Raw genomic sequence first — 57,671 nt, 5'->3', positions numbered from 1 at the left:
GAGATCCCGAACCCAGTGAGGCCGATAGGCGTATTATTGATCGCCTAAAGGAAGCCTTGGGACTGATGGATATACGTGTGATTGATCACGTGGTCGTGGGAAGTGATGGGTGTAAGTCGTTTTCGGAAATGGGGTATTTATAGGCAACTGTTGGGATAAAATGGAACTGCCCAACGAGGCAGCTCTCGTAATCAGGCAAGCTTTATTTTTTGGTTAAGAGGGCAAACAGCCAAGAGCAGACTATCAGGTAGTACCAATATAACTTCCGGCTCAGCGGCTGACAAAATGGCACTGATTTTGCTAGAGCAAAAGCTGTGACGCTTTTGGCAGTTCGACAGCAGCCGATTTGATATCAATTAGTATATAGCGTCTCGGCCCTTTTCGGTGAGGAAAGCCTTATCATCTTTTTCTTCAAAATAGCCTTCTGAGATGAGTGTGTTGAGTGCTGGCTGCAACGCCTCTCGCTGTTTCGGATTAAAGCTCAAGGTTCTGTGCAACAAAACCCTTATTGGCAGAACATGCCCTGTATCTAGCCTCAAATCAGCAGCGAGAGAAAGAATATAGCTCTTCATTTCGTCTTCAGGAGATAAATCAGCTTCCCTTATATTTTGTTTCATGTCAGATATTTTCATTATTTCTCCTTACGGTATTTTAGTTGAGCATATAACGCTAAGGTTATGGGCGGCTTTGGAGCAGGGCCAAAGACGGCGCGTAGCGATCAGGCTGACCGCCAAATTATGGTTCAGACTGCTGTATAGTTCATGTAACGCATCACAAAAGTAACCAATAGGCTTAAAAATCCCAATCCTGCTAACGGCCCCTTTTCTGTGCTCGTTAAGACCATTGTTATCCCCCTAAATACTCCTCCTAATCCCAGAGGAACCAGCAACGGAAATACTATGTTCATTAGCGTTATTAAACCTCCAGCGACAAGCATCAAATACACTAACCCGGTGACAAGGATAGCCTCAGCGCGCCACTCACCGTTAATCGAGGAGCCAAATCTGAGCACGAAGTAAGCAAGTCCGAAAGCGATAAATGAGGCAATGATTTTTGGAAGGCTCACTTTCAAAAAAACTAGTGCCCCCGATAGGTCTTCATCGACTCTTCCTTGAACACCAGAAAAATACTCGCTTAGTACACCATTCATGTGCTCGCGCCACGACTTTGGTGTGAAATAATCCCACCCCATCATTACTCCCGCAGCTATTTGAAAATACAGAATTGTCAGCTCTTCAAACGGCACTTAAGCTCTCCTTCAAATATAACGCTACACATAAAGCCTATCGAAATGCGCGTAACGATTCTTTTCTTATATATATGATTGTTAAGTTTAATTTACTATGCCCTTGAATTGCCCTTCAAGACGCCAAACTGTTGATTCGTGATCTTCGAATTTACCACCAACTTCTAATCCGGTCTTACTAATAGCTACCTTTAAGCCAGCATTGACGCCAAAATCATCTTCGTAGGATACAGACAGGGAAAAATCCTGGAGACCATAATTTATTCGGCCTTTGGCGATAGACTGCCAAGTTGGTTCATGTTCATACCAAACCAAATCGTCAGGGATCGATGGTGTTACAGTTCCTGATAGCCTAGCTTCAAAAAGTAGTCTTGAGCCAGAATTTGATGATGACGAAGCTTCAGCACTTACATTACTTTCAGCTTCCCCTAGTGGGACTGAAATACGGCTAGAGAAATCTCTTGACCAACCGTTAACGTGCTCAACGCGAATTGAAGTTGCTCCTAAGCTCATAAGCAAATTAATTGCTTCACAAAACTTATGTTCAAAAGTTACGCGGTGAAAATCAGCCAAAGTGTAATAAACATTAGGCAATGCGGGATGCCCTATGTACAGGACACCATCACGAGGATGGCCCGGTGGAAATGATAGTAATTTTGCCGTCGTACTTCCAACCGGTAACACTAAAAGACCATTATCTCGTGCACGCCCCCATGCCTTTATAGCCTCGCGAGTTACTTCTGCTATAGTTCTACCTAATGGAAGAGGAATAACATCAAAAACGATCGCTTCAGTAATTTTTTTCCAATCAAGACCATCTTGACGAACTTGAACAGCTTTTCGTTCCTCCTGCTTCGCTGCTTCCACAATCACATCGTCAGTAACAACAATCAATTGTCTGCTCGAATAAGGCAGCTCCAAGAAGCAAGAAGAACTGTACTCAATGTGACTCATTTTTATGAGCTCCTATTATGTTTAATGCTCAACTTAGCGGCACCCTTGCAATGGAGGCGAAGCTGCAATGTAAAGGGCGTCTACGGGCCATCGGCCGCGTACTACAGCGACTTGTTACACATTGCTAAGAATAATGAATTTATCTTTTCCAGTAAAAATAGAGCGCCTCATAAATATCTCGTTGACCATCCATAGTTCTACTACGCCTTGAGATATAGCTCGATGTCTTCGAGTTGATCTTTGAATACGAAACACATGAGACCACAATTTTCGAGGCCGATATCTCGCTGATCTTGTTTTCCTTATTCAGATCAATCCCATCTTCTACCACGAAGCATGCCTTATCTGACGTAAGCATCTCCATTTCGGCTGAAATCCAAAGCCAAATGTCACAAGACATGCTGGGCAGGTTGTTGATCCCCACCTTAATGGCTACGATCCAAGCTCCATTCCTGAACAACCTAACTGGTAGAGCGCTTTAAATTTTATTTGCCTAATAGTATATTTTTGCTATAACAAACCACTCATTTACCAATGAGTGGTATTTGACTAATTTTTTATATCAGTAAAGCGTTTAGAGTGTGAAGTTCTTACCTCTGTGAACAAGCAAAATGTTCACACACTAGGTCTAGTGTATTAACCCAAAATTTCCATAGTTTCATCAATGTAATCTTCGAATTCACCGTTGTATTTTTCAAGAAATGATCTTTTTTTAGTATTATTTCCAATGCAAATTAGTTTTGCATTTTTATTGAAGTGCTTTTCGTTATATGTCGCAGCTGAGTTAGCATTGCTTTTAGAATCCGCTATAGAAACTATTAGCTGCTGATCCACTGAAGCATTATTCTTAATAAAACTAAGTATCTCATTCTTACTTTCATCTTCAAAGTCACCTTCGAATATAGCGTCAAGAACAAAAGGAAATACGTGTATGTATTCAGTTTTCTTTATCATCTCAACAAATGAAAAATTGTAAGCAAGGAGAGTTTTAAGAAGCTCCACACCTTGCCTAGGAAAAGCAGGAATGTCATACAACAAATAGAAACATTCATCTTCAAATGGTTTTATTTTTAACTCTGAAACATGCTTTTCAAATATAGACTTAAAGGTGTAACTAGCACTACGCCTTTCTCTTTTAACGATCTCGTCAGTCTTGAATTTGCTGAGCTTACCTTCAACTTCATATATTTTTGATGTGATTTCGCCTAGCCTTCTCTCCAATTGTACAGATAGTTTGACGCTTACTTTGTTATTTAACCATGATTCCAGCGTGACATTATCCACTTTGTATTCTAAAAGCTCATAGTATTCTTTTTCAACGACTTTTTTCTTCTCATTAATTTCATTGATTACAGAGTTTAGCATTCCCTGTGAATCTTTAAGATTTCTAATGTTTCTGCTTAACTCTTCAAGTTGTTGATCTGTGTCATTTAAGTCCTGAAGATAACTATACGTATCTTCTACGGAATGAGATAAATGTTGAGAACATGTTGGGCACTTTGTATCAGCTAAAATATCATTGCTTAAGCTTCGCTTGACTCTACGTAGAACCTTTCTGCTTTCTTCTAACAGTGTTATTTTGTTGCATAAAGAAAGATATTCTTTTTCTAACTCTATTAACTTTGACTTGTTTTCTTTGTAAGGCTTTATATATTCGTTAGTTTTTTCTGCAAACACTTCGTCCTTCATCTTAGCAAGTTTCAGCTTCTTATCATTTTGCTCTATCTTATGAAGAAGTCTAGATTCTGCTTCTAGATCCTTCTTTTCTTTTTCGAGTTGACTTTTCTCTAGGCGATCATAATTATTCCTTATGCCAAGGAAGTAATCAAAGAAATCGTTCTTGAAATTTTTAACGAAATCCAAACCTCTAAATGATTTATGCCGATAAACCCAGCCAACATCTTGCGCTATGTAGTAAGGTAAAAACATTGCTTCAAGTGAAGCTGGTTTGTACTCGTTGTCATATTCTAAATGCAGTGTAAAACCAAACAATTCAGACAAGAACGCTTTTAACTTTATGTGCTCTCTAGATCTGTTGCCGCCGATACCTATAAACTTAATAGGTGGCCTTTTCGCCACTTTTATAGAAACAATTTCATCATCTCTCACAATGGAAACTTTTTTTGAGCTAGAATTGTAGATGGTGAAGTCGAGTCTAAAAATCACACCTTCATTAAGAATCTCTGCAAGCTTTCTCTTTTCATCATTTATGCCAAATGTATAGAGAATCGCCTGTATAAAAGTACTTTTACCAGATGTATTCTTTCCATGAACTATATTGATACCTTCGGCGAATATAGTGTTGAAATATTTCTTTCCCTTGCTGCTATAAGCAAAGAAATTGTTATATTTTACTGAAACGGTCAATTTTTAATCATCCATTTTATTAATTGCTTCAAAGTAAGCAGCATACATCGTTGCTTTTAATGTTTGATCGTCCAAGCTTGATCTAATTTCATTATTAAATTTTTCAACTAGCTCTTCTATGCAGCCGTCTTCGCTAAAACCGTTACATTGAAGATAGTTTAACTTTACAAAATTTAGGATTTTCTGATGTTCAGCTTCATCCTTGCTTTTAAATAGATCAAAAGCCAAAATAAATTTCATTTCAAATGTTTCACGTTCGAATGGTTTAATCCCTAGCTTTTGACCAACTTCTCTTTTATGATCACGCCAGAATTGAAAGGCTTTAGATTTTGTTGTAATTATCTTTATGGCATTATTTATATCTTTGCTTTGTATCTGTTTTGTTTTATCAGAAAGTCTAGCAATGCTTTTTTGATTGTAAGTCAGTTCGATATCCTTAAAAAGCCTGAATATGGATTCTAATGCCGCCTTGGAATCACTAACTTTCCGATCAAAAATATCTTCAATTTTGCTTCTTAATTGATTCTCTTGTTCTTTATTTGTTCTATTAAAGTCTATGTACAAGAACTTCAAATTCTCTAGCTGTTCAAACAATTTGTCGTTATTATACGACTCATGTAATTCAAGCTTGGTAGTTATAGCGTTTTGTATAACTGGGTCTAACTCACCATAAATGACTTCAGAGTTCTCCTCGTTTACAGCATGAGCATAAGTTCTAGTTTGTTTTTTATTGTCAACGAAGCTATTTACTTTCTTTTCGAGTTGTATGTTTGTATTTGATGAGAAGTACAGGTCATGGCTATAGCTGCAACATTTTGGATATTCATCTATAATGAGCGATTTACCGACTTGGAGTATCTTGACTATTATCTCGGCAAGTTCGACACCGATTTTCCAACTACCATTGGATTTCTTTTTTGATTGATAGGTTTCTACTTTGACTGCTTTCCCATGGTCATCAAGATAGCAAAACAGTATGTCCTCCAAATGCTCAAGAGATAGGAAGTACTTCGCTCCATCAAATTTGCTTTGGTAGTTATCAAGTATAATGAAAAGAGCCATGTTTCTCTGCAAAGCAAAGCCTTGTTGTGCTCTAACTCCTGCATTTACGCTTTGATCAACCAACACCATTTCCTTGTTTTTTGCTTTAATTAATTACAATTAGTAGTTTATTCATAACACATATGATAAAAAATTTCAATAATTTCTTCTAGTATATGATGCTTAGTGGATGAGTGCCATTACTTACCGGAGTTAAGCAGTTAACATGCCAAAATTCCCTGCGCTGGTTAAGGCAACAGGGGTGAAGGCTGCTGCTTTTGGATCCTCACCACGCTGCTGTGCCACCACCGCGTATTTAATTTAAAAGCCACACTCTCAGGCTGCCTTTAAGACGAGCACCGAGTCCGCAGGATACTGCAAAAAGCACCTAGCCCCACAGATCGAGAAAGCTAAGCGCCCAGTGTGACGGTTGTTTGTGATGCCTATGGAATCGGCTGAAGCCAACGATTCTGTTAACCTCAGTCAGACTGACTTCAGAGGCTGAAAGTAGATGCACTTTTGCGTTAACAGTTTATTAGTGCGCATGCGTGTTTTTCTGGCAACCAAAACCCTAACAATTTACCTATAATGCTATGAAATTTATAAAAAAAATATCGACTTTGCGATACCCTTGCCGAAAAGGCGCACGCACATTAACATTGTCACTACCCTTTCAAAGTTGCGTATAAGCACAAAATACTTCCCTGTAAATCATTGTTTTAATTAAATTAACAAGATCATTTTTCAGAAATATGAACACTCAACTTACAAACCCAAGTAGAAAATCGCGCATTGTGTGCTTGAGGCTGCCGTAAAAACGTGGCTAATTCTTAAGTCTATTTTGGCTAAAAATCAGATGTATAGAAAACTCACAATTCTTAAGATGACATTAGCGTAGTCGGCAGCCCCTGTCACCCAGCATTTGTAGGTTTAAAGCTTACGTGGAACATATAGTCTTAGGTCTGGACTGGGTAATGAGGTTGCAGAAGCTTAGATAGATGGATGAACTGTCCAAAGGCATCCCGTGCGTTACGAAGGGAGCCGATACACAAGTATGGGCTGAAGTATGGGCTGCTTAAAATAAAGACACAAAAAAGCCGCTGAAATCAGCGGCTTAATCTATATTCTTGGCGGAGGGGGAGGGATTCGAACCCTCGAAGCCTTGCGGCTTACACACTTTCCAGGCGTGCTCCTTCGACCACTCGGACACCCCTCCGCGTTTTGGCGCTGTTGAAAGGCTGAACCTTTCGCGACAGAACGGCGCATATACTATTGGCTAAGCCTCGAAATAGCAAGCCTTTTCCGGCTGACGAACCTTTAGGTTAGTGGCATACTCCGGTTATCGTTCAGACAATACAGCGTAGCTGCCGTTGGCTTCCAGGCAGAGCGTCTCGCCACAATAGAGCTGCTGGGTTAGCGCTATGCGGCCTTTTCCTCGCTCAGCGAGCTTGTTGGCAAGCTGAGTAGGGCCTTCTGACACGGCTGGCGTACATACCAAGCGGTAGTCACTTGTTACCGGCGCCAGAAAACGCTGACGGGCCTCAGCAACGACGACATCGCGCGCAATGCCCCGCTCACGTAGCCATAGCGTTACCCAGCACCAGCCTTGTAGCGTCGTCTGCGCCGTCAGTGCACCACCAAAGCCCGTGCCTTTATCGTTAAGGTTGGGCTCCAGCGCTAACTGCCAGGCTAGTGAATCACCCTGACGCGTCATTTTGCTAATACCTAACGCGCCCACCATGGGTATGGCGTCGCTCAGCCACTGCTGAAAAACGGCCAGATTTTCCGGCTGGCCTTTTGGCAATGGCAATCGTGGATGAGGGATGCCTGGCTGACGAGGGAGACTCATCGCTAGTCCCAACGCTCCACGAAGTCAGCAACATTATGCTGTGGTACCGGTTTATGGCGCCCCCCCAGGGTGCCCAGGTAGATAAACGCGACGACTTCGTCATCTTCATCCAGATTCAGCCCTTTGCGAACTACGGGGTCGAAAGCGTACTTGCCGCTGCGCCACATTGCCCCCAACCCCAAGGCGTGGGCGGCTAGCAGAATGCCGTGGGCGGCGCACCCGGCGGAGATCACCTGCTCCATTTTGGGTACTTTTTCAAGTTTGGGCGTGACCTTGGCGATCACGGCGATAATCATCGGCGCCCGCAGCGGCTTTTTGCGCGCCGAGTTGAGCGTTTCGTCATCGGCACTAGGATCCTCCTGAAACTCCGCCTCGGCGAATAGCTCGCCCAAGCGTTCTCGCCCTTCCCCGCTAAACTCGATAAAGCGCCAGGGGCGCAGCTCTTTATGATCCGGGGCACGTAGCGCGGCCTGATAAATGGCGCTGAGCTGTTCGCCGCTGGGCGCTGGCTCCATCAGCTTGCCCATTGAGCTACGCTCGTGAAGCAGCGTGAGTGCGTCCATTGATGACTCCAAGTCCAATTGTGTGAGGCTACTTTAGCACCGTCATTTATAGCATTGTCATTTATAACATTGCCGCTTACTGCCTTGCTAGGCGCAGTGGCGTGGGGGGCGTTAACCCTGGGGTTGCGCGCCAGGGGCTGATATCTAACCCGCCGCGCCGCACATAACGCGCCAGTACCAGCAGCTGCGTAGGCTTTGCCTGGGCCATTAAATCGCAGAAAATATGCTCAACGCAGTGCTCGTGAAAATCCTGGTGCTGGCGAAACCCAATCAGGTAACGCAGCAGCCCTTCGCGGTCGATTTTCGGGCCTTTATAACGAATCAGCACGCTGCCCCAGTCTGGCTGGCCGGTAACCGGGCAGTTGGATTTGAGCAGGTGGGAGTAGAGCGTCTCCTCGACGACCTCTTCCCCTACCGTGAGGTGGTCACTGCTAGGCGTATAGTCGCTTACTGCGATATCTAAATCGTCCAGGCATTCGCCCGGCAAGAGCTGTGGTGAAAGCTCTGAAGCATCCACATCAAACAGCTCGACACTCACCTCAGCCCCTGCCGCAACAGCAAGGTCATGGGCAAGCGTTTCCATCACTTCCTGACGACTATAGAAACGGGTTTGGTTGAAGCTATTGAGGTAGAGCTTCCAGGATTTGGACTCAATCAGATTGGGTGAGGCTGCTGGCAAGCGAAAGCGCGCCACGGCCACAATAGGCTTACCGCGGCTGTTCAGCCAGGAGACTTCAAAGGCGTGCCACTCATCTTCCCCCACAAACGGCAGAGTTCCCTCTTCAATCCCCAGCGGCTCTCGATTAGCCACGCGGGGAATAGGATATAACAGCCCCGCGTCATACTGCTCAGGGTAAGCGGAATCGCGGCCTAACGGCGCGTGCTCTAACGTGTCTGGGCGGTGTGCCATTGTATAAAAGCTCTCTCTTCTCAATCGGATTGATGCGTCTAGCTGCGGATACCTTTGCCGCGCTCTAGCATCGCCAGTGCAATACTAAACAACACAATGATAAAGGCAAAAATGGCAACGAGCGCCCAGCCAACGGGAATATCCGAAACACCTAAGAAGCCATAACGGAAAACGTTGACCATATACAAAATTGGATTGAGCATGGAAACGCCCTGCCAGAAGTCAGGCAACATTGAGATAGAGTAAAACACTCCGCCCAAATAGGTCAGTGGCGTCAGGATAAACGTCGGCACGATAGAAATATCGTCGAACTTATTGGCCAGTAACGCATTAATAAAGCCGCCAATAGAGAACAGCGCAGACGTGAGCACTACGACCAATACCGTGAGCAGCGGGTGTTCCATGGTTAGGCGGGTAAAGAACAGTGAAACGACCGTCACAATCAGCCCGACGCCTAACCCACGTGCCATACCGCCTAAAATAAAACCAGCCAGTATCACCCAATTGGGCATGGGCGACACCATCATCTCTTCGATCGAACGCTGAAACTTATTGGAGAAGAAACTCGACGCCACGTTGGAGTAGCTGTTGGTAATCACCGACATCATGATCAGCCCTGGAACAATAAAGTCCATGTAGCTGAAGCCGTCCATGTCACCAATCCGCGAACCGATTAGGTTGCCGAAGATAATAAAGTACATCGCCATGGTGATCGAGGGCGGCAGCAACGTTTGCGGCCAAATGCGGGTGAAGCGTTTGATCTCTTTTAGCACCAGCGTCCACAGGGCGATCAATGTTTGCGTAGCATTCATACGCGCTCCTCCGTCTTCTCAACGCGCTGGTCTATCGCCCCTAGCCCACTACCTTCCACCATCGACACAAACATCTCCTCTAAGCGGTTGGCTCGATTACGCATGGAAACCACCTGGATGCCCTGTTCACTCAACGCCTTGAAGACATCGTTTAAACGTTGCCCGCGATGCACCACGAGTGATAGCTGAGTAGACTCCAGCTGCTTTATCTCAAACCCGTCTATCTTGGGTATGTCTGTAATGGCTTCGGAGGTATCAATTAGGAAGGTCTCGGTATTCAGCTCAGCCAGCAGGCCTCGCACGCTAGTGTTCCGCACAATGTCGCCATTATTGATAATCGCCACATTACGGCACAGGCTCTCAGCCTCTTCCAGGTAGTGCGTCGTCAGGATGATGGTGGTGCCTTCGTCTTGGTTAATCCGCCGCATGTACTCCCACATACTGCGCCGCAGTTCGATATCCACCCCGGCGGTTGGCTCATCCAGAATCAGCAGTTTGGGGCGATGCATCAGCGCTCGAGCGATCATCAGGCGGCGTTTCATTCCACCTGACAGCATGCGCGCGCTGCCGTTGCGCTTTTCCCATAGGCCCAGATCGGTCAGTAGCTGTTTAGCGCGGGGCAAAGCCTCGCGACTGGTCATGCCGTAGTAACCTGCCTGGGCCAGTACGATATCGAGCACTTTCTCAAATTGATTGAAGTTGAACTCTTGAGGCACTACGCCTAGCTGGTACTTGGCTTTAGCGAAGTCTTTATCCACATCAATGCCGAATATGGAGACCTTGCCCGCCGTCTTTTGCACCAGCGAGCAGACCACCCCCAAGGTGGTGGACTTGCCGGCGCCATTGGGGCCCAACAAAGCAAAAAAATCGCCCTGCTGGACGTCGAGATCAATACCTTTGAGCGCCTGAAAGCCGTTGCCATACACTTTGGTAAGGCCACGGATCGACAATGCCGGTTCGGCCATGAACATGTCCTGTCAGCAAAATAAGAAGAGAAGGAGAAACATTAGGGCGCAAACGACTTTTTTCAAGGCGGGCACGACCACCAAGCGTCAGACACGCAAATAGTGATGCCCAGCAATTAGCCGATACATCATGGAAACAAAGGGAGGCCTAAACTTTTGAAGCTGGGAAATTGCAGAACTATCTGATCTTGTTTACATGGAGCGGGAAAGGAGATTCGAACTCCCGACCCTCGCCTTGGCAAGGCGATGCTCTACCACTGAGCTATTCCCGCAACGCAAACAACATACTAGATGGCGTCCCATAGGGGGTTCGAACCCCTGTTACCGCCGTGAAAGGGCGGTGTCCTAGGCCACTAGACGAATGGGACTAAATCAAACCTGGAGCGGGAAAGGAAATCGACCGGGCTGGCGTTCCAGCTCCCGACCCATCGCTTACCGATCCGGTACTACTAAAACTGGAGCGGGAAAGGAGATTCGAACTCCCGACCCTCGCCTTGGCAAGGCGATGCTCTACCACTGAGCTATTCCCGCTTATAGAGCACTTACTTAGCTTTTACCTAACTTACCGGAAGTGGCGTCCCATAGGGGGTTCGAACCCCTGTTACCGCCGTGAAAGGGCGGTGTCCTAGACCACTAGACGAATGGGACACTATTAAGCACTTTAATGCTTGGAGCGGGAAAGGAGATTCGAACTCCCGACCCTCGCCTTGGCAAGGCGATGCTCTACCACTGAGCTATTCCCGCATTCCGATAACCCTGACGACCGCTTACTCTAGCTCTAGAAAGAAAAAGAATAAGTGGCGTCCCATAGGGGGTTCGAACCCCTGTTACCGCCGTGAAAGGGCGGTGTCCTAGACCACTAGACGAATGGGACGTTGCATTGCCTCGTCGAGGTGGCGCGTATGTTACTCAGACCTTATTGAGCTGTCAAGCACCCTGCCTTCACCAAACTAACTGACCCGCTTTCAATCACCTACCCTCTACGTCCAACTTTTGCGAAGTCAGTATGCACACCGAGGGTGCCCTGGGCACTCATTAGGCGCCATAACGGTGCAAATGTTTATTTTTCTTATACTTAATCTTTTCATTAGAGACCGACAAAACCCTTAAAAATCTTTTATTTAAAATAAAATCGATTTTTATGGCACACCCCTTGCTACCTCATTGTGTTCCCAGGCTGACCAATTCCACCATTAATGAGGTGTGCTATGTCCTTATCCCGTCGCAAGTTTCTCACCACAGCTGCCGTCTCCTCCACGGCAGGCCTTGTATTGGGCGCCCCGTCTATCGCCCGTGCGCAGTCCGCTGAGAGCTTCAACTGGCGTATGACCAATGCTTACCCGCCCGGCTCGCCCTTTTACGTGGAAGGCCCTGGCAGCCCCACTGACGTGATCGCCAAAATCAACGCCATGTCCGGCGGACGACTCAATATTCAGCATTTTTCATCCGGCGAGCTGATCCCAGCCTTTGAAGGCTTTGAAGCCGTTCAAAGCGGCACCATCGAGATGAATGCCGCCAATAGTTACTTCTGGTCAGGCACCACCTTTGCCGCTCAGTACTTCACTACTGTTCCATTTGGTATGAGCTTTATGGGCCATATGGCGTGGCTTTACCACGGCGGCGGCTTGGAGCTTTGGCACGAAGTGTATGAGCCCTACGGCATGGTCGCCTTCCCGCTGAACAATACCGGCGTGCAAATGACCGGCTGGTTCCGCGAACCGATCGAGGATATTAGCCAGCTCAACGGGCTGCGCATGCGCGTTCCTGGCTTGGCGGGCCAGGTTTACTCTTCGCTTGGCGTGGATGCCCGTGTACTGCCCGGTGGTGAAATCTTCCCCGCGCTGGAGCGTGGCGTGATTGATGCAGCTGAATTCGTAGGCCCCTTCCAAGACCGTCGCATGGGCCTGCATAACGCCGCCAAGTTCTACCACACTACAGGCTGGCACGAACCCTCGACCACGGGCGAACTGCTTATCTCGAAAACCCACTGGGATAGTCTGCCAGAAGATCTGCAGATGATTGTCAAAACCGCCTGTATGGCCGCCTGCTTAGAGAGTGTGACTTGGTCTGAAGCGGTCAATGGCGAAGCCATGACAGATCTAGTGGAGAACGAAGGCGTCACTGCCAGCATGCTACCTACCCCCGTTATCGATGCGCTGCGCGAAGCCACTCAAGATACCCTGGCGACAGAGGCCAACGCTGACCCGCTGGTGCGCAAAGTGCACGATAACTACATGGCCTTTAAAGCCAACCATGACCGCTGGGCAGGCGCCAGTGAGCGTGCTTGGTTAAACGACATTATCGGAGTCTGATATGCGCGCCGTGGCATTTTTTGTCCACGGAGTTGAGGCGGTGGTTCGGCTATTTGGCTGGATCGCCGCCTGGACCTGCGTGGTTTTAGTCGGACTCGTCGCTGGCGACGTATTGATGCGCTATGTGTTCAGCATTGGCGCGATATGGCTGCAGGAGCTGCAGTGGCACTTGATCTCACCTATTGCACTGTTTGGCATGTCGTATTTGCTATTGATGGGCGAGCAGGTGCGCGTCGATGTTTTCTACGAGCGCTTCCCTGTAGGCCTGCAACGGGTGATTGAAGTGATCGGCGGACTCTTGCTGCTGGTGATGGGGCTGTATATCGCCTGGCTGACGCTGCCCTGGATCGCCCAGTCGTTCGCCCGCGGCGAGGCGTCGCCCAACCCCGGCGGCCTGCCTCTGCGCTGGCTTCTCAAATCTCTGATCCCATTCGGTTTTCTCCTTCTCGCGCTGCAAGGGCTGGCCCACGCGCTGCGTCAGGCTTTCGCCCTACCCACACGAGGTGAATAACGCATGTCTCCCAATGAATGGCTCGCGATCGGCATGATCGTGGCTTTTTTTGTGTTCCTGCTGATAGGTATTCCGGTAGGCATCAGTATCGCGGCGACGGCCTTTTTCTTTGGCTACGTTGGCTTTGGGCCAATGCTGTTTAATCTGCTGCCATCACGTATTTACGGCGTAGTGACCAATTACACCTTTATGGCCATACCGCTATTTGTGTTTATGGGGGTGATGCTGGAGAAGTCGAAGCTGGCAGAGGAGTTGATCGATGTCATCGGCCACTTGTTCGGCGGCATTTCAGGCGGCATGGGCGTGGCGATCATCCTCGTGGGCGTGCTGTTAGGCGCCGCCACCGGCATCGTGGGCGCCACTATCGTTACCCTTGGCCTGCTCACGCTACCGACGCTGCTACGCCGCGGCTACCCTAAAACCCTGGCCACCGGAATGATCTGCGCATCCGGCACCTTGGGGCAGATTATTCCGCCCAGCCTGGTGCTGATTCTGCTCGCGGAAATTCTGGGCGAATCAGTCGGTACGATGTTCGCCGCCGCCATGGTGCCGGGACTAACCCTGGCGGCGGTGTATATTATTGCCATTCTGGTGATCGCCAAGCTCTACCCCAACTTAATGCCGCCTATTCCTGCCGAGGAGCGTGCAGAAATGGGCCGGGGTCAGTTGATACGCAAAGTGATTACCGTGGTAGGCCCGCCAGTGGGGTTGGTGTTTGCGGTATTAGGGTCGATTATTGGCGGCATTGCCGCGCCTACTGAAGCAGCCTCAATGGGTGCGCTAGGAGCATTGCTAATTGTAGCCTGCTCGGGGCGGTTAACCTTTGCGCTACTCAAAGAAGTTGCCAAGGCCACGCTGGTGATCTCGGCCATGGTGTTCTTTATTTTGATCAGCGCCCAGGTATTTGGCCTGGCATTTCGCGGATTGGGCGGCGAGCATTTGGTTGCCCGTATGTTCGACTGGGTGCCCGGCGGCGAATTAGGCGCGATGCTATTCATGCTGCTGCTGATGTTTGTGCTGGGTTTCTTCCTGGAGTGGATTGAGATCAGCTATATTGCCCTACCGTTATTTTTACCCTTCTTTGTGCAGATGGGCGTCGATATGGTGTGGCTGGGCATTCTGGTGGGGCTGGTGCTACAAACGTCGTTTCTTACCCCACCCTTTGGCTGGTCGTTGTTTTTCCTCAAGGGCGTGGCGCCGAAAGAAGTCTCGACGCTGGATATTTATAAAGGCGCGCTACCGTTTATCGGCTTACAGTTCGTCGCCGTCGCGCTGGTATTTATCTTTCCCAGCATTGCTACCTGGTTGCCCGAAGCCATTGGCTGGTAACGATCTGCCTTAGCATTTATTTAACAAATATTTACTTAATAATTATTTACTTAAAAACAAGGATTCAAAGATGCTCCACACCCAACGTAGTTACGGCGGCAGCTGCGTCGCTCCTCATCACCTAGCTGCCAGTGCCGGGCGAGATGTGCTTAAACAGGGTGGTAACGCGGTGGAAGCCATGGTCGCAGCCGCTGCTGCCATTGCGGTGGTTTACCCGCATATGAACGCCCTGGGTGGCGATGGATTCTGGCTAATTCATGAGCCGGGCAAAGCGCCCATTGCCATTGACGCCTGCGGCCCTGCGGCGGGGCTTGCCAGCACAGACTTCTACGCCGGTGAAACGCAGATTCCCGAGCGCGGCCCCAAAGCCGCCCTCACCATGGCCGGTACCATTGGCGGCTGGCATGAAGCGCTGAACGTGGCGTCGGCATGGGGCAAGCAGTTGCCTCTCACCACACTACTGGCTGACGCCATTCATCATGCCGAGGGGGGTATTGCGGTCTCCCAGAGCCAGGAAGCGCTTACCGCCAAACACCTTGAGCGTTTAACCCAAAGCCCAGGCTTTAGTGACACCCTGCTGCTTAACGGCCAGGTACCCCGTGAAGGCGAACGGCTGCGCCAGCCGCGTTTGGCCGCCACACTCAAGCGTTTGGCAGAAGCAGGATTAGATGACTTCTACCGCGGCGAGCTGGCCGCCAGTATGGCGCGGGATTTAGAGGCCGTCGGCAGCCCACTGCGCCTGGCAGACTTTCACGCCTACCGCGCCCAGCGAGTCACACCGCTGGAAGTAACGCTTCAGGATGCCACGCTCTATAACCTGCCTGCGCCGACCCAAGGCATGGCCTCGTTAATGATTTTAGGTATCTACGAGCGCCTAAAAGCCGCCGAGCCCAACGGTTTTGGCCACCTGCATGGCCTGATTGAAGCCACCAAACGCGCCTTTATCCTGCGCGACCAAAACATCACTGACCCCGGCCGTGTGCCAACACCGCTGCAAGATTTGCTCAGCGAAGAGAACATTGGCTTAGAAGCGGCTCAGATCGACCCGCAGCACGCCCTACCCTGGCCCCACGAACCAGCGCCAGGCGATACCATTTGGATGGGCACCGTGGATAGCGAAGGACGTTCGGTGAGCTTTATTCAGAGCATCTACTGGGAGTTTGGTAGTGGCGTGGTGCTGCCAGAAAGCGGCGTGCTATGGCAAAACCGCGGCATCAGCTTCTCGCTTAACCCCGACGACCTGCGCGGCTTAGCCCCTGGTCGCAAACCCTTCCACACGTTGAACCCGGCGCTGGCCAAATTTAACGATGGCCGCACCATGGTTTACGGCACTATGGGCGGTGAAGGCCAGCCGCAGACCCAGGCAGCGGTATTTTCGCGCTACGCGCTGCATGGCATGCCGCTGCAGCAGGCGATTACGGCCCCCCGCTGGCTGCTGGGGCGCACCTGGGGCGAAACCAGCACTAACTTGAAACTCGAAGCGCGTTTTGACGACGCCCTAGTCACCGCCCTGGCAACGGCAGGCCACGATGTGGAAGTGCTGCCCGAGGCATTCAGTGACACCATGGGCCATGCAGGCGGTATTGTGCACCATCCGGATGGGTTGATAGAGAGCGCCCACGACCCGCGCAGTAACGGCGGCGCGGCTAGCGTATAGCGCTTACACTGGCACAGCGATGTATAATCGCCCATGCTGAAACTCATGATGATCAAGTGGTGTCACTAGGCTAGTGAGTCCAAACAACACTTGGCCTCAGCGATGTAAGCGCAATGCATAAGGGAGAGGAACAGAGCATGGCGAAAATAGAAAAATCCCCTGACGAGTGGCAACAGCAGCTAACCCCAGAGCAGTACCGCGTAGCACGTGAGAAAGGCACAGAACGCCCATTCACTGGCGATTATCAGGTGCGTGATGCGCAGGGTATTTACCACTGCGTCTGCTGTCATGCGCCGCTGTTTGAGAATGAGCACAAATTCGATGCTGGCTGCGGTTGGCCAAGCTTTGATCGGCCACTGGGTAGCCGCTGCGTTGAGGAGCATACGGATACCACTCACGGCATGCAGCGCACGGAGGTAGTTTGTTCCCACTGCGATGCTCATCTGGGCCATGTGTTCCCCGACGGCCCACCGGAGACTACTGGGTTGCGCTACTGCATTAACTCAGTGTCGTTGGAATTTCACCCCGACGAGTAATCGCTGATAAATCCTCTCAAGGAAACCCAGCAAGGCGGGCGCCATCTGCTAGAATGGCAGCCCGCTTTTTTGTGCCGCTATTTTGTACTTGCAGGAGAAACCCATGCTCGGCTGGTTCCCCGGACATATGAACAAGGCCCGCCGCCAGATTAAGGAGGTGCTGCCTGAAATTGACGTAGTCATCGAGGTACTCGATGCGCGTCTGCCCTACTCCAGCGCCAACCCAATGCTGGCCGAGCTAACCCGCCATAAGCCGGTGCTGAAAATTCTCTCCCGGGCAGATCTCGCTGACCCGGAGCGAACGGCCGAATGGGTGGCTTATTTCGATGCCCAAGAGAATATGCGTGCCTTGGCAGTCACGACGACCAACACCCGCGAGCTAAAGAAAATTCCCAAGCTGTGCCATGAGCTGGCCGGTGCCGTTCGTGCTGACCGGGATGTGCGCGTGATGGTGATGGGTATTCCCAACGTGGGAAAATCCACGCTGATTAACGGCCTGGCCGGGCGAAAAATCGCTAAAACCGGCAATGAGCCAGCAGTCACCAAGCGCCAGCAAAAGGTGCGTATCGATGGGCGTGTGGCACTCACCGACACCCCGGGAGTGCTGTGGCCGAAGATTGAGGACCAGGCCAGCGCCTATCGGCTTGCCGCCACCGGCGCCATTCGCGATACCGCTATCGAGTACGCCGATGTAGCCATTGTTACCAGCGCAGAGCTGGCCAAACGCTACCCCGAAGCGCTCACCGAGCGTTATAAGCTCAAAGAGCTGCCCTCTTACACCGCGCCGGATATCCCCCATGACATTGATGCGGATGGCCCGAAAAAGCCCGACTTTCTCGCTATTGCTGGCTTCGACGGTAACGCCATCTTAAAAGATATCGCTGCCCGCCGAGGCGGCCTGCGTCCCGGCGGCGCCGTTGATCTGCACCGCGGCGCGGAAGTGCTGCTTCACGAACTGCGTGATGGCAAGCTGGGCAGGCTAACGCTTGAAACCCCGGCAGACATTCCTCCGCCGCCCGTGCAAAACGACGAAGACAATCAAGCACTTTCCGACGCATAATGGCCTAATAGCTCTATAGCCGACGATGGCTTGTGGACGCTGTTTTTAGTCACTCATGCTTTTTGGACACTTTTGGGCCTCTAGCTACTTTTGGACAGACACCTCATGGATACCCCGCAGTCGCACGAATCACAACCGTTAAAGAAATCTCATAAGCTGCACAATGTCTGCTACGACATTCGCGGCCCGGTACTCGACCACGCCAAGCGCTTGGAAGAGGAAGGTCAACGAATTCTCAAGCTAAACATTGGCAACCCTGCGCCCTTTGGTTTTGAGGCGCCGGAAGAGATTCTCCAGGATGTGATGCGCAACCTGCCCACGGCCCAGGGCTACTGCGACTCCAAAGGCCTCTACTCTGCCCGTAAAGCGATTATGCAGGAGTGCCAGCGCAAACAGATTCCCGGCGTAGGTATCGAAGATATCTTCATCGGCAACGGCGTCTCTGAGCTGATCGTGATGACCATGCAGGCGCTGCTCAACGACGGCGATGAAGTACTCATTCCCGCGCCGGACTACCCGCTCTGGACCGCCGCCGCCCACCTTTCCGGTGGTCACGCGGTGCACTACCTATGCGACGAGCAGGCGGACTGGACGCCTGACACAGCGGATATTCGCGCCAAGATCACCAGCCACACACGTGCCATTGTGCTGATCAACCCCAACAACCCCACCGGCGCGGTGTATCCACCCGCCGTGGTGAAAGAGGTATTGGCGATCGCCAAACAGCACAACCTGGTGGTGTTCTCAGACGAAATCTACGACAAGATCCTTTATGACGGCGTCGAACATACTGCCACGGGCGCACTAGCGGACGATGACCAACTGGTCATCACCATGAACGGTCTCTCCAAAAGCTATCGCTGTGCAGGCTTTCGCTCGGGCTGGATGACTATCTCCGGCACCTTGGCCAAGCTAAACGCTCAGGACTATATTCAGGGGCTGAATATGCTGGCCTCCATGCGCCTGTGTGCCAACGTACCCGCCCAGCACGCGATTCAAACCGCGCTGGGGGGCTACCAGTCGATCAATGATTTAATCCTGCCCGGCGGGCGGCTGTTGGCCCAGCGAGACATCACGGTGGAGAAACTGAACGCAATCCCCGGCGTCTCCTGCGTAAAACCTAAAGGCGCGCTGTACGCCTTTCCACGGCTCGACCCCAAGGTCTTCAATATCAAAGACGACCAGCAGATGGTGCTGGATCTGCTGCTACAGGAAAAAATCTTACTGGTACAAGGCACGGCCTTTAACTGGCCAGAGCCGGATCATGTGCGCATCGTCACGCTGCCCTGGGCCGACCAATTAGGCGATGCACTCGACCGTTTTGCCAACTTCTTGTCACGCTATCGGCAGTAGCTTTTGTAGCCATGACTTGAAACTGCCATGAACAGCACGTATCTAAGCCATTAATCTAGTAATGCTTCGATGAACTTTAGGGGAGAACCTGCACCATGATGCGAATTCTGCTGTTTTTAGGCACCAATATAGCGGTCTTGCTGGTCGCCAGCATTACCCTGCGCCTGCTAGGCGTAGAGGGTTACCTGCGCGGCCAGGGCATCAACTTCACCAGCCTGCTGATTTTCTGCTTTATTTTCGGTATGGCGGGCTCCATTATCTCGCTGTTTATCTCCAAATGGATGGCTAAACGCAGCACCGGCACGGTGATTATCGAAACGCCCTCCAACTCTACCGAACAGTGGCTGTTGGACACAGTGGCTGAGCTCTCCCGCGAGGCGGGTATCAAAACCCCGGAAGTGGGCATTTTCCCGGCTCAGCAGTCAAACGCCTTTGCCACGGGTTGGAACAAAGACGACGCGCTGGTAGCCGTCTCGGCAGGCCTAATGAATCGCATGCGTCCAGAAGAGGTGCGTGCAGTACTGGCTCACGAAATTGGTCACGTCGCTAACGGCGATATGGTAACGCTGGCGCTGATTCAGGGCGTAGTGAACACCTTTGTGATGTTCTTTGCCCGGGTCGTGGCGCATCTAGTCGATAACTTCCTGCGCAGCCGCAGCGATGGCGAAGGCGGCCTGGGCTTTATGGGCTACTTTGCGGTGGTCATGGTCGCTGAGATTGTGTTTGGTATTCTGGCCTCGGCTATCGTCGCCTGGTTCTCGCGCTACCGCGAATACCGCGCCGACGAAGCCGGTGCGCGCTTAGCGGGCACCAACGCGATGGTCAGCGCCCTGGCACGCTTGAAAACCGAAACCGCACTGCCCGACCAAATGCCGGATACGCTGCGCGCCATGGCGATCACCAAAGGCCAAACACGCTCGCTGGTGGAAAAGCTATTTGCCAGCCACCCACCGCTGGATGAGCGCATCCGTGCGTTAAAAGAAGCCGCTTATCGTCAGTAAGTTTTCTCTGCTGTTTATACATTTAAGGCCCGCATCTGCGGGCCTTACTGTTTTTCGCCATCGGTTTTCAATAGCTGTTTTTCACAATCTAGCTAGTGTTACCGCAAACCCTGCACCACGCAGTATACCCTCTAGCGCTACCGCCTCCCCTGATAGCCGCACGTTGAGGGTAGCGAACTCGCGGCGTAGCGGGTAGTTGGCGCGGCAGTCGTCAAAGCCTTTGCGCATACCGTGATGCAGCGTTTGACGCTCTAGCGCATCGTGGTCGCGGCGTACGTCGTAAACTGCTCGCATGCAGAGTCGCAGGGCGTCTTCCGGGGGGAGTGCGTGCTGCAAATGCAGCGACGCGAGGGCGGGCGGTGGGCAAATATCAGCAAACGTCAGCTCGCTGGGTTGGCCGCAGTGGTGCGCCAGCGCTTGCCGTATCATCCAGGTGCCGCGCAGCTTGCCATCCAGGCTATGCCCGGCAATATGCGGCGTTGCCAACGAGACCAGATCGCGCAGTCCAGCGTCGATATCCGGCTCATCTTCCCATACATCCAATATTGCGCTGATATCGCCCTTTCCCGCCAACCGGCTGCGCAACGCCAAGCCATCCAGGCAGTCCCCACGCCCAGCATTCAGAACAACGCAACCCGGCATCAGCTCTTCGATGCGCTGGGCGTTGAGTAGTTGGTAAGAGGCGTGAGGGCCTTCGCGGGTCAGCGGCGTATGCAGGCAGAGCACATCACAGCGTTCAATGAGGGCGTCTAGAGAGTGAAACCCTCTCACCCCCTCCTCCTCAGCCCGGGGCGGGTCACAGGCCAGCGTTGCTATGCCCATGGCGGTTAGCCGTGCTTGCAAGTGGCTGCCCACATTACCCACTCCCACAATACCCACGGTACGCTCGCTAAGCAGCCAGCCATCGCGTTCTGCCAGCGTCAGCAGGCTGCTTAATACGTAGTCGACCACCGCTTCGGCATTGCAGCCGGGGGCACTGGCGAAAGCGATATCGCGCTTAGCGAGCGCCACCTGATCGATATGATCGGTGCCGATGGTGCAGGTGCCAATAAAGCGCACGGGGCTATCAGTAAGCAACTTATCGTTAACTTGGGTAATGGAGCGCACAATCAGCGCGTCGGCAGCGTGAAGGTGAGCGGCGTTTATTTCCCGCCCGGGTACGCGGGTTAGCGTACCCAGGGAGCCAAAGCAGGCGTCTGCAGCAGGGATGTTAGCGTCGATGACAAGTTTCATAGGCGTTTGGGTATCCGGGCTTTACAATACGCCCGCGACGGCTGATGGGCAGGCGTGTTTCAAGGCTATCTTTTAAAGGCTAAGTAAGGAGAGTGTTGTGATCGTACGCTGGGAAACCAACCATGACTATGTGTTGGTTCATATTCACCAGGATATGTTTGGTGACTGGATTTTCAGCCGCGCCTGGGGCCAAATCGGCACTCAGTTTGGCGGTCTGAAACATCAGCTAGCCGATACGCTGGATCAAGCCCATATGTGGCTGGAGGACGAGACCACTATCCAGTCCTCACGAGGCTTTCGCAAGGTGCTGGAAGTGGCCGACCATACCCCCGAAGGCCAAGAAGCCATGCGTCAACTATCGCTACTGGACGTGATGTAAACCACTCGAACCCAGCCATGCACTTGTTAACCACGCACTTGTTAACCTAAGAAACGCCGCCCATGACGCTTATGGGCGCCTTTCGGCGGCGTAGTGTCTGGCGGTGCTGTGAACCCCGCCAGCGCGTCTTCATCCAGCCAGCCGCGCTCGCGCAACCATGCACTTAATCGCTCCAGCTCAAAGCCACGATCCAGCTCATTGCCGTCACCATCCACCAGCACCGGTATCCGCAGGCCGTAGCGCTCAACCAGGGCGTCGTCGTCGCTAATCTCGATGTGGTGCAGCCACACCTTTTGATTCGCTAGTGCCGCCACCAAAGCCTCTAACTGGCTGCATAGGTGGCAGCCCATCGTTGTGTAAAGCGATAGCTGAATCATGCAAAAGCTCTCTTATGACGCCTTATGACGAAGTAAAAACACGTGGTGCAGGTTGGTGCGCCGCTGGAAATCGGGGTCGAAGCTACGCCCGGTGATATCCTCAACAGCGTAATGCTCGCTAAGCGCTTCATCGAGTTTAAAGCGCCGCTGGTTATTAGAAAACACCAAGGTTCCACCGGGTGCCAAGCGCGCCATGGCGAGCTCCACAAGCCGCGGATGATCACGCTGCACGTCGAGGGTATCGCGCATTTTCTTCGAGTTAGAGAACGTCGGCGGATCCATAAAGATCAGGTCAAACTCAGCATCGGCGGTTTCCAGCCAGCGGAAACAGTCGTCGCGCACCACTCGGTGCAGTCGTGTATCGAGCTTATTCAGCGCAAAGTTGTCCTTGGCCCACTCCAGGTAGGTGTTGGACATATCCACGCTCACACTGTCGCTGGCGCCGCCTAAGGCGGCCTGCACCGTTGCTGTGGCGGTGTAACAGAACAGGTTTAAAAAGCGCTTGCCGCTGGCCATTTCGCCCAGCATCCGACGTACCGGGCGGTGGTCAAGGAATAACCCGGTATCCAGGTAGTCGCGCAGATTGATCCAGAGCCGTGCCTTGCCCTCTTGCACCTCAAAACGCTCGCCACTAGCGGCACGCTTCTGATACTGGGCGCTGCCGGTTTGGCGCTCGCGGCGCTTGATATAGATTTTACTGGCGTCAACGTTAAGCGCCTCGGGCATGACTTCCAAGGCATCGTACAAACGCTTCTGCGCTTGAGCCGGATTGATCGAACTGGGCGCCGCGTACTCTTGCACGTGCACGCGGTCACCGTAGCGATCTACCGCTAGTGCATACTCGGGCATATCGGCATCATACACACGATAGCTGGTCTCACCGCTCTGCTTCAGCCATTTCTTCAAGCGCTTCTGATTTTTGATCAGCCGATTGGCAAACATCTGGGCATTGTCTTGGTTTTTGTGAACAGCTTGCTCTTCGCTAGCCTCTTCACTAGGCGTCGCTCCTGCACTGTTCTCGTTCTGAACGGGCTTTGTATCGCTCGCGGCAGGCGGATGCTCAGCGCCACCAATCTCCATAAGCAGCAGCTTGGCCTCCAGGGCACCGTTTTTGAGTGCGTACTGTTTGTGCGCACGCATACCCAGCCGGTGGCCTAAATCCGGGTTGCCGGTAAACACCGCCAGGGTCCAGCCGGGAAACAACGCTTTGGCTTTATCACCTAGCTGGGCGTAGAGACGCACCAGTTCGGGCAGCTCGCCCAGCCGCTCGCCGTAAGGGGGATTGGTGATCAGCAGGCCGCTCTCAGCAGTCAATGTTTCGGGACGCGTCAACTGGCCAAGGCTCTGCCCATGCAGGGTAATCAAGGCTGGGATGCCTGCCCGCATAGCATTGGACTTCGCCGCCGTAAGCGCCGCGGGACTCTGGTCGAAGCCTAATAGCTGGGCTTTGCAGCGCTTGCGACCAATCGACGCGCGCGCTTCGGCTTCACGCTTCTGTTCCCGCCACGCTTCGTCATCGTGCCCTGCCCAGCCGTGAAAGCCGAACCGCTCGCGGTTCAGGTTAGGTGCTTGGTCAGCGGCCATCATGGCGGCTTCGATCAGTAGCGTGCCTGCACCACAAAGCGGATCAATCAGCGGTTCACCGGCTTTGAGGCGCTCAGGCCAGCCTGCGCGCACCAGCAGCGCGGCGGCCAGATTCTCTTTTAGCGGCGCATGGCCCACATCCCGGCGATAACCGCGACGGTGCAGGCTTTCACCAGAGAGATCCAACCCAATAGTCAGGTTCATCCGGTGGAGGTGGGCGTATATGCGCAAATGTGGGGTTTTAGTATCAACGTTGGGACGTTCCTGCCCTGCCAGTTGAAGGGCATCAACTACGCCGTCCTTAACGGTCTGGGCACCAAAACGGGTGTGGCGAATATGTTCGCTGCGGCCGTGGAAATCGACCGCCAAGGTGTTACCCGGCGCCAGGTGCTGCGTCCAGGCAATACGGGCAACCACATCGCGCACTTGCTCAGCGGTATCGATCATCGATTCGCGTACCAGGGTCAAAATGACCCGGTTAGCTAACCGCGACCACAGGCAGACACGATAAGCGATCGCTTGGCTGGCAGTGAAATAGACGCCCGCCACAGTGGTTTTACCCGGCGTGGCGCCCAATGCCACTAGTTCATCGTGAAGCAAGCCTTCAATGCCTTTCGGGCAAGTGGCTAGCAGACTCAAGGGGGCGTTTTGATTCAACTCGGTCATGATAATAACGGCGCGTAAAGGCGCAATATTCCTGTATATAACAAATGAGTTTACGTTTTATGACAAATTGGTAGTCGACAGATGACCCCATCATGGTCTAACAATAAGAGAGTAGCTACTGAAAAACGCATGCGTTTCTTGTCAGGGTCGGTTCAAGACCAGACCTATGGCGTATAAGTGTTCTTTGTAAGAGATTGCCGCTCGGCTCGTTCCGCCCGTGAGTGCCAAACAACAGGGCTGAAGCGGCGTCTCGCTCTTGAAGCAAGCTCTCGGAATAGTGGTTGTTGTTGATAACATAAGTCGATAACACCCTATTTCTTATCAAAGGCTTTCGTGAAAAGAGGTTAGCCAATGAAACGGCAAAAACGTGATCGCTTCCAGCGGGCTTATGTCCACGGCTACAAAGCGGGTGTATCGGGTCGTTCTCGTGACGACTGTCCCAGTCAAGATATCAATTTACGCGAATACTGGATGAGCGGTTGGCGTGAAGGTCGCGGCGACCAGTGGGATGGGATGACCGGCATCTCGGGCATCCACAAAAATCCCTTAGTCATGGCCTAACGTTTTATTTTTCAAGGTTTTAAAAGAAAAATTTTAAGCGAGAGGTTTTCAATGAGCCCACTTTTTCAAGTGGGCTTTTTAGTGCCCCTTTATGCCCACACTGCTTCGCTAATCATCTTCGCGCTCAACCTTTAGCTTTCAGTGCCCTCGCGCATTCACCGACCAGTTTAGGACCTTGATAGATCAACCCCGAGTAGAGTTGCACTAAATCAGCTCCCGCCGCGATTTTGGCCTGAGCAGCAGCAGCACTATCGATCCCACCGACACCTATGATAGGTAACGATGGTAGATGCTCACGCAGTTGGCGAATGACGCGATTGGATGCCTCGAAGACCGGTTTCCCAGAGAGCCCTCCAGCCTCCTCCGCTTGTGAGTCACCCTCTACCCCCGCGCGGGAAACCGTTGTATTGGTGGCAATCACGCCATCAAGTGCATTGCGCTGAATACTTTCTGCCATCAAGGCTACTTCTTCAGCGCTCATATCCGGGGCTATCTTAATCAGCAATGGTACGTTGCGGCCCGTTTGGTCATTGAGCTCTGAGGCTCGTGCTCGAATCGGCCCCAACAGCGCATCCAGCTGTTCGCCGAACTGTAGGCTGCGCAGCCCAGGGGTATTCGGTGAAGAGACGTTAACGGCAATGTAATCCGCATAAGAGTGCACCGCGTCTAAGCATACCAAGTAGTCATCCAGCGCGTGTTCTACTGACGTCGTCAGGTTTTTACCAATATTAATGCCCACAATGCCGCCGTAGTGGCGCTGTTTGACCTGCTGGATCAGGTGCTCAACCCCTTTGTTGTTAAAGCCAAAGCGGTTGATGATCGCCTCATGCTGCGCTAAGCGAAATAGCCGAGGCTTAGGATTGCCTGGCTGCGGCTTAGGCGTGACGGTACCCACTTCGACAAACCCAAACCCCAACGCGCCAAGGGCATCCAGGTGGTCGGCGTTCTTGTCCAACCCAGCGGCAAGACCCACCCGATTGGCAAATCGCAGCCCCATCAGCTCGATAGGATCATTCACCTGCTGACCAAACAGGCGTGCTACCCCACCCACCCGATGCAGTGCATCCAGAGCGCTCAAGGCCATCCCGTGAGAGGTCTCTGGGTCAACGCGAAAAAACAGCGAGCGAGCGAGGTTGTACATAGCGGATCTCTTGAAGCGGAGGCTGAAAACGGGCATCAGTATAACGCAATAAAGCGCGCCCTGGTGGAGAACCAGGGCGCGCTTTTTTAAGTGGATTAGGGTACGTCTACGCTTCGCTATCGCTCTCGGCAAGATCTACCAGCTCGCGTACCGCCACGGCGAAGAGCGCAAAGCCTCCTTCACTGCCACCGCGCACCTCTTCAATAAGGCGGCACCAGCGGCGATGCAGATCGGCGTGCTGATCCAACCACTGCGCAACCCGCTCTTGGGTATCGCGGCTGCCGGCGTCGAGCTTCAACACGCTGGTGGTCAGTGCCAGCTGCTGACGCTCAATGTCGTCGCGGAAAGTCTCACGAGCCTGAGCCTGCCAGGCGTCGCGCACTTCCAGCTGGGTTACCTGCTGAATCATCCACGGTAGCTCCAGGCGGCTGCCAATTTCGTACAGCACTTCCGCCACCCGCTGGGGTTTTTCATTGGTCAGGCGCGCCGCCTGGATAATACCCAGCCCCGCATAAAGGCTTGATGACGCCGCCACGCTGGATGCCAGTGCATCTGGCACACCCGCCTCCAACAACTCGTCACGACGCGAGTTCCAGGCGCCAAGCTCTTCACCACTGAGTAGCTCACCAATACCTTCCTGCAACTGCGCCAAGCGAGGAGCGAAGTACTCAATGGTATCTTGTGTCGAAAGCCCTAAGTGCTGACGCACAAACCAGCGCGTGGCACGGCGGATCAAGCGCATCAGGTCAAGCATCATCGAGTACTGAATGCGGTTGGGCACCTGATTATCGAGGGCTTCAATTTGCGCCCATAGACTGGGCAAGTTAAAGCTATCACGGGCCACGATGTAGGCTCGCGCAATATCGGCACGTCCCGCTCCAGTGGAGTCCATCAGGCGGCGTACAAAGACGACCCCCATATGATCGACCAAGTCGTTGGCGACCTGTGTCGCAACGATTTCACGCTTCAGACGGTGCTCGTACATTTCGTCTTTAAAGCGCTCGACCAGCACTGATGGGAACAGCCGCTCCAGGTGGCGGTGAATATATTGATCGTCCGGTACGTCAGAGGTGATCAAGTCGCCTTTCAGGGTGCTCTTGGCGTAGGAGATCAGTACCGACAGCTCCGGCAGGCGCATCCCTTGATTGTTGCTGGCCCGCTCTTTGAGCACATCATCGGTAGGCAGGAATTCCAGCTCGCGGTCAATCTGTCCGGCGGCCTCCAGCTCGCTGATAAAACGGCGGTAAGGGCCCATTGACTGGTCGGAAAGGGTAGCCGATAGATCCAGCGCCTGACTTTGGCGGTAATTATCCAGGATCACCAGATCCGCCACCTCATTGGTCATTTCCGCCAACAGCTGATTGCGCTGTTTCTCGGTCATGTCGCCGCGCTTGACCACTTCATCGATCAAAATCTTGATATTGACCTCGTGGTCGGAGCAGTTCACCCCACCGGCGTTGTCAATAAAGTCAGTGTAAACGCGCACGCCTTTGGCGGCGGCTTCCATTCGTCCGCGCTGGGTCAAGCCGAGATTACCGCCCTCGCCGACCACACGGCAATTCAGGTCATTGCCGTTGATGCGCAGGGTGTCGTTGGCTTTGTCGCCCACATCGGCATCGGTTTCGTCAGAACCCTTCACGTAGGTACCGATACCGCCGTTCCAGATCAAGTCCACCTTGGATTTGAGCATGGCGCGGATCAGTTCATTAGGCGACAGGCGCTCTTCCTTGATACCAAATACCTGCTGCATCTCCGGCGTGATGCTAATCGACTTGGCGCTACGGCTAAAGATGCCGCCCCCAGCGGAGATCAGCTCCTGGCTGTAGTCTTCCCAGCTGGAGCGTGGCAGAGCGAACAATCGCTTGCGCTCGGCAAAGGACGCCTCGGCGTCCGGGTTGGGGTCTACAAAGATATGCAGGTGGTTGAAGGCACCCACCAGTTGGATCTTGTCGGAAAGCAGCATGCCGTTGCCGAAGACATCTCCGGCCATATCGCCGATTCCCACCACGCTAAACAGGTCGCGCTGGGTGTCGAGATCCAGATTTTTGAAGTGGCGCTTAACTGATTCCCAGGCACCGCGAGCGGTGATGCCCATTTTCTTGTGGTCGTAGCCGTTAGCACCGCCAGAGGCAAAGGCATCACCCAGCCAGTGGCCATACTCAATGGAAATTTCGTTGGCGATATCTGAGAAGGTAGCGGTGCCTTTGTCGGCAGCTACCACGAGATAAGCGTCGTTCTCATCGTGGCGGACAACATTTTCCGGCGGCACAACATCGCCGCCCACCAGGTTATCAGTGACATCCAGCAGCGCACGGATAAAGATTTGGTAACAGGCAATGCCCTCTTTCTGGGCGACATCGCGACTGGCATTTTCCGGCATGCGTTTACAGACAAAACCGCCTTTAGCACCAACCGGTACGATAACGGCGTTCTTAACCTGCTGCGCTTTCACCAGCCCCAACACTTCGGTACGGTAATCTTCAAAGCGATCCGACCAGCGCAGGCCACCGCGGGCCACTTTGCCGCCACGCAGGTGAACACCTTCCACCCGCGGCGAGCAGACAAAAATTTCAAACATTGGTCGCGGCTTGGGCATGCCGGTAACCTTGGAAGGCTCCAACTTATAGGCGATGTAATCTTTAAAGCGCCCACCCTCAGCCAGTTGGTAGTAGTTGGTGCGTAGGGTGGCGAGGATCAGCTCCATAAAGCGGCGCAGTAGCTGGTCATCGTTAAGGCTGGCAACTCCTTCCAAGCGCTCATTTAAGCTCGCGATGCACTCGTCGGTGGCGTGGCTCTGCTGCTCAGGATCAAAACGCAGGCGGAATAATTCAACTAACTCACGGGTAATGGCAGGATAGTTGGCCAGCGTAGCAGCGATGTAATCCTGGGACATGCCGAAGCGGATCTGTTTGAGGTAGCGGGCGTAGCCGCGCAGCATGGCCACTTCGCGCCAATCCAGCCCAGCGCCGATAATCAGGCGGTTAAACGCATCGTTATCGGCCTCGCCGGTCCAGATGCGCTTGAAGGCTTCCGTGAATACATCACGCATATCGCCCAGGCTGACATCCGCACCGCTGTGCTCAAGCTCAAAATCGTGAATCCAGTAGCGCTGTTCAGGGGCGTTAATATCGTAGGGGCGTTCACCAATTACGCGCAGGCCAAGGTTTTCCATCATCGGCAGCACGTCAGAGAGCGGAATCTGCGATTCACGGTGGAACAGTTTCAGGTTAACGCCACCACCCTGTTCTTCTAGTGGCCGATAGAGCGACAGCGAGAGGTCGTTCTCGCTATCCAGTGTCAGCAGGTGCTGAACATCAAACACCGCGGTGCGCGCAGAGAAGTCTTCACGGTAGCTGGCCGAGAACGCCTCGCGGAACCGATCCATCAGGTTGTTGGCGCGCTCTTCACCGAAGCCTTCGATCATGGCGTTCTGCAGCTCGTCACGCCAGCTGCGCGCCAGCCGTGACACTTTGCTTTCCAAACGCTTGAGGTCATAGTCGCTGGGCGCGTCGCCATTAAAGCGTAAAATCAATTGAATACGCGCCAGCACCGACTCAGATAAATAGGTATTGAAGTCGCCAAAGTGGGCGTCTAACTCGTCGCACAACACGTTTTGAATCCGCTGACGCAGATCCGTGGAGAACACGTCCCGGGGGACAAACACCAGGCAAGAGTAGAACTTGCCGCTGATATCGGCGCGGATAAACAGCCGCACCTGGCGGCGCTCGCGAATATTGAGGATGCCCAGCGCAGTGCTGGCCAGTGACTCGGTATCGATCTGAAAAAGATCATCCCGGGGGTAAACTTCCAGCACCTGGAGCAATTGCTTGCCGTTGTGACCCTGGGGATTGAATCCGGCAATATCCATCACCGCTTTTAGCTTACGGCGCAGCAGCGGGATATTGCGTGGCGATTCGTTATACACCGTAGAGGTAAACAAACCAAAGAAGCGCCGCTCACCAATTACATTGCCGTCGTCGTCGTAGCGATCAACGGTAATGTAGTCAGGGTAGGTAGGACGGTGCACCCGAGAGTGATGGGCGCTTTTGGCAAACGATAGTAGCTGCGGCACCAGCACATAATCATTGTGCTCATCCACCCCCTCTTCGGTGCGAATACGCTCGCAGTAGCGCGGCTGATCCAGGCGGAAGACGCCCAGCACGCTATCTGCGTCGCGCTTTAACTCGCTGCCTTCCAGCAGGTACTCGTCGTAGCCCAGGAAAGTAAAGTTATCTTTGAGCATCCACTCTAAAAAGGCAATCGCCTCTTCGTGGTCGTCAGGATCGATCTGCGGCGGGCAGTTTTTCTCGAGTTCTTGAATCGAGGCGGTGATTTGCGAACACATGGCGTCGAAATCGCCCACAGCGGTACGTACATCGCGAAGCACGTCATTTAGGTTGCTTTCGATTTTCTCAAGCAACGCTACGTCGGTGTGCCGGTCTACTTCGATGACAATTAGCGACTCGCGCGCTTCTGGCGCGTTTTCTGCCCTGGGCGAGGCCAGCGCCTGCAACTGATGGCGCTCATCACGGGCGACCGCCAGCACGGCGTTTTGAATGGCGTGCACCGTCAAGCCGCGGCGGTTGAGCTCGATACGCACCGAGTCGACCAAAAACGGCATATCTTCATGGAGAACGGCGACAAAAGTATGCGTCGACTGCCAGCCGTGCTCTTCAAAATCAGGGTTAAATACTCTTACCTTGGGACTTTGCGGGTCGTGATGCTGCAAAAACTGCCAGACCGACAGCGTTGCGCCATACAGATCGTCCAGGCGACGATCCACTAGGTCTTCCACCGGCACGGTGGCATAAAAGTGCCGAGCAAAAGCGTCCACAGTGGCGGCGCGAGCGGGGTCTAACCGCGCGTATAGCCGCTCCTGGAGCTGCTTCAAAAGATCTTGCCGACTCTCTTCAATCGCAACGTAGTGCATCCATCACCTCGACTGCCTAGGCCATTAAACGGCCAAAAAACGAAGGACAATAGGCCTTTAGGCCAACATAACGGCTAGCTTACGCTACCTATCGTCGCGTCCCTAATCACTTGACGTGTTGTTCATGGCACATACCGTTTACGCATTAGGTCGTATGCTTACTCGCCTGTCCGCCGCTTCAACAGCACTCCACACTCACAGTGGTCGGTAAACGGAAACTGGTCAAATAGCGCAAAGCGCTCTATCTCATGGGTGTTGGTCAGTATGGTCAAGTTTTCAGCTAACGTGGCTGGGTTGCATGAAATATAGACGATCTGAGCGTACTCGCTGAGTTGCTCACAGCTCTGCTCGTCTAAACCAGCACGGGGCGGGTCGACCAGCACGGTGGAAAAATCGTACTCTTCCAACGCCATTTCCGCCACGCGACGCCCGGCTTTTTCGCCCTTCAGCGCCAGCGAAAACTCCTCCGCTGACATACGACCAATCTGCGCGTTCGTTACCCTATTGGCTTCCAGGTTTACGTTGGCGCTAGCCACTGACGTGCGGGAAATTTCTGTGGCCAGCACGCGGCGGAAGTTATCCGCCAGGGCAATGGTAAAATTGCCATTACCGCAATAGAGTTCGACCAGATCTTTCTTCGCATTACTCTCCTGCTGGCCAGCGGTGACTTCTCGCGCCCAGCTAAGCATTTTCTGGCAGATATGCGCATTGGGTTGGGTAAAGCTGTTTTCGACCTGCTGGTAGTGCAGCGTGCGGCCATCCACCTCTAGCCGCTCCCATACGTGGTCTCGGGTAAGTACGATACGCTGCTTGCGGGAGCGGCCAATAATCATAATACCCAGCTCAGCCTCCAGAGCGCGGGCTTCGCGCTCCCACTCATCGCCTAACGGGCGGTGGTAAATCAGCGTTATCAGCGCCTCACCTGACAGCGTGGTTAGAAACTCTACCTGGAACAGCCGCCGACGCAGCTCATCACAGCGAAGGCAAGCTTCGCGTAGCTGCGGCATTAGCTGATTGATTCGCTCACTGGCGACTGCGTACTGATCTAACCGAATCACCCGCTTGTTCTTCGGATTCTCAGGGTCTACCTCGAACATGGCGTAGAAGAGGTCGTCCTCTTCGTGCCATATGCGAAACTCGCAGCGCTGACGGTAATAGCCTGGCGGCGATTCAAACACTTCTAATGCCGGTGGTTGAAAAGCGGCAAAGGTAGTTTCCAGATAGTCGCGTTTGGCGGCTAGCTGCTCAGCGTAGCGTTCAGGTTCTACAACGGGGATAGCCAAGGCTGCTCCTTTGAATAATTCGATCAGCAATAGTAGTAAATAGTGCTCAGTCGCCCACATTAAGCAATTGGGACGCCTTAAACCCATAGCGGGCTAGACCAGCGGTCAGATTGGCAGCAGGGGCAGTGGTAAAGCAGCGGCCATCCTGCTGATCACTGTTTAGCTCAGAAACGACTTGCGAAACCCGTCGGGCTATCGCATCGCCGGAGTCGACCCAATGTAGCGGCACGGGGGCCAGCTGCGTCAGCCAGGGCTTTAGCAGCGGGAAATGAGTGCAGCCCAGTACCACTGTATCTAGCTCTGGGGTATCCAGCGCCTGATGAGCAGACGATAAACAATGCGCAGACGATGGAGGTGCAACGGCGTGCCATAACGGTGCCAGCGCCGCCTGCATGCGATCAATATTGGGGGTGACACCAGCCAGGTATGCTTCCGCCTCGACCACCAAGGCATCGGCGGCGACGCGAGTAATCACACAGTCGCTGGCAAAACTATCAATCAAGCGCTGGGTGTAGGGCCGCCCTACCGTGGCCTTGGTGGCTAACAGCCCAATATGGCGTGTCTGGCTAATCGCTGCGGCAGGTTTGATAGCAGGTACGGTGCCCACGACAGGGATCGCCAACTGCTCGCGCAAGTTTTCCAGCGCCAGAGTGCTCGCGGTATTGCAGGCGACAACCAAAACACTCGGCTGGCACGCTTCCACAGCGGAACGACATACCGCCACAATGCGGTCGGTCAGGGCTGCATCTTCGCGCAGCCCATAGGGCAACCAAGCATTGTCGCAGGCATAGCACAGGGCAGCATCAGGGTAGTGTTGGCGCAGCGACTGCGCCACCGACAGGCCGCCGACACCGGAATCAAAAATTAACACGGGGCCTTTCCTGACTCTGCCTATCATGGCTCTGCCTAAAAAAAACGGAGCCGCTATTTTAGCATGCTCCGTCATTTTATTGATGCCCCGTAGCGGCCACTTGTCCGCTAGCGCTATACCACAGGCACGTCAGCACCACGCAGTTCAGCATAGAGCTCGGGATAAGCGTCCTGTAGGCGCTCTAGCTCTTTCTCTGCGCCTTCGGGGAGCGCCTGACGCAGCTCGTCCATATCTTCCTCGCTAAAGTGCTCGTCAATCAGCGGGAACAGCCCCTCGCGTTCGTGACGCAAATAGGCACGATGCGCTTCCAAATAATCTTTCAGGTCGTCGGCAAAACGATCCATCGGAATGATGTTATCCATTAACACCATGTCAATGTCGTTGGAGAGGCGCTGTAAGCGCGGCTTTAACTCACGATAGTCATTCGCCATCTGTTCGGTCAGGGCAACGTGCTCTGGGGCCTGGGTTTGCAATCGCTCCACGCAGACGCGTTCCAGAGGGGCTGCAAAACCATCCATATAGGACAAAATATAGTCGACGACCTCGCGCATAAGCTGGAAGTTGGGCCGCTCACCTTGGGCAAGGGTTTTCTGCTTAAGCTGCAGCACATGGAGTAATCTCGCCATGTTGGCATGATCTAGACGCAGTTGGTTTAACATCGAACTGTCTCCTTTATTGTGTCATGCCTACCGTCGAGCCTTCGTGATTGACGGCATGCGATAATAAGCGCGAGGTAACAAACATGTTGTGTCGCTAAAACATATCGTAACCTGAGCGTGTCGTAACTAACGGGGGTTATCAACAACAGTTATCATAAACAATGCCCCTCTCAAGCTATCCTCGCAAGTGTATCTTTCTGATAGGTTACGTCTAAGGTAGTTCTCTAAGACGCAGTTTACCACCTATACTTGTTGGCAATTTGTTGCTCAACGTACTGATTTATAACGGAAGCTTACATGGATCTTTTTGATAGCGCTCAGGCGACACCGGCTGACGATGCTCCGTTAGCCTTTCGTATGCGGCCACGCCAACTGGACGATTACGTGGGCCAGCAAGCGCTGGTGGGGCCAGATAAACCCCTACGTCGCATGGCGGAGTCAGGCATTGTGCGCTCAATGATTTTATGGGGGCCGCCAGGGGTTGGCAAAACCACGCTGGCAGAGCTGTTGGCCCGAGCCTCCCAGGCCCATCTGGAGCACCTCAGCGCGGTGATGGCCGGAGTAAAAGAGATTCGCGCTGTGGTGGAGCGGGCCCAACAGATGTCCTCCACGGTTATCCTCTTTTTAGATGAGATTCATCGCCTCAACAAGAGCCAGCAGGACGCATTATTGCCCCACGTGGAGTCGGGCCTGTTAACGTTGATTGGCGCCACCACCGAAAACCCCTCCTTCGAAGTCAACTCGGCGTTGCTATCCCGTGCGCGGGTATATGTGCTGAAATCGCTTACCCATGAGGAACTGATCACGGTGATGCGCCAGGCACTCAGCGACGTAGAGCGAGGGCTGGGCAAGCGTGACATTCAGGTTGATGACGAAGTATTAACTGCTCTGGCCCACGCTAGCGCTGGCGACGCACGACGGGCGCTGGGATTACTGGAAACCGCTTGCGATTTCGCTACTCAGGAAGCAAACGGCGAAGTACTGCATAAAGAGGTACTCGCCGATGTGATCGGCCATCAGGCCAGCGCCTTCGATAAGCAGGGGGACGCTTATTATGATCTACTTTCGGCCATTCATAAGTCGATACGCTCTTCACGCCCTAACGCGGCATTGCTGTATATGGCCCGCTTTATGCAGGGCGGCGGTGACCCGTTGGACGTAGTGCGCAGACTGACCGCGATTGCCTCAGAAGACGTCGGCAATGCTGACCCTCGCGCGCTACCGCTGGTGATTGCCGCCTGGGATGCTTATTTACGCCTGGGCGATTACGAAGGCCAGCGGGCAATTGCCCACGCGGCAATTCATTTAGCAGTGGCGCCCAAGAGTAACCGCATTGACCGCGCCTGGAGTGAAGCCAAGCAGTACGTACGCCAGCAGCCCCAGGTTGAGGTACCGACGTACCTGCGCAACGCGCCCACTAAGCTGATGGAGCAGTTGGGTCATGGCGAAGGCTATCGCTATGCGCATAACGAACCAGACGGCTACCCGGCGGGAAGCGCCCACGACTGCTGGCCTGAAGAGCTGCCTAAAGCCACCTTCTTCAAGCCAAGTGCCTTTGGTCAGGAGAAGCGCTTTGGGGAAATCATGGCATGGCGGGAAAATCTTGACCAGGAAGCAGATCAGGCGCCCTAAGGCGCCTGATGGTTAAACCAGTGGCAGGTTATTGATTAACCGCCACCCTCCAGCAACTCTTTACCAACTCCTCACCATTCACTCCTCACTCCCAACCCTTAAAGCTCTTCACGAATAACATCGGTGCCTTCGGGAATTTCGAAATCAAACATGTCCTCAGCAATCTCGCCATTGAGGGTAATATTGCTAAAGGTGATGGCGGTGCGCTGGCCGGTACTGTCCATCATCCACAGCTCGGTTAGCGTATCGGCATCGAACACCATGCTTAGCTCTTCGAACAGCGTATCGGCCGAGATAGGCACTAGGGTAAAGACATCTTCTCCCCCGTCCTGCTCGTAGAACACCTCATAGCTTTCGGTTAAATCGTCCACGCTTCCCGACAGCAGTAACGCAGGGGTATGGGTTACTCGATCGTCCATCTCTTGAACGGTGACTTGTTCAAGGTCGGGATCGTACATATACACATCATCGCCGTCAGAGACCACGGTTTGAGAGTAAGGCGCTTCCACTTCCCAACGCAGCATACCGGGGCGAGACAGCCACATCTCACCACGCGCGCTTTGGAGGCGTTCCCCGCTGCCATCAAGAATTTGCTGCTCAAAATCCGCTTGATAACGCTCAAGCGGATCCAGCCGTTCAGTCAAACGCTCGGCAGCATCGTCTGCCCAAGCGGGAGCACCAAAGGTTAAACCCAAGGCACTTGCCGCAAATGCCAGTGGCGAAGCGCCCATTGCTGAAGTGCGTTTTGTTTGCGTATCGCGCATATAATCTCCCTAGGCAACCGTTGCCCGGTAACTGTTGCTCAAAACTGTTGCTTAAAAATCAAGCAGTGAGGTCGGCTTAACCGGCCATGGCTAACTCAAAAACGTAACAATCAGACGAGAAAAACGCCGCAGGGTTTCACCCGCGGCGCTACTTTCACGCTTATTGCATAATTGTGGCTTTCATCAAGCGGTTAGTGGCCCACCGGAGGCGGGGCAAGCACTTCCCGAGCACCGTTAGAGCCCATAGAGGTCACCACACCGGCGCCCTCCATTGCCTCAACTAAGCGAGCGGCCCGGTTATAGCCAATTTTAAAGCGACGCTGCACGGCGGAAATCGAGGCTTTGCGCGTTTCAGTGACAAACTGCACGGCTTCATCGTAGAGCGCATCCTGCTCCGCATCGTCGCCATCCCCCCCCTCAGCCTCAAGACCCGTTAAGGCATCGGCGGATACGCCACCAGAAAGGATCTCTTCGATATACTCGGGTGCTCCACGGCGCTTCCAGTCATCGACCACGCGGTGTACTTCGTCATCGTCCACAAAGGCACCGTGGATGCGGTTAGGTGGTCCGGAACCTGCAGGCAGATAGAGCATGTCACCATGCCCCAACAGACTTTCAGCGCCGCCCTGATCCAGAATGGTGCGCGAATCAATTCTGGATGAGACCTGAAACGCCATCCGCGAAGGAATGTTGGCTTTGATCAAGCCAGTCACAACATCCACCGAGGGGCGCTGGGTAGCCAGAATCAAATGGATACCTGCGGCGCGTGCCTTTTGCGCCAAGCGCGCAATCAGCTCTTCGACTTTTTTGCCGACGATCATAAACATATCGGCAAACTCGTCGATCACCACGACGATGTAGGGCAGTTTCTCCAGCACTGGATGCGGCTGATGCACTTCCCAGGGCTGCGGTTCCCAGAGCGGGTCTGCCACTTGGGCACCGGCGCGCTCCGCTTCATCCAAACGGCCATTGAAGCCCGCGATGTTGCGCACACCCATGGCCGCCATGAGCTTGTAGCGGCGCTCCATCTCGGCCACGCACCAGCGCAGGCTGTTGGCCGCTTCTTTCATATCGGTGACCACGGGCGCCAGCAGATGGGGAATGCCGTCATATACCGACAGCTCCAACATTTTCGGGTCGACCATGATCAGCTTTAGCTCACTAGGCTTCGCTTTAAGCAGCATTGAGATCAGCATGGCGTTAACGCCCACCGACTTACCCGACCCGGTGGTACCGGCTACTAGCAAGTGGGGCATCTTGCCCAGGTTGGCGACCACAGGGCTGCCACCAATATCTTGGCCTAACGCCATGGTGAGTGGTGACGTCTCCTGCTGGTAACGGTCGGAGTCGATAACTTCGCGCAGGCGGATCATGGCCCGGTTGGGATTAGGTATTTCAATACCCACCGTGGGACGCCCTGGAATAACCTCGACCACTCGCACACTTTTCACCATCAGGGAGCGCGCCAGGTCTTTGGCAAGGTTACTGATTTTAGACACTTTGACGCCCGCGGCGGGCTTGATCTCAAAGCGGGTAATCACCGGCCCAGGCCAGGTATCCACCACTTCCGCTTTCACACCGTATTCGCGCAGCCGCACTTCAAGCAGCTCAGCCATATCAGCCAACTGCTCGTCACTATAATTGGGTTGATACGGTTCTGCAGGTGTCAACAGCTGCAAGCTCGGCACGTCGCCCTCAGGTTCGTCCAGAGTTTCAAAAGCAGGCCGCTGGCTCTGCAAATGCTCCACGGTCCACAGGGCGGGGCCTTCATCCGCCTCTGGCGTGCTCTCTTCGGGCGCAAAGCTGGGTTCTTGGCGAGCTGCTGGGGTGGGCGTGGACGGAGGAGTAGTCGTTGAGTGCGCTCCTCCATCGCGGCCTTGGGCATACAGCTCATCATCCATCTCTTCATCGTCCCACACCGGCTCAGGCACTACTTCCGCTACACGTTCAGGTTTACGTGCAGGCTCAGGCGCGGTGACGCGCTCAGGGCTCCAGGCAGCATCAGTGTCACCAATATGTGGCTCACCAACACGTGGTTCAGCTTGGCTGCTGCTGGGATCAGCGGTGAGTGATGGCTCACTGCGACGCTCAACGGGCGCGGCATGAACAGTCTCTTTCTCGGCGGGCGCCTCATCGCTGGCAAAGAAGTTACTCCTGGCAGGCGCCGGAGGCTCTTCTTGACGAGTAGCACGCAGCGGGAAGGAAGTCTCGGCTTCTTTGGGTTCATCACCGGGCGCAGGTGCTTGAGTCTCAGGCGCTGCTGACGTTACCTCTGCCTGGACAAAGGCATTTTCCCGCGGCGCTGGGGGTGCCGCTGCTCCCTCCTCTTCTGCCGTTTTAGCCGCTGGCGTCACTGACGGGGCTGCCCCAGGCGCTGAAACCGTCGGCTCCGCGGTAGGTGTCGAAGAGATAGGCGCGGGTGTTTTAGCAGGCACATGCTTATTACTTGAAAACGCTGCGGCCTCCCAGGGAATCGAAGTATCCGTGGTTTCGTTGCTATTTGAAGGACTCGCTTCTGACGCATTGCTCTCTGAAGAGCTGTTCGCCTCACGACTGGAAAGTGGTACAGAGAAGCCTGGCTCACGGCGTTCGCGGCCACTGGGGCTTTTGCCTACTGGCTCTGCCGCAGGCTTTATCTCAGCGGGTGCAGCTTCAGGTTTAGCTTCTTGAGACTGCGCTTCAGGCGCTGCTTGAGGCTTGGCCGCAGTTTTGGCAGTTTTAGCAGCCGCTCGCTGAGCAGCGCGCATACGACGCGCTTGGCGTCGTGCCGATAACCAGCTACCCAACCGACATATGCGCTTGCCGAGCTCATCAGCCACTTGCAGCCACGACATACCACTAAACAGCGGAAAGCCGCTTAAAATTAACGCCGCAGCGATTAAACCAACGCCACCACTTCCCACTAAAGGCCTTAACGCACCGACCAAACCTTCGCCCAAAATACCGCCTGAGGCATAGGGCAGCATGCTATCAGGGTGATAAAAGTGCAGCGCCCCCAACATGGTAGTACCGAAAATAAGTAGCACTAAGCCACCCGCATGGACAGCAATTGCCACGGGGTCGAGTTCAAAACGTACCTGGCGTGAGCGAATCAGCCACCAAGCGGCAAAGCCGAACATACCCGGCCACCACAAAGCGCTGGCGCCAAGCAGTGAGTAGAGAACATCGGCCAGCCAAGCGCCAACCTGCCCCATCCAGTTACCCACATCTGTCTCAGGGCCCTGATAAGACCAGCCTGGGTCAGAGGGTTGGTAACTAAATAGCGCTAATAATAAGAAAACACACAGCGCCAGCAGGATCACCACTACGCCTTCGCGCACGGAGCCTTGTAAGCGCAGGCCAAAACGACGAGCCTTATCCTTTGCGGCGTTAACGCGCGCAGCTGAAGCCGATGATGGTGTTTGACGCGCGCTACGCTGCGTTCGCTTGTTTACTGCTTTATTCACTTTCAAGCGACTCTCCCTTTACACCTCAATGGCGTCTTTAATCCACTTGCGAGTTTGCATGATACCGAGCATCCTTCCGCCGTCACAGAGGCTATCGTAAAGCGCTCAGTACAAGAACGTCGTAACAGGAGCAAGTAATGCTACCTTGGCTTTCCTCGCCACATCCTAATTTTCCAACTACCTCCCAAGCGCTGGCCTCCCCCAATGGCCTACTGGCCGCCGGAGGGGAGCTCTCGCCCGCTTGGCTGGTAGAAGCCTATCGGCAGGGCATATTTCCCTGGTTCAGCGACGACGACCCCATTTTGTGGTGGAGTCCAGACCCGCGCATGATACTCCTACCTGAGCAATTTAAGCAGCGTCGTAGCCTCACCAAACGATTACGCCATGGTGGCTTTCATATCACCCTGGATCAACACTTCGATCAGGTGATTCAGGCCTGCGCCGCCCCGCGTGGTGAAGAGGCGGGCACCTGGATTACAGACGAAATGCGCGAGGCCTACGGGCTACTGCATGCTCTAGGCATTGCTCATAGCATCGAAGTCCATCAACACGGCCAATTGGTGGGCGGGCTGTATGGCATCGCCATGGGGCCGGTGTTTTTTGGCGAGTCGATGTTCTCCCACGCCCCGGATGCTTCGAAGGTAGCGCTGGCCCATCTCGCCAGGGCCATGCGCGAACATGGCGGAAAACTCATCGACTGCCAAATGCACACGCCTCATCTGGCAAGCCTGGGCGCTATTACAGTCGCTCGCGAGGCATTCATCAACTATCTTAAAAACTGGTTACCCGATAAGGCATTTACGTTTACCACGTCACCCACTGAAACACCCACTGTTCCTGCATCGCTCTGGCTTAAGGCGATTGCCACCGAGGGTAATGCGTAGTGATGAACCATAGTGACGAACTTATTCTGTTCCAACCATTTTTTTACAACGAGGAGGCAGGCCGTGAGTAGTAACACTCCGCGTCGGCCGGTGCGGGATTTGCGCTTTTTCCTTACCGTGCCGCATGCCTGTAGCTATTTACCCGGCAAGGAAGCGACAACGCTGTTTCTCGACCCGCAGGAGTCGCCCGTTCCAGGTGTCTATGACTCGCTGGCGCTGCTAGGGTTTCGTCGCAGTGGGCGCCATCTTTACCGCCCTCACTGTGAGGGCTGCAACGCCTGCCGCTCGGTGCGTATTCCGGTTGACCAGTTTGCGGCTAACCGCACGCAACGAAAAATTTGGCGCCGCAATGCCGATATAAGCATCCGTATTGTGCCTGCTCACTTTGCATCTACCCACTACTCGCTTTACGCGAATTACATTCGTCAGCGCCATGCTGACGGCGATATGTTCCCGCCCAGCCGCGAGCAGTACCGCACCTTCCTTACCCTTGATGAGTCCTATGCCCATCTGATGGAGATGTACCTCGACGAAGAGCTGGTTGGTGTGGCTGCATTCGACCAGTTGGAGCATGGGCTCTCGGCAATCTACACCTTCTTTGCCGTTAGCGAGACGCTGGATAAGCGCTCACTAGGCACTTTTGCCATTCTTCAGCTCATCGAGCTCAGCCGCGAAAAAGCGCTGCCGCACCTTTATTTAGGGTATTGGATCGAAGAGTGCCGTAAGATGCGCTACAAGCAGGCTTTCGCGCCATTGGAAATACTCGATGGACGCCATTGGCGGCCGCTGATTCGCTAAAAATGCCAGCTTTTTTGCCTTGACGACGGGCTTACGGCACAATATAGCGCTGTTTCTTGAGTGCCCACCTAGCGGCACTCAAATTCTGACCGATAATGACATTACTAACTCATCAGTGAGGACATGCCTATATGGCACGCGAAGATCATATTGAAATGGAAGGCGTTATCGTCGATACCCTTCCGAATACCATGTTTCGGGTTGAGCTGGAAAACGGTCACGTTGTTACCGCTCATATCTCCGGCAAAATGCGCAAAAACTATATCCGCATTCTGACCGGCGACAAGGTAAAAGTTGAGCTGACACCTTACGACCTGTCTAAAGGCCGTATCGTTTACCGCTCGCGCTAAGTCGTTACACCATTAACGCGTTCGGCTGATTTTAACTGCCCCAGCTAGACTGTCCTTTAACGACAGCGCCGATCAGCGTCAATGGCGGTTCACTAAAAACGACAACGCCCCGTCGATGACAGGGCGCTGCGTTTTTATGCATATAGCATGAGTATTAGAAAGATAGCTTTTAGCACGGCTTAGCGCCCTTTTCAGGGCGCATCAGCCATCTCAGTCTCTGTGGAAAGGTGTAACTCGCCCTCCTCCAGGCTAACGTGGACAATACCGCCCTGATCAGCCAGTTCTCCGAACAGAATCATTTCGGCTAATGGCTTCTTCAGCTTCTCTTGTATGAGGCGCGCCATTGGACGTGCACCCATGTCAGGATCGTAGCCTTTATCGGCCAGCCAATCCCGCGCCATGTCGTCTACATCCAACTGAACACGCTTCTCATCCAACTGCGCCTGTAGTTCGATCAAGAACTTGTCGACCACATTGCGCACCACCGAGACCGGCAGCGAGTGGAACTGAATAATACCGTCCAGGCGGTTGCGGAACTCCGGTGAGAAGGTACGGCGGATCACTTCCATGGCATCGGTGGAGTGATCCTGGTGCTGGAAGCCAATGGAGCGACGCGACGCCTGCTCCGCACCAGCGTTAGAGGTCATAATCACGATAACGTGACGGAAGTCCGCTTCACGCCCGTTGTTGTCCGTTAAGCGGCCATGATCCATGACCTGCAGCAGCAGGTTAAAGACTTCCGGGTGCGCTTTCTCAATCTCATCCAACAACAACACGCAGTGCGGCTGCTTGGTCACCGCTTCAGTCAGTAGACCACCCTGGTCGTAACCGACGTAGCCCGGAGGCGCGCCAATCAGGCGCGATACGGTATGGCGCTCCATATACTCGGACATATCAAAGCGCACCAGTTCAATGCCCATGATATGCGCAAGCTGTTTGGCTACTTCAGTTTTACCCACACCAGTGGGGCCTGCAAACAGGAAGCTACCAACGGGCTTATCGGGAGATTTAAGCCCGGCCCGGGACAGCTTAATAGCCGCAGAGAGACTATCAATCGCCTCATCCTGACCGAACACCAGCATCTTCAGGTCACGATCCAGCTTCTCGAGCAGCTTACGGTCGGAGCTTGAAACACTCTTCGGTGGGATACGTGCAATGGACGCTACCACGGCTTCCACTTGCTCGATATCGATCGTCTTGGCGCGCACTTCTGGCGGCAATAGACGCTGGTGAGCCCCTGCCTCGTCAATCACGTCAATCGCTTTGTCGGGCAGGAAGCGGTCATTGATGTAGCGATCCGCTAAGCGTGCGGCACTTTCAAGCGCACCATCGGTGTACTTAAGTTCGTGGTGCTCTTCAAAGCGTGAACGCAACCCTTTGAGGATTTTGATGGTGTCCTCCACCGACGGCGCCATCACATCCACTTTCTGGAAGCGCCGTGCCAGGGCACGATCTTTCTCAAAGATACCGCGGAACTCCTGGAACGTAGTCGAACCAATGCAGCGCAATTCGCCCGAAGAAAGCAGCGGCTTGAGCAGATTGGACGCATCCATCACGCCACCAGAGGCGGCACCTGCACCAATCACAGTATGAATCTCATCAATGAATAGCACAGCGTTAGGCTGCTTGCGTAGTTCGCTCAGCAGGCTTTTGAGGCGTTTCTCAAAATCACCACGGTACTTGGTACCGGCCAGTAGCGCGCCCATGTCCAGCGAGTAGACCACTGCATCGGCAATAACATCGGGAACGTCTTCTTCGACGATACGCTTGGCAAGGCCTTCGGCCACTGCGGTTTTACCTACACCCGCCTCACCGACTAACAACGGGTTGTTTTTGCGCCGACGGGCCAGAATTTGTACCACGCGCTCAAGCTCGTGGTCGCGGCCAATCAGCGGATCAATTTTACCCAGCCGTGCCTGTTCATTGAGATTGGTAGCGTAGCCAGTGAGCGGATGCGCAGCGCCCTCACTGCCACCCTCCTCCGCGTCTTCACTCTCAGGTGAAGAAGGCGAGGGAGACGGCCCGTGACCGGCCACTTTGGAGATACCATGGGCGATGTAGTTGACTGCATCGACCCGCGCAACGTTCTGCTGCTTAAGGAAGTATACCGCCTGACTCTCCTGCTCGGAAAAGATCGCCACCAACACATTGGCACCGGACACTTCGCTTTTGCCAGATGACTGAACGTGGAAGACTGCCCGTTGTAAAACACGCTGAAAACCAAGCGTGGGCTGGGTCTCACGATCACCCTGGCCTTCTGGAATCAGTGGCGTAGTCGAGTTAATAAAATCCTGCAGATCGGACCGCAGCTTGTCGAGGTTAGCCCCGCAGGCCTTCAGTACGTCTACCGCTGAGGCATTATCTAGCAACGCTAGCAGCAGGTGCTCAACGGTCATAAACTCATGGCGCTTTGAGCGCGCCACGGTGAAGGCCGTGTTCAGGGTCATTTCAAGTTCTTTGCTCAGCATGGCAGTCCCCTTTTCGCTACTACCTAGGGCGTGTCGCCACCTAGGGCTTGCGTCGGATCAATTTAGTCGACCGGCACTCTCAACATCGGGTACAAATGGCACGGTTGCAAGCCTCACCACCAATTATTTCTCAACGCTTTTAATTGGCGGCCTCAATATCACTTATCAACGGGTGCTCACACTCACGGGCATATTCATTTACCTGATAGCTTTTTGTTTCGGCTATATCGCGCGTAAACACGCCACAAGTGCCCTTTCCTTGGGTATGTACGGCGAGCATGACCTGAACGGCCGTCTCGCTGTCCATGTTAAAAAAATCTTGCAGCACTTCAATGACAAATTCCATCGGCGTGTAATCGTCGTTGTGAAGCACCACCTTATAAAGCGGTGGTTGCGCCAGCGCCGGTTCTGCTGACTGTACCGCTATATCACCATCTTCATCGGGCATATCTGGCCGCGTCATCCCCGCTTTTACGGGTAACACGATCAAGTATGAGCTATCTTGGTTGGGCATAAGCTGCACGGTTGGTTGTCTCGACACTGACCGATGGAAGCGTTTATCAGACCTCACATCGCCAATTCACTAGTGTAGTTTCTTAACTGTAGCCTCTTAACTACTATAATTTCTTAACTACTATAGCTTATTAGCCTAAACGTAAGACGCTTTCGATCAGCAAGGGTTCATGGAAAACTTAAAATATTACAGAGCGCAATAGCGAGTGCAATGCAAAACCCCCGCCCGCCAAGCGGACGGGGGTCAATCAGCCTAATCACAGGCGGTCTCTATTAGCCTTTTGCGACCATGGCAAGCGTTTCGTTGAGAGTCTGGCTGGGGCGCATCACCTTAGCCGTCAGCTCGTGATCCGGGTGGAAGTAGCCACCAATATCCGCAGGCTGGCCCTGAACGCTGTTCAACTCATCGACAATGGTCGCTTCTTTGGCCGTTAGCGCGTCAGCCAAGCGTTTGAACAGCGTCTGCATTTCGCTATCTTCGCTCTGCTCTGCCAACGCTTCAGCCCAGTATAGCGCTAAATAAAAGTGGCTGCCGCGATTGTCCAGCTCACCCACTTTGCGCGACGGCGACTTGTTGCTATCCAGGAACTTGCCGTTCGCCTGATCGAGCGCTTTAGCCAGCATTTTTGCCCGAGCGTTATCGAAGGTGCTGCCCAGGTGTTCAAGGGATGCCGCCAGGGCCAAAAACTCGCCCAGCGAATCCCAGCGCAGATGGTTCTCTTCCAGCAACTGCTGAACGTGCTTGGGAGCAGAGCCGCCAGCGCCGGTCTCAAACAAGCCACCGCCATTCATCAACGGTACGATTGAGAGCATCTTGGCGCTGGTGCCGAGCTCCATAATCGGGAACAGGTCAGTCAGATAGTCGCGCAGTACGTTACCGGTGACGGAGATAGTGTCTTCGCCCTTGCGGATACGCTCCAGAGAGAAGCGCATGGCCTCTTCTGGCGTCATGATACGAATATCCAGGCCAGCGGTATCGTGCTCTTTTAAGTAGCTCTCGACTTTCTTGATCAGTTGAGCATCGTGGGCGCGCTGGGCGTCCAACCAGAAGATAGCCGGCGTTCCGCTTTCGCGGGCACGATTAACCGCCAACTTCACCCAATCGCGAACCGGGGCATCCTTGGTCTGGCACATCCGCCAAATGTCGCCCTGCTCAACGTTGTGCTCAAGCACTACATTGCCGCTGGCATCGGTGACGCGTACGGTACCGTCGGTAGGAATCTGGAAGGTCTTATCGTGGGAGCCGTATTCTTCGGCTTTCTGGGCCATCAAGCCTACGTTGGGTACGCTGCCCATAGTCGTCGGATCAAAGGCACCGTGCTGTTTGCAATCATCGATGACCGTTTGATAGATACCGGCGTAGCAACGATCAGGAATGACGGCTTTGACGTCGTGCAGTTGGTCGTCGGCGCCCCACATTTTACCGGAATCGCGGATCATCGCCGGCATGGAAGCATCGATAATCACATCGCTGGGCACGTGCAGGTTGGTGATCCCTTTATGGGAGTTCACCATCGCCAAACGCGGGCGCTCGGCATAAAGTGCTTGAATCTCATCCTCAATCTGGGTCTGACGCTCTTCCGGCAGTGACTTAATGGCCGAATAGAGATCGCCGATACCGTTATTGGGGTCGAAGCCCGCCTGCTGGAGGTCATCTGCGTGCTTACTCAGCACGTCCTGATAAAACTCGCTGACCACCATACCGAACATAATCGGGTCAGAGACCTTCATCATGGTCGCTTTAAGGTGCAGCGAGAACAGCACGTCTTTGGCTTTTGCGTCAGCGACTTCGTCGGCCACAAAACGACGCAGCGCGTTACGGCTCATGACCGAAGCGTCGACGACTTCGCCTTCCAGTACCGAGGTTTTCTGCTTGAGCACCGTGGTGCTGCCGTCTTTAGCGACCAGCTCGATCTTGAGATCGGTGGCTTTTTCAATCAGCGCGGACTTCTCGCTGCCGTAAAAATCGCCTTCACTCATATGCGCCACATGGGACTTGGAGTCGCTGCTCCACTCACCCATGCGGTGGGGATATTTGCGAGCGTAATTCTTGACCGACAGCGGAGCGCGGCGATCCGAGTTACCTTCACGCAACACCGGGTTAACGGCGCTGCCTTTAGTCTTGTCGTAGCGCGCCTGAATGTCTTTCCCTTCATCGCTCTGGGGCGCTTCAGGGTAGTCAGGAAGTTTGTAACCCTGCTGCTGCAACTCTTTAATCACCGCCTTTAGCTGAGGCAGAGAGGCGCTAATGTTGGGCAATTTGATAATATTAGCTTCTGGGGTCTTGGTCAGTTCGCCAAGCTCCGCCAGGTGATCGCCGATCCGTTGCTCTTCGCTCAGATAGTCAGGGAACTGAGCAATGATGCGAGCGGCCAGGGAAATATCGCGGGTCTCTACCTGAATGCCGGCAGAATCGGTAAAGGCATCGATAATCGGCAGTAGGGAGTGCGTCGCGAGCGCGGGCGCTTCGTCAGTGAGCGTATAGATGATCTTCGGCGTTTTGGTCATTTTTGCGTTAACCTCTCTCTTTTCGCTGCGATGGCAAGAAATCTTGAGCGGAGCGCGAGCTCAACGATGGGCGCCCCATCAGGTAGCCGGAGTATACCAGCGCTGCCCGCCATGCGCATTGTCGACATACCCATTCCTGAGAGTGAATAGAAAGTAAAAAGGGCAACGAGAAGTCATGAGCAACCTTTATTTACTGCATAAGCCTTTCCAGGTACTGAGCCAATTCAGCGACCGTGAGGGGCGGCAAACCCTTGCACAGTATGTCGATGTGAAAGATATTTACCCCGCAGGACGGCTTGACTACGACTCTGAAGGCCTACTGCTGCTCAGCGATGATGGCGAGCTGATTCACCGCATTTCTCATCCGCGCCATAAGCAGCCCAAAACCTACTGGGCCCAGGTGGAAGGGCAAATCGATGACACGGCATTGAAGGCGTTGCGCCAAGGCATTGCGCTGAAAGATGGCCCAACGCAGCCGGCCAAAGCGCACAGAATAGATCCGCCTACGACCGCACCACGCCACCCTCCCATCGACCCCAAACGCCACCCCTCGACTAGCTGGCTGGAGCTAACCATAAGCGAAGGCCGTAACCGCCAGGTTCGCCGTATGACTGCTCATGTCGGCTACCCCACCCTGCGCTTGATTCGCGTAGCGATCGGCCCCTGGCGGCTGGATGGTTTGGCACCTGGCGAATGGCGCAAAGAAGCCCTACACGCGCCCAGACCGACGAATACACCCCCAAGTCAGCGACGAATAGCTCCGCAAAAAGATCAGCGTAGGCGGCCCACCACAAAACGCAGGAAACCCTGATGAGCCTTATTCGCAGCACGGCTGCCTGCGTCATCCAGCAGGGCGAGCGCTTTTTGATGGTAGAAGAGCAGCGTGGCGGCCCGCAAAGTGTGTTTAACCAACCCGCTGGGCATATTGAACCCGGCGAAGGTCCCATAGCAGCCATTCTACGCGAAGTAGTGGAAGAGACTGCTTGGCAGGTATCGCTCACCGGATATTTGGGTTTATACGTATTTCATACCGACGAAGGGCAAACGTTTCACAGCCACGGTTTTATTGCTGCGCCGCTTCATCAACTCGACCTTCCCCTCGACCCGGATATCTTCGCCACCCACTGGCTTACCATTGAGCAAATACGGTCGTTAGATCAGCAGGCGCGCCTACGCAGCCCGCTGGTACTCAAACGTATCGAGGATGCACTCAGCGGGCCTGGCTATCCCCTGTCGGTGATTCGCGAGTGAAGCACTCGAAGCCATTACCCCCCATCGTGTATAATCCTCGCCCAACTGCACACTGCTTATTTGCACCCTACTTCAACTGAGGATGCCCATGTCATCCACTGAACCAACTACGCCAGGCTCATCCACCACTGAGTCATCCGCCACAGCCGCTAATGGCAAAGTGATTGTCGGTATGTCCGGCGGCGTCGACTCGTCCGTTTCGGCCCTTCTCCTCATGCAACAAGGCTATGAGGTCGAAGGCCTGTTTATGAAAAACTGGGATGAAGACGACGGAACCGAATATTGCACGGCCAAAGAGGATCTCGCCGACGCCGAGGCGGTCTGCGCCAAACTGGGCATTAAACTGCACACCGCTAACTTTGCCGCCGAGTATTGGGATAATGTATTCGAGCACTTTTTAGCCGAATACAAAGCGGGCCGCACGCCCAACCCGGATATTCTGTGTAACCGGGAGATCAAATTTAAGGTCTTCCTTGAGTACGCTGAAATGCTCGGAGCCGACAAAATCGCCACCGGGCACTATGTTCGTAAAGGGCATGTTAGCCAAGGCGATGGCGATGTTCGCCCGCGCCTGCTGAAAGGCCTGGATAGCAATAAAGATCAAAGTTACTTCCTGCATGCAGTGCCAGAAGCCGCCATTGCCCGTACTCTGTTTCCCGTAGGTGAGCTGGAAAAGCCCGCCGTACGCGCGCTTGCAGAACAGCACGATTTGATCACCGCTAAGAAAAAAGACTCCACCGGCATCTGCTTTATCGGCGAGCGCCGGTTTCGCGATTTCCTCCAGCAGTACCTGCCCGCCCAGCCCGGTACCATTGAAACGCCGGATGGCGATGTCATCGGCAAACATATGGGGCTGATGTACTACACCCTGGGCCAGCGCCAGGGTCTAGGCATTGGCGGGCTTGCCAACTACTCCGAAGACCCCTGGTACGTGGCGGCAAAAGATCTTGATCGCAATGTACTGATCGCGGTGCAGGGTAAGCATGACCAGTTGCTCTACTCCGATATCTTGGTCACAGAGGCCATGGATTGGGTGGCGGGTGAGCCGCCGGTTCAGCAGGGGCGCTTTACCGCCAAGACGCGCTATCGGCAAAGCGACTGCAGCTGTGAAATGCGCGCGCTGCCCGACGGTGGCGTTGAGGTCACGTTTGACGACCCGCAGTGGGCGGTCACCCCTGGCCAGTCGTTGGTGCTTTACGATGGCGACATATGCTTGGGCGGCGGCGTTATTCGCGCTACCTGGAAGAAAGCCGCGGAGGCTGCTGCATGAATCCTACCCCGATTCATCGCGCCCCCGATTCTCCGGCAGTCCGCCAAGCACTTGCCCTTGCTGGCGTCTTTCAAGCCGCCAGCCTGGTCGATGAGCTGGCTCGCACCGGGCAGGTCGACACCCGCGCCTGGGAAACGCTTATTGAGGCCACTGTGGATACTAACCCGGAAAGCTTCGAGGCGATTTATGGCGGGCACCCCAATAATCTGCGCCGCGGCCTGGATACCTTAGAAGCCCTGGTGGGGCGTAAGCAGGCGAACCCGGTGGTGTTGCGCTACGGTTTTTCGCTGCTGATGCTAATGAATAAGCTGCGTACCAATAACGACATGATGGATTCACTGGGCCAAAAATTAACCCGCATTCAGGGTCAAGCCGAGCACTTTGGCACTACCCATGAAAACGTGGTGGCCAGTCTTGGGGAAGCGTACCAAGAGACGATATCCACCTTTAAAACCCGCATTGTGGTGCAAGGGGATCCATCACTGCTGCAGAGCCGCATGATGCCTGAGCGTGTACGCGCTTGCTTAATGGCGGGGATTCGCTTTGGATTATTGTGGCACCAGCAAGGCGGGCGCCGCTGGAAACTGGTATTCCAGCGTAAAGCGCTACGCCGGGCACTGGATAGCCTCGACTAGACGGCTACTCTGTTCTCGATCGACGTCTTTTCAATTAACTTGCTCTCGACTAATTTTCTTTCGAACCTCCTGGAAACGATGCCATGCAACTCTCCGCTTTGACCGCCCTCTCCCCCGTCGACGGCCGCTACGCCTCTAAAGCCGCCGCCCTGCGCGAACACTTCAGTGAATTCGGCCTTATTCGCGCCCGTGTGATTGTGGAGGTTCGCTGGCTACAGCGCCTGGCTGAGCATGCTCAGATTACCGAGGTACCGCGCTTATCTGCTGAAGCTACCGCGTTCCTTGAGCAATTGATTCGTGAGTTTTCTATCGCGGATGCCGAACGCATCAAAGAGATCGAGCGCACCACCAATCACGACGTCAAAGCGGTTGAGTACTTCCTAAAAGAGAAGATTGCAGGCCAAACCGAGCTGCATGCGGTCACCGAATTTATTCACTTTGCCTGCACCAGCGAAGATATCAACAACCTCTCTTACGGCGTAATGCTCAGCGACGGCCTGAACGCCATGCTGCCCACCATGCACGAGGTTGCCGATGACATTGCCAAGCTAGCCATTGCCCACGCCGCCCAGCCGATGCTGTCGCGTACTCACGGTCAAACCGCCACCCCGACCACGCTGGGCAAAGAGATGGCCAACGTGGCGTACCGCCTTAAGCGCCAGCTGAAGCAGATCGAAGCGGTGGAAGTACTCGGCAAAATCAATGGCGCTGTGGGCAACTATAACGCCCACCTGACCACCTATCCGGAGATCGATTGGGAAGCCAATGCCCGCACCTTTGTGGAAGGCTTAGGGCTGACTTTTAACCCTTACACTACCCAGATCGAGCCCCACGACTATATCGCCGAACTGTTTGACGCCATTTGCCGCTTCAATACGATCCTGATCGACTTCGATCGCGACGTTTGGGGCTATATCTCACTGGGCTACTTTAAGCAGCGCACGGTTGAGGGCGAAATTGGCTCCTCGACCATGCCACATAAAGTCAACCCGATTGATTTTGAAAACTCCGAGGGCAACCTGGGCCTGGCCAACGCTGTGCTTAGCCACCTTGCGCAAAAGCTGCCAATCTCCCGCTGGCAGCGCGACCTGACTGACTCCACCGTGCTGCGTAACCTTGGCGTGGGCCTGGCATATGGGTTGATTGCTTACCACGCCAGCCTCAAAGGCATCAGCAAGCTGGAAGCCAACCCTGAGCGTTTAGACGCTGATCTGGATAACAGTTGGGAAGTGCTCGCCGAGCCGATTCAAACGGTGATGCGCCGCTACGGTATTGAGAAGCCCTATGAAAAACTCAAGCAACTGACTCGCGGCAAACGTATTGACCAAGCAGGCTTTGCGGCGTTTATTGATACCCTTGAACTGCCCAGCGAGGTCAAAACCGAATTGAAGGCGCTCTCACCGGCCAACTATATTGGTAATGCCCAGGCGCAAGCCGAAGCACTGACACATCAGTTAAACTCTCTGTAACCCATTTGTTGTGACCAACTTGCTGTGACCAACGTTACTGCGACCACTACACCAGGACACGCCATGAACCATCACGATAAGCCGCTAACACTGCTGGGCGATCTTACCGCCGCAGACTTTCTGGCCAATTATTGGCAGCAAAAGCCGCTGCTGATTCGTGGCGCCATGCCCGACTTCATCAGCCCGATTGAAGCCGATGAGCTGGCCGGACTCGCCTGCGAGCCTGGCGTAGAGGCGCGTTTGGTTGAAGAGGAGGGCCCGGATGGCCCTTGGCAGGTCTCCCACGGCCCCTTCGATGAAGCCACTTTTGAACGGCTCCCGGAAAAAAACTGGAGCCTTCTGGTGCAAGCGGTTGACCACTATGTTCCATCGGTGGCTGCGCTAATGAATGAGTTTGACTTCCTACCTCGTTGGCGGCTCGATGACGTGATGATCAGCTACGCACCTCCTGGCGGAAATGTGGGTGCGCACATCGATCAGTACGATGTCTTTTTACTCCAGGCCAGCGGCCACCGCCGCTGGCAGCTGGGCGGCAAGCTCACGGAAGATGCGCCGATCATCCAAGGTATCGATCTCCGCATCCTGAAAGAATTCACCGTAGAGCCCGACTCCGACTGGGTGCTTGACCCCGGCGACATGCTTTATCTCCCTCCCGGCTGGGCGCATCACGGCGTTAGCCAGAGCGATGATTGCATGACCATTTCAGTTGGCTTTCGCGCTCCTTCGGCCGATGAGGCGATCACCTCCTACGCCGACTATTTGGGCGAGCAGTTGCCTGCCTCTCAGCGTTACAGCGATGCGGGCATGGCGCCTGCTCAGCAGGTCGGTGAACTGGACGACGCAGCCGTTGAGCGTATGCGTCAGCTGATTATGTCGACGCTGGATAACCCTACTCAGATTGCCCAGTGGTTTGGCCGGGTGATGACTCAGCCAAAATATGTCGATCAAGTGGTACCGCTTGAAACACCGTTGGACGAAGAGGCGCTTGTTGCTCAACTACAAGAGGGGGAGCCGCTCTACCATATGCCTGGCTCACGCTTTGCCTGGCGTCGCGATGCCAGCGGTACCACGCTATTTGTGGATGGTGACGGCCACGCCTGTTCAACTGAATTAGCCAAACGCCTAGCCGACACCACCCCTCTCTACGCCGAAGACCTTGAGCTTGACGGCGCAACTGCGCTCATCACCCAGTTGGTCAATACCGGCAGCCTCGGCTTTATGAGTGATGAAGGTGATGACGACGAGGAGTATTAATGGCGATTACCCACATTAGCACTGGCAGTTGGGAAACGCTGGGCCCAACGGCCAGCGAGATCCGCCGCAAGGTATTTATTGAAGAACAGAGCGTGCCCCAGGATGAGGAGTGGGATGGCCTGGATCCGGCGTGCCAGCACTTTCTCGCCATGCTTGATCAGCAGCCGGTAGGCACCGCACGACTGCTGCCCGACGGGCATATAGGCCGCGTCGCCGTACTCGCTAATGCCCGTGGCAGCGGTATTGGTGTACTGCTGATGCAGGCCGCGATTGAAGCGGCACGCCATGCGGGCCACGCCCAAGTGGCCCTGAGTGCCCAGGTACACGCACTGGCGTTCTATGAGCGTCTAGGCTTTATCGCCCATGGCGATGAGTTTCTGGATGCAGGCATCCCTCATCGAGAAATGACGCTTTCGCTCGATTAACAAGCCCTCTTGGTGGATCTCTAGCACTGCCTCGGCAGTGCTTTTTTATGCGCTCTTGCCGCCATCTTGACGAAAAACGACTACACAAACCCTCCCTTCCTCTACCTCCCTGTCGTCGGGTTACAACGGCCTCTGCCCCCAAGTGTCAATTGTTGAAGGCGCCATCCTCGTGGATAGTTATTGCATTGCAGCGTTAAGCGGATTGGGTCAATCCATCAAGCTCAACGCTGTAGCTGAGGTCTCTAGCGTTACTGCTTCCAGCTTTCAAGACGTTTGCATGAGAGACGATTGACCTAGAGACACAATCACGAAAATCAATAATGCTAAATACAACTTCGCAGGTGCAGCATAAGCAAAAGCTGATTTGCGAAACACTATCCAGCCCGAAGAGGATAAGCTCATGACAGGACTGCTCGACGATATCAAAGCCATGGCCCAACTACGCGAGGCTCAAGGCGGCAAGTGGGAAACCATCAAACCTGAGTATGCCGCTCGCATGCGTGCACAGAACCGCTTTCACACTGGCCTGGATATTGCGCGTTACACCGCCAAGATCATGCGCGAAGATATGGCCGCCTATGATGCCGATACCGCCCAGTACACCCAGTCGCTAGGTTGCTGGCACGGCTTCATTGGTCAACAGAAGCTAATCTCGATCAAGAAGCACTTTGGCACCACCAAACGTAGCTACCTCTACCTTTCCGGCTGGATGGTTGCCGCGCTACGCTCCGAGTTCGGCCCGCTGCCCGACCAGTCGATGCACGAAAAAACCTCCGTCGCGAACCTGATCGAAGAGCTCTATACCTTTCTAAAACAAGCCGATGCCTGGGAGCTTAACCACTTGTTCCGCGCCCTTGATGAAGCCAAAGAGGCTGGCGACAAATCAAAAGAGCAGGAACTGATCGGTAAAATCGATAACTACGAAACTCATATCGTACCGATTATTGCTGATATCGACGCTGGCTTTGGTAATGCAGAAGCCACCTACCTGTTAGCCAAGAAGTTTATTCAAGCGGGCGCCTGCTGCATCCAGTTGGAAAACCAGGTCTCTGATGAGAAGCAGTGTGGTCACCAGGACGGTAAAGTTACTGTGCCCCACGAGGACTTCCTGGCCAAAATCAACGCCGTGCGTTACGCCTTTTTGGAACTCGGCATTGAAGATGGCGTTATCGTCGCGCGTACCGACTCACTCGGCGCAGGTTTGACGCAAAAAATTGCCGTTACCAACGAGCCAGGCGATCTCGGCGACCAGTACAACAGCTTTTTGGACGGCGATGTGATTGAAAACGCCGCCGATATCAACAACGGCGATGTGGTCATCAAGCAGAACGGCAAACTGGTTAAACCCAAGCGCCTCGCTTCGGGCCTCTACCAGTTTAAACCCGGCACCGGCGAAGACCGCGTTATACTGGACTGCATCACCAGCTTGCAAAACGGCGCCGACCTACTGTGGATCGAAACCGAGAAGCCCCACGTTGGCCAGATCGCCAGCATGGTCAACCGCATTCGCCAGGTCGTGCCGGATGCCAAACTGGTCTATAACAACTCTCCGTCGTTCAACTGGACGCTCAACTTCCGCCAGCAGGTGTTCGATGCATGGCAGGAAGAGGGTAAAGACGTTTCCGCTTACCAGCGTGACAAGCTGATGAGCGCAGAGTACGACGATACCGAGCTTGGCCAGCTGGCCGATGAGTGGACACGCAATTTCCAGCGCGACTCGTCTCGCGAAGCGGGCATCTTCCACCACCTGATCACGCTGCCAACTTACCACACGGCTGCCCTGTCCACCGACAACTTAGCGAAAGGCTACTTCGGCGATGAAGGGATGCTGGCTTACGTGAAAGGCGTACAGCGTCAGGAAATTCGCCAAGGGATTGCAACCGTTCGCCACCAGGATATGGCAGGCTCCAATATCGGTGATGACCATAAAGAGTTCTTCCACGGCGATGCCGCGCTCAAAGCCGGTGGCAAAGACAACACCATGAACCAGTTTGGCTAATTAGCAGGTTTCAACACCATAGTTCACTATGTCCCCCTGCAACAGGAGGCCTTCGGGTCTCCTGTTTTTGCTTGGTTATACGTATTTGCACACTGTTTTCTTAATACGCTGTTAAACTCTTGGTTAAGCTTTTTTTGGCGACTGCTCTACCAACTTTGATCTTTTTTCATGAACGCTGGTCAAAGCCGTTAGCATCGGCTATCTTTAACGAACACTGTTCTATAACTGCATCTACTCTGTGCCTGCCCAGTTATGAGCGCTATATGGATAACAGGCCAATGGATGACAGCTATAAAAATAGACACTCTGGAGGTTTTAATGAAACGTCTTCTTCTACCTGTTGTAGCACTGAGCATTCTCACGCTGGCAGGCTGTGCCAATACGTCTGGCTACTCTGGTGATGTCTATCGCGGCAGCCAAGCCAAAACCGGTCAAAGTGTTACTTACGGCACTATCGTGGCGGTTCGCCCGGTGCAGATCCAAGCGGAAAGCCGTGCCGGCGGCCTTTTAGGTAGCGGCGGTGGCGCGGTTATCGGCGGTCTTCTGGGTAGCCAAGTCGGCGGTGGCTCTGGTCGTCAGTTGGCGACTGTGGCAGGCGCCCTGGGCGGCGCTGTGGCAGGTACGGCCGCTGAAGATGCGACTAACCGCGTTAATGCGCTGGAGATGGAAATTCGTCGCGATGACGGTACCGACGTGGTTGTCGTTCAGCGTGCGGATCGCCAGTTCCAAGCCGGCCAGCGTGTGCGTTTGATTGGCAATGGCGCCAACATGAGCGTGGCCCCCTATTAATCGAGAGCGTTAATCTAGCGCTTAAGTATCAAAAAAGCCCGGCCATCAAATGAGAGGACCGGGCTTTTTATTTTATCGCGAACAGCTTAGTGATGGGTTTTATTCCCAGCCCATTTAGCCAGCGCCATGATTGCCCAGCCAATCAGGGCAAGCAGGATGACGACCAGCAGCATTTCAACCGGCTGCACCAGGGTGGTGGCCCCCAACACTGCCAGCGTAATCACCCATAGATAGCGATTGTCGCCATGGCTTTTCAAAAAACCGGGCAACACCTTATCTAACCCCTCGCTAACGCCGCTATTCCAGCGCTGATAGACAAAATAAGCAATCAGGCAAAAAGCTATAAGCCAAATAATCAAGATCGTCATTACATGCTCCAAAAGTGATAGGGCAAAGGAAAAAATGATGGTTGTAGGGTATCCCTGGTCACCCTGACGCGCAATACCGCCGAAAGTGGTGAGTAGGAAAAAGCGTCGCTACCCCCTGACAAGCCGGCGCACACGCGTTACCATATTGGGACATGCACTCACCGAAAGGTTATTCCATGCAAATTGCGCAAAACTCGGTTGTCGCGTTTCACTACACCCTGACCAACGATGCAGGTGAAGTGCTAGACAGTTCCGAAGGCCGTGAGCCGCTTACCTACCTCCACGGCGCTGGTAACATTATTCCGGGTCTTGAAAAAGAGCTGGAAGGTCGTGCAGCAGGCGAGAAGCTGAACGTTGCCGTATCCCCTGAAGAGGGTTATGGCGAGCTGCAAGAGCAGCTGATGCAAGAAGTACCCCGCGATGCGTTCCAAGGCGTTGAAAGCATTGAGCCGGGTATGCAGTTCCAAGCCCAGACTCAAGGCGGCCCTCTGATGGTGACCGTTAAGAAAGTCGAAGGCGATACGGTCGTTGTCGATGGCAACCACCCGCTGGCCGGCCAGCAGCTCAACTTTGATGTTGAGATCGCTGAAGTACGTGAAGCAAGTGCTGAAGAAGTTGAGCACGGCCACGTGCACGGCGAAGGCGGCGTTGAGCACTAAGACGCTCGCGTAACCGCTGCAAAAAGGGCGACCCTATCG

The 57,671-nt window shown here is 53.8% G+C and carries 49 protein-coding genes and 7 tRNA genes (1 of these 56 running past the window's edge); 25 read left to right on the top strand and 31 right to left on the bottom strand.

Annotated features, from left to right (window positions below; all coding sequences use genetic code 11):
* Positions 1-143, top strand: the final stretch of a protein-coding gene (gene radC, locus HALTITAN_RS19030; RefSeq protein WP_027959660.1) for a RadC family protein. It extends 355 nt beyond the left edge of the window; only the last 143 of its 498 coding nucleotides appear in the window; the start codon falls outside the window, past its left edge; its stop codon occupies positions 141-143.
* Between the two features lie 213 nt (positions 144-356).
* Here the strand turns inward: radC and HALTITAN_RS19025 are convergent, their stop codons facing one another.
* From HALTITAN_RS19025 to HALTITAN_RS18945, 17 genes are all read right to left on the bottom strand, one after another.
* Positions 357-632, bottom strand: a complete 276-nt coding sequence (locus HALTITAN_RS19025; protein ID WP_027959661.1) for a hypothetical protein — start codon at positions 630-632, stop codon at positions 357-359.
* Positions 633-742: 110 nt separating this feature from the next.
* Positions 743-1,246, bottom strand: coding sequence for a hypothetical protein (locus HALTITAN_RS19020; RefSeq protein ID WP_009288063.1), 504 nt, complete (start codon positions 1,244-1,246; stop codon positions 743-745).
* A gap of 87 nt (positions 1,247-1,333) precedes the next feature.
* Positions 1,334-2,200, bottom strand: a complete 867-nt coding sequence (locus HALTITAN_RS25460; RefSeq protein ID WP_009288062.1) for a hypothetical protein — start codon at positions 2,198-2,200, stop codon at positions 1,334-1,336.
* A 636-nt stretch (positions 2,201-2,836) separates the two neighbouring features.
* On the bottom strand, positions 2,837-4,567 hold the full coding sequence (locus tag HALTITAN_RS19010; protein WP_009288061.1) for a hypothetical protein: 1,731 nt from the start codon (positions 4,565-4,567) through the stop codon (positions 2,837-2,839).
* A gap of 3 nt (positions 4,568-4,570) precedes the next feature.
* The gene (locus HALTITAN_RS19005) at positions 4,571-5,692 is read right to left on the bottom strand and encodes a hypothetical protein (protein WP_138799992.1); all 1,122 of its coding nucleotides are present in this window, start codon (positions 5,690-5,692) and stop codon (positions 4,571-4,573) included.
* Positions 5,693-6,736: 1,044 nt separating this feature from the next.
* Positions 6,737-6,824: transfer RNA gene (locus tag HALTITAN_RS19000), tRNA-Ser, on the bottom strand.
* A 123-nt stretch (positions 6,825-6,947) separates the two neighbouring features.
* The gene (locus HALTITAN_RS18995; RefSeq protein WP_039860151.1) at positions 6,948-7,457 is read right to left on the bottom strand and encodes a YiiD C-terminal domain-containing protein; all 510 of its coding nucleotides are present in this window, start codon (positions 7,455-7,457) and stop codon (positions 6,948-6,950) included.
* A 2-nt stretch (positions 7,458-7,459) separates the two neighbouring features.
* On the bottom strand, positions 7,460-8,020 hold the full coding sequence (locus tag HALTITAN_RS18990; RefSeq protein WP_039860150.1) for a nitroreductase family protein: 561 nt from the start codon (positions 8,018-8,020) through the stop codon (positions 7,460-7,462).
* Between the two features lie 76 nt (positions 8,021-8,096).
* Positions 8,097-8,930, bottom strand: coding sequence for an NADPH-dependent 7-cyano-7-deazaguanine reductase QueF (gene queF / locus HALTITAN_RS18985; RefSeq protein ID WP_039860149.1), 834 nt, complete (start codon positions 8,928-8,930; stop codon positions 8,097-8,099).
* A 38-nt stretch (positions 8,931-8,968) separates the two neighbouring features.
* A complete protein-coding gene (locus HALTITAN_RS18980) occupies positions 8,969-9,742 on the bottom strand; it encodes an ABC transporter permease (RefSeq protein WP_009288057.1) in 774 nt (257 codons plus the stop codon).
* Positions 9,739-10,707, bottom strand: coding sequence for an ABC transporter ATP-binding protein (locus tag HALTITAN_RS18975; protein WP_022520404.1), 969 nt, complete (start codon positions 10,705-10,707; stop codon positions 9,739-9,741). The genes HALTITAN_RS18980 and HALTITAN_RS18975 overlap by 4 nt, the downstream gene beginning before the upstream one ends.
* Before the next feature lie 197 nt (positions 10,708-10,904).
* Positions 10,905-10,979: transfer RNA gene (locus tag HALTITAN_RS18970), tRNA-Gly, on the bottom strand.
* 20 nt (positions 10,980-10,999) lie between these two features.
* Positions 11,000-11,075 (bottom strand) — tRNA-Glu (locus HALTITAN_RS18965).
* Positions 11,076-11,163: 88 nt separating this feature from the next.
* Positions 11,164-11,238, bottom strand: a tRNA-Gly gene (locus HALTITAN_RS18960).
* 41 nt (positions 11,239-11,279) lie between these two features.
* Positions 11,280-11,355, bottom strand: a tRNA-Glu gene (locus tag HALTITAN_RS18955).
* Between the two features lie 21 nt (positions 11,356-11,376).
* Positions 11,377-11,451 (bottom strand) — tRNA-Gly (locus tag HALTITAN_RS18950).
* 54 nt (positions 11,452-11,505) lie between these two features.
* Positions 11,506-11,581: transfer RNA gene (locus tag HALTITAN_RS18945), tRNA-Glu, on the bottom strand.
* Positions 11,582-11,915: 334 nt separating this feature from the next.
* Between HALTITAN_RS18945 and HALTITAN_RS18940 the strand changes: the two genes are divergently transcribed.
* The 8 genes from HALTITAN_RS18940 (at position 11,916) to htpX (ending at position 20,466) form a co-directional block, all read left to right on the top strand.
* Positions 11,916-13,019, top strand: coding sequence for a TRAP transporter substrate-binding protein (locus HALTITAN_RS18940; protein WP_039860147.1), 1,104 nt, complete (start codon positions 11,916-11,918; stop codon positions 13,017-13,019).
* Position 13,020: 1 nt separating this feature from the next.
* Positions 13,021-13,530 (top strand): TRAP transporter small permease subunit, encoded by a 510-nt coding sequence (locus HALTITAN_RS18935; RefSeq protein ID WP_009288055.1) that lies wholly within the window; start codon positions 13,021-13,023, stop codon positions 13,528-13,530.
* Between the two features lie 3 nt (positions 13,531-13,533).
* Complete coding sequence (locus HALTITAN_RS18930) at positions 13,534-14,859, top strand: TRAP transporter large permease (protein ID WP_009288054.1); 1,326 nt, start codon at positions 13,534-13,536, stop codon at positions 14,857-14,859.
* 70 nt (positions 14,860-14,929) lie between these two features.
* Entirely contained in the window at positions 14,930-16,516 is a 1,587-nt protein-coding gene (locus HALTITAN_RS18925) for a gamma-glutamyltransferase family protein (protein ID WP_009288053.1), read from the top strand.
* Between the two features lie 137 nt (positions 16,517-16,653).
* The gene (msrB, locus tag HALTITAN_RS18920; protein WP_022520408.1) at positions 16,654-17,052 is read left to right on the top strand and encodes a peptide-methionine (R)-S-oxide reductase MsrB; all 399 of its coding nucleotides are present in this window, start codon (positions 16,654-16,656) and stop codon (positions 17,050-17,052) included.
* A 103-nt stretch (positions 17,053-17,155) separates the two neighbouring features.
* Positions 17,156-18,112 (top strand): ribosome biogenesis GTPase YlqF, encoded by a 957-nt coding sequence (gene ylqF / locus HALTITAN_RS18915; protein WP_022520409.1) that lies wholly within the window; start codon positions 17,156-17,158, stop codon positions 18,110-18,112.
* 105 nt (positions 18,113-18,217) lie between these two features.
* Entirely contained in the window at positions 18,218-19,465 is a 1,248-nt protein-coding gene (locus tag HALTITAN_RS18910) for a pyridoxal phosphate-dependent aminotransferase (protein ID WP_022520410.1), read from the top strand.
* A gap of 95 nt (positions 19,466-19,560) precedes the next feature.
* Positions 19,561-20,466, top strand: a complete 906-nt coding sequence (gene htpX / locus HALTITAN_RS18905; RefSeq protein WP_009288050.1) for a protease HtpX — start codon at positions 19,561-19,563, stop codon at positions 20,464-20,466.
* 81 nt (positions 20,467-20,547) lie between these two features.
* On the opposite strand, the gene pdxB is transcribed toward htpX, so the two are convergent.
* On the bottom strand, positions 20,548-21,699 hold the full coding sequence (gene pdxB / locus HALTITAN_RS18900; RefSeq protein ID WP_009288049.1) for a 4-phosphoerythronate dehydrogenase PdxB: 1,152 nt from the start codon (positions 21,697-21,699) through the stop codon (positions 20,548-20,550).
* Positions 21,700-21,796: 97 nt separating this feature from the next.
* Here pdxB and HALTITAN_RS18895 point away from each other — a divergent pair, with 97 nt between their 5' ends.
* Complete coding sequence (locus HALTITAN_RS18895) at positions 21,797-22,078, top strand: hypothetical protein (protein WP_022520413.1); 282 nt, start codon at positions 21,797-21,799, stop codon at positions 22,076-22,078.
* A 41-nt stretch (positions 22,079-22,119) separates the two neighbouring features.
* Here the strand turns inward: HALTITAN_RS18895 and HALTITAN_RS18890 are convergent, their stop codons facing one another.
* On the bottom strand, positions 22,120-22,455 hold the full coding sequence (locus HALTITAN_RS18890) for a glutaredoxin family protein (RefSeq protein ID WP_039860145.1): 336 nt from the start codon (positions 22,453-22,455) through the stop codon (positions 22,120-22,122).
* A gap of 12 nt (positions 22,456-22,467) precedes the next feature.
* The gene (rlmKL, locus tag HALTITAN_RS18885) at positions 22,468-24,705 is read right to left on the bottom strand and encodes a bifunctional 23S rRNA (guanine(2069)-N(7))-methyltransferase RlmK/23S rRNA (guanine(2445)-N(2))-methyltransferase RlmL (protein WP_009288048.1); all 2,238 of its coding nucleotides are present in this window, start codon (positions 24,703-24,705) and stop codon (positions 22,468-22,470) included.
* Positions 24,706-25,056: 351 nt separating this feature from the next.
* On the opposite strand from rlmKL, the gene rmf reads away from it, so the two are divergent.
* The gene (rmf, locus tag HALTITAN_RS18880; RefSeq protein WP_007111057.1) at positions 25,057-25,266 is read left to right on the top strand and encodes a ribosome modulation factor; all 210 of its coding nucleotides are present in this window, start codon (positions 25,057-25,059) and stop codon (positions 25,264-25,266) included.
* A 124-nt stretch (positions 25,267-25,390) separates the two neighbouring features.
* On the opposite strand, the gene HALTITAN_RS18875 is transcribed toward rmf, so the two are convergent.
* The 5 genes from HALTITAN_RS18875 to HALTITAN_RS18855 form a co-directional block, all read right to left on the bottom strand.
* The gene (locus HALTITAN_RS18875; RefSeq protein WP_022520416.1) at positions 25,391-26,407 is read right to left on the bottom strand and encodes a quinone-dependent dihydroorotate dehydrogenase; all 1,017 of its coding nucleotides are present in this window, start codon (positions 26,405-26,407) and stop codon (positions 25,391-25,393) included.
* 106 nt (positions 26,408-26,513) lie between these two features.
* Positions 26,514-31,337, bottom strand: coding sequence for an NAD-glutamate dehydrogenase (locus HALTITAN_RS18870; protein WP_009288046.1), 4,824 nt, complete (start codon positions 31,335-31,337; stop codon positions 26,514-26,516).
* 158 nt (positions 31,338-31,495) lie between these two features.
* Complete coding sequence (gene trmA, locus HALTITAN_RS18865; protein WP_039860186.1) at positions 31,496-32,620, bottom strand: tRNA (uridine(54)-C5)-methyltransferase TrmA; 1,125 nt, start codon at positions 32,618-32,620, stop codon at positions 31,496-31,498.
* A 46-nt stretch (positions 32,621-32,666) separates the two neighbouring features.
* Positions 32,667-33,518 carry a glutamate racemase gene (gene murI, locus HALTITAN_RS18860; protein ID WP_035538518.1) on the bottom strand — a complete coding sequence of 284 codons (852 nt, stop codon included), beginning with the start codon at positions 33,516-33,518 and terminating at the stop codon, positions 32,667-32,669.
* Between the two features lie 86 nt (positions 33,519-33,604).
* Positions 33,605-34,150, bottom strand: a complete 546-nt coding sequence (locus HALTITAN_RS18855) for a hemerythrin domain-containing protein (RefSeq protein WP_009288045.1) — start codon at positions 34,148-34,150, stop codon at positions 33,605-33,607.
* Positions 34,151-34,447: 297 nt separating this feature from the next.
* Here HALTITAN_RS18855 and HALTITAN_RS18850 point away from each other — a divergent pair, with 297 nt between their 5' ends.
* Positions 34,448-35,782, top strand: a complete 1,335-nt coding sequence (locus HALTITAN_RS18850) for a replication-associated recombination protein A (protein ID WP_027959677.1) — start codon at positions 34,448-34,450, stop codon at positions 35,780-35,782.
* Positions 35,783-35,880: 98 nt separating this feature from the next.
* On the opposite strand, the gene lolA is transcribed toward HALTITAN_RS18850, so the two are convergent.
* Together lolA and HALTITAN_RS18840 are read right to left on the bottom strand one after the other, a co-directional pair.
* Positions 35,881-36,546, bottom strand: coding sequence for an outer membrane lipoprotein periplasmic chaperone LolA (gene lolA / locus HALTITAN_RS18845; RefSeq protein ID WP_009288044.1), 666 nt, complete (start codon positions 36,544-36,546; stop codon positions 35,881-35,883).
* 191 nt (positions 36,547-36,737) lie between these two features.
* Positions 36,738-39,998, bottom strand: a complete 3,261-nt coding sequence (locus HALTITAN_RS18840; protein WP_009288043.1) for a DNA translocase FtsK — start codon at positions 39,996-39,998, stop codon at positions 36,738-36,740.
* A gap of 131 nt (positions 39,999-40,129) precedes the next feature.
* Here HALTITAN_RS18840 and aat point away from each other — a divergent pair, with 131 nt between their 5' ends.
* From aat to infA, 3 genes are all read left to right on the top strand, one after another.
* A complete protein-coding gene (gene aat, locus HALTITAN_RS18835; RefSeq protein ID WP_009288042.1) occupies positions 40,130-40,876 on the top strand; it encodes a leucyl/phenylalanyl-tRNA--protein transferase in 747 nt (248 codons plus the stop codon).
* A 63-nt stretch (positions 40,877-40,939) separates the two neighbouring features.
* The gene (locus tag HALTITAN_RS18830) at positions 40,940-41,674 is read left to right on the top strand and encodes an arginyltransferase (protein WP_039860143.1); all 735 of its coding nucleotides are present in this window, start codon (positions 40,940-40,942) and stop codon (positions 41,672-41,674) included.
* 131 nt (positions 41,675-41,805) lie between these two features.
* Complete coding sequence (gene infA, locus HALTITAN_RS18825) at positions 41,806-42,024, top strand: translation initiation factor IF-1 (RefSeq protein WP_007111068.1); 219 nt, start codon at positions 41,806-41,808, stop codon at positions 42,022-42,024.
* A gap of 191 nt (positions 42,025-42,215) precedes the next feature.
* Here the strand turns inward: infA and clpA are convergent, their stop codons facing one another.
* The 3 genes from clpA to HALTITAN_RS18810 form a co-directional block, all read right to left on the bottom strand.
* Entirely contained in the window at positions 42,216-44,492 is a 2,277-nt protein-coding gene (gene clpA / locus HALTITAN_RS18820) for an ATP-dependent Clp protease ATP-binding subunit ClpA (RefSeq protein WP_039860138.1), read from the bottom strand.
* A 139-nt stretch (positions 44,493-44,631) separates the two neighbouring features.
* Positions 44,632-44,940 carry an ATP-dependent Clp protease adapter ClpS gene (gene clpS, locus HALTITAN_RS18815; protein WP_035538640.1) on the bottom strand — a complete coding sequence of 103 codons (309 nt, stop codon included), beginning with the start codon at positions 44,938-44,940 and terminating at the stop codon, positions 44,632-44,634.
* A 338-nt stretch (positions 44,941-45,278) separates the two neighbouring features.
* Positions 45,279-47,513 (bottom strand): NADP-dependent isocitrate dehydrogenase, encoded by a 2,235-nt coding sequence (locus HALTITAN_RS18810; RefSeq protein WP_009288040.1) that lies wholly within the window; start codon positions 47,511-47,513, stop codon positions 45,279-45,281.
* A gap of 175 nt (positions 47,514-47,688) precedes the next feature.
* Here HALTITAN_RS18810 and HALTITAN_RS18805 point away from each other — a divergent pair, with 175 nt between their 5' ends.
* From HALTITAN_RS18805 to HALTITAN_RS18765, 9 genes are all read left to right on the top strand, one after another.
* Entirely contained in the window at positions 47,689-48,324 is a 636-nt protein-coding gene (locus HALTITAN_RS18805) for a pseudouridine synthase (protein ID WP_009288039.1), read from the top strand.
* Positions 48,324-48,764, top strand: coding sequence for an NUDIX hydrolase (locus HALTITAN_RS18800; RefSeq protein WP_039860137.1), 441 nt, complete (start codon positions 48,324-48,326; stop codon positions 48,762-48,764). Before HALTITAN_RS18805 ends, HALTITAN_RS18800 begins: the two co-directional genes overlap by 1 nt.
* 82 nt (positions 48,765-48,846) lie before the next feature.
* The gene (gene mnmA, locus HALTITAN_RS18795) at positions 48,847-50,034 is read left to right on the top strand and encodes a tRNA 2-thiouridine(34) synthase MnmA (RefSeq protein WP_039860136.1); all 1,188 of its coding nucleotides are present in this window, start codon (positions 48,847-48,849) and stop codon (positions 50,032-50,034) included.
* On the top strand, positions 50,031-50,669 hold the full coding sequence (gene hflD / locus HALTITAN_RS18790; protein ID WP_039860134.1) for a high frequency lysogenization protein HflD: 639 nt from the start codon (positions 50,031-50,033) through the stop codon (positions 50,667-50,669). Before mnmA ends, hflD begins: the two co-directional genes overlap by 4 nt.
* Before the next feature lie 83 nt (positions 50,670-50,752).
* Positions 50,753-52,138 (top strand): adenylosuccinate lyase, encoded by a 1,386-nt coding sequence (gene purB / locus HALTITAN_RS18785; RefSeq protein ID WP_009288038.1) that lies wholly within the window; start codon positions 50,753-50,755, stop codon positions 52,136-52,138.
* A gap of 63 nt (positions 52,139-52,201) precedes the next feature.
* Entirely contained in the window at positions 52,202-53,392 is a 1,191-nt protein-coding gene (locus HALTITAN_RS18780; protein ID WP_022520430.1) for a cupin domain-containing protein, read from the top strand.
* Positions 53,392-53,817, top strand: coding sequence for a GNAT family N-acetyltransferase (locus HALTITAN_RS18775; RefSeq protein WP_039860133.1), 426 nt, complete (start codon positions 53,392-53,394; stop codon positions 53,815-53,817). The genes HALTITAN_RS18780 and HALTITAN_RS18775 overlap by 1 nt, the downstream gene beginning before the upstream one ends.
* Positions 53,818-54,217: 400 nt before the next feature.
* Complete coding sequence (locus tag HALTITAN_RS18770; RefSeq protein WP_022520433.1) at positions 54,218-55,816, top strand: isocitrate lyase; 1,599 nt, start codon at positions 54,218-54,220, stop codon at positions 55,814-55,816.
* A 318-nt stretch (positions 55,817-56,134) separates the two neighbouring features.
* Positions 56,135-56,605 carry an outer membrane lipoprotein gene (locus tag HALTITAN_RS18765; RefSeq protein ID WP_022520434.1) on the top strand — a complete coding sequence of 157 codons (471 nt, stop codon included), beginning with the start codon at positions 56,135-56,137 and terminating at the stop codon, positions 56,603-56,605.
* A gap of 86 nt (positions 56,606-56,691) precedes the next feature.
* Here HALTITAN_RS18765 and HALTITAN_RS18760 read toward each other — a convergent pair whose 3' ends face one another.
* A complete protein-coding gene (locus HALTITAN_RS18760) occupies positions 56,692-56,973 on the bottom strand; it encodes a hypothetical protein (RefSeq protein WP_027959688.1) in 282 nt (93 codons plus the stop codon).
* 176 nt (positions 56,974-57,149) lie between these two features.
* Here HALTITAN_RS18760 and HALTITAN_RS18755 point away from each other — a divergent pair, with 176 nt between their 5' ends.
* Positions 57,150-57,632 carry an FKBP-type peptidyl-prolyl cis-trans isomerase gene (locus HALTITAN_RS18755; RefSeq protein WP_022520436.1) on the top strand — a complete coding sequence of 161 codons (483 nt, stop codon included), beginning with the start codon at positions 57,150-57,152 and terminating at the stop codon, positions 57,630-57,632.
* Positions 57,633-57,671 lie beyond the last annotated feature (39 nt).

Source organism: Vreelandella titanicae BH1 (assembly GCF_000336575.1).
In the GTDB taxonomy this organism is placed as follows: domain Bacteria; phylum Pseudomonadota; class Gammaproteobacteria; order Pseudomonadales; family Halomonadaceae; genus Vreelandella; species Vreelandella titanicae.
This window is presented reverse-complemented; position numbering and strand designations above follow the sequence as displayed.

What these genes read in the sequence shown, in the direction of transcription:
- HALTITAN_RS19025 (WP_027959661.1), bottom strand. Translation starts at nt 632, where the DNA reads ATGAAAATATCTGACATGAAACAAAATATAAGGGAAGCTGATTTATCT.
- HALTITAN_RS25460 (WP_009288062.1), bottom strand. Translation starts at nt 2,200, where the DNA reads ATGAGTCACATTGAGTACAGTTCTTCTTGCTTCTTGGAGCTGCCTTAT.
- HALTITAN_RS18995 (WP_039860151.1), bottom strand. Translation starts at nt 7,457, where the DNA reads ATGAGTCTCCCTCGTCAGCCAGGCATCCCTCATCCACGATTGCCATTG.
- HALTITAN_RS18990 (WP_039860150.1), bottom strand. Translation starts at nt 8,020, where the DNA reads ATGGACGCACTCACGCTGCTTCACGAGCGTAGCTCAATGGGCAAGCTG.
- queF (WP_039860149.1), bottom strand. Translation starts at nt 8,930, where the DNA reads ATGGCACACCGCCCAGACACGTTAGAGCACGCGCCGTTAGGCCGCGAT.
- HALTITAN_RS18980 (WP_009288057.1), bottom strand. Translation starts at nt 9,742, where the DNA reads ATGAATGCTACGCAAACATTGATCGCCCTGTGGACGCTGGTGCTAAAA.
- HALTITAN_RS18975 (WP_022520404.1), bottom strand. Translation starts at nt 10,707, where the DNA reads ATGGCCGAACCGGCATTGTCGATCCGTGGCCTTACCAAAGTGTATGGC.
- HALTITAN_RS18940 (WP_039860147.1), top strand. Translation starts at nt 11,916, where the DNA reads ATGTCCTTATCCCGTCGCAAGTTTCTCACCACAGCTGCCGTCTCCTCC.
- HALTITAN_RS18935 (WP_009288055.1), top strand. Translation starts at nt 13,021, where the DNA reads ATGCGCGCCGTGGCATTTTTTGTCCACGGAGTTGAGGCGGTGGTTCGG.
- HALTITAN_RS18930 (WP_009288054.1), top strand. Translation starts at nt 13,534, where the DNA reads ATGTCTCCCAATGAATGGCTCGCGATCGGCATGATCGTGGCTTTTTTT.
- HALTITAN_RS18925 (WP_009288053.1), top strand. Translation starts at nt 14,930, where the DNA reads ATGCTCCACACCCAACGTAGTTACGGCGGCAGCTGCGTCGCTCCTCAT.
- msrB (WP_022520408.1), top strand. Translation starts at nt 16,654, where the DNA reads ATGGCGAAAATAGAAAAATCCCCTGACGAGTGGCAACAGCAGCTAACC.
- ylqF (WP_022520409.1), top strand. Translation starts at nt 17,156, where the DNA reads ATGCTCGGCTGGTTCCCCGGACATATGAACAAGGCCCGCCGCCAGATT.
- HALTITAN_RS18910 (WP_022520410.1), top strand. Translation starts at nt 18,218, where the DNA reads ATGGATACCCCGCAGTCGCACGAATCACAACCGTTAAAGAAATCTCAT.
- htpX (WP_009288050.1), top strand. Translation starts at nt 19,561, where the DNA reads ATGATGCGAATTCTGCTGTTTTTAGGCACCAATATAGCGGTCTTGCTG.
- pdxB (WP_009288049.1), bottom strand. Translation starts at nt 21,699, where the DNA reads ATGAAACTTGTCATCGACGCTAACATCCCTGCTGCAGACGCCTGCTTT.
- HALTITAN_RS18890 (WP_039860145.1), bottom strand. Translation starts at nt 22,455, where the DNA reads ATGATTCAGCTATCGCTTTACACAACGATGGGCTGCCACCTATGCAGC.
- rlmKL (WP_009288048.1), bottom strand. Translation starts at nt 24,705, where the DNA reads ATGACCGAGTTGAATCAAAACGCCCCCTTGAGTCTGCTAGCCACTTGC.
- rmf (WP_007111057.1), top strand. Translation starts at nt 25,057, where the DNA reads ATGAAACGGCAAAAACGTGATCGCTTCCAGCGGGCTTATGTCCACGGC.
- HALTITAN_RS18875 (WP_022520416.1), bottom strand. Translation starts at nt 26,407, where the DNA reads ATGTACAACCTCGCTCGCTCGCTGTTTTTTCGCGTTGACCCAGAGACC.
- HALTITAN_RS18870 (WP_009288046.1), bottom strand. Translation starts at nt 31,337, where the DNA reads ATGCACTACGTTGCGATTGAAGAGAGTCGGCAAGATCTTTTGAAGCAG.
- murI (WP_035538518.1), bottom strand. Translation starts at nt 33,518, where the DNA reads ATGATAGGCAGAGTCAGGAAAGGCCCCGTGTTAATTTTTGATTCCGGT.
- HALTITAN_RS18855 (WP_009288045.1), bottom strand. Translation starts at nt 34,150, where the DNA reads ATGTTAAACCAACTGCGTCTAGATCATGCCAACATGGCGAGATTACTC.
- HALTITAN_RS18850 (WP_027959677.1), top strand. Translation starts at nt 34,448, where the DNA reads ATGGATCTTTTTGATAGCGCTCAGGCGACACCGGCTGACGATGCTCCG.
- lolA (WP_009288044.1), bottom strand. Translation starts at nt 36,546, where the DNA reads ATGCGCGATACGCAAACAAAACGCACTTCAGCAATGGGCGCTTCGCCA.
- aat (WP_009288042.1), top strand. Translation starts at nt 40,130, where the DNA reads ATGCTACCTTGGCTTTCCTCGCCACATCCTAATTTTCCAACTACCTCC.
- infA (WP_007111068.1), top strand. Translation starts at nt 41,806, where the DNA reads ATGGCACGCGAAGATCATATTGAAATGGAAGGCGTTATCGTCGATACC.
- clpA (WP_039860138.1), bottom strand. Translation starts at nt 44,492, where the DNA reads ATGCTGAGCAAAGAACTTGAAATGACCCTGAACACGGCCTTCACCGTG.
- clpS (WP_035538640.1), bottom strand. Translation starts at nt 44,940, where the DNA reads ATGCCCGATGAAGATGGTGATATAGCGGTACAGTCAGCAGAACCGGCG.
- HALTITAN_RS18810 (WP_009288040.1), bottom strand. Translation starts at nt 47,513, where the DNA reads ATGACCAAAACGCCGAAGATCATCTATACGCTCACTGACGAAGCGCCC.
- HALTITAN_RS18805 (WP_009288039.1), top strand. Translation starts at nt 47,689, where the DNA reads ATGAGCAACCTTTATTTACTGCATAAGCCTTTCCAGGTACTGAGCCAA.
- HALTITAN_RS18800 (WP_039860137.1), top strand. Translation starts at nt 48,324, where the DNA reads ATGAGCCTTATTCGCAGCACGGCTGCCTGCGTCATCCAGCAGGGCGAG.
- mnmA (WP_039860136.1), top strand. Translation starts at nt 48,847, where the DNA reads ATGCCCATGTCATCCACTGAACCAACTACGCCAGGCTCATCCACCACT.
- hflD (WP_039860134.1), top strand. Translation starts at nt 50,031, where the DNA reads ATGAATCCTACCCCGATTCATCGCGCCCCCGATTCTCCGGCAGTCCGC.
- purB (WP_009288038.1), top strand. Translation starts at nt 50,753, where the DNA reads ATGCAACTCTCCGCTTTGACCGCCCTCTCCCCCGTCGACGGCCGCTAC.
- HALTITAN_RS18780 (WP_022520430.1), top strand. Translation starts at nt 52,202, where the DNA reads ATGAACCATCACGATAAGCCGCTAACACTGCTGGGCGATCTTACCGCC.
- HALTITAN_RS18775 (WP_039860133.1), top strand. Translation starts at nt 53,392, where the DNA reads ATGGCGATTACCCACATTAGCACTGGCAGTTGGGAAACGCTGGGCCCA.
- HALTITAN_RS18770 (WP_022520433.1), top strand. Translation starts at nt 54,218, where the DNA reads ATGACAGGACTGCTCGACGATATCAAAGCCATGGCCCAACTACGCGAG.
- HALTITAN_RS18765 (WP_022520434.1), top strand. Translation starts at nt 56,135, where the DNA reads ATGAAACGTCTTCTTCTACCTGTTGTAGCACTGAGCATTCTCACGCTG.
- HALTITAN_RS18760 (WP_027959688.1), bottom strand. Translation starts at nt 56,973, where the DNA reads ATGACGATCTTGATTATTTGGCTTATAGCTTTTTGCCTGATTGCTTAT.
- HALTITAN_RS18755 (WP_022520436.1), top strand. Translation starts at nt 57,150, where the DNA reads ATGCAAATTGCGCAAAACTCGGTTGTCGCGTTTCACTACACCCTGACC.